53 protein-coding genes (1 of these 53 running past the window's edge) are annotated in these 54,484 nt (G+C 70.5%); 26 read left to right on the top strand and 27 right to left on the bottom strand.

The window, feature by feature from the left end:
• Positions 1-81 precede the first annotated feature (81 nt).
• Positions 82-756, top strand: a complete 675-nt coding sequence (locus FHT37_RS18550; protein ID WP_183483551.1) for a PEP-CTERM sorting domain-containing protein — start codon at positions 82-84, stop codon at positions 754-756.
• A gap of 122 nt (positions 757-878) precedes the next feature.
• Here FHT37_RS18550 and argG read toward each other — a convergent pair whose 3' ends face one another.
• The 3 genes from argG to FHT37_RS18535 form a co-directional block, all read right to left on the bottom strand.
• Complete coding sequence (gene argG / locus FHT37_RS18545; RefSeq protein WP_183483549.1) at positions 879-2,219, bottom strand: argininosuccinate synthase; 1,341 nt, start codon at positions 2,217-2,219, stop codon at positions 879-881.
• Between the two features lie 157 nt (positions 2,220-2,376).
• The gene (locus FHT37_RS18540; protein WP_183483547.1) at positions 2,377-2,991 is read right to left on the bottom strand and encodes a YigZ family protein; all 615 of its coding nucleotides are present in this window, start codon (positions 2,989-2,991) and stop codon (positions 2,377-2,379) included.
• 39 nt (positions 2,992-3,030) lie between these two features.
• Entirely contained in the window at positions 3,031-3,810 is a 780-nt protein-coding gene (locus tag FHT37_RS18535; RefSeq protein ID WP_175538395.1) for an ABC transporter substrate-binding protein, read from the bottom strand.
• Positions 3,811-3,922: 112 nt separating this feature from the next.
• Between FHT37_RS18535 and tgt the strand changes: the two genes are divergently transcribed.
• From tgt to FHT37_RS18515, 4 genes are all read left to right on the top strand, one after another.
• Positions 3,923-5,050: a tRNA guanosine(34) transglycosylase Tgt gene (gene tgt / locus FHT37_RS18530; protein WP_183483545.1), complete on the top strand. Its 1,128-nt coding sequence runs from the start codon at positions 3,923-3,925 to the stop codon at positions 5,048-5,050.
• Positions 5,051-5,112: 62 nt separating this feature from the next.
• Positions 5,113-5,613: a hypothetical protein gene (locus FHT37_RS18525; RefSeq protein ID WP_183483543.1), complete on the top strand. Its 501-nt coding sequence runs from the start codon at positions 5,113-5,115 to the stop codon at positions 5,611-5,613.
• An 87-nt stretch (positions 5,614-5,700) separates the two neighbouring features.
• Positions 5,701-6,168, top strand: a complete 468-nt coding sequence (locus FHT37_RS18520) for a BPSL0067 family protein (RefSeq protein ID WP_183483541.1) — start codon at positions 5,701-5,703, stop codon at positions 6,166-6,168.
• A 5-nt stretch (positions 6,169-6,173) separates the two neighbouring features.
• Entirely contained in the window at positions 6,174-6,632 is a 459-nt protein-coding gene (locus tag FHT37_RS18515; protein ID WP_183483539.1) for an STY0301 family protein, read from the top strand.
• 310 nt (positions 6,633-6,942) lie between these two features.
• Here the strand turns inward: FHT37_RS18515 and FHT37_RS18510 are convergent, their stop codons facing one another.
• From FHT37_RS18510 to FHT37_RS18490, 5 genes are all read right to left on the bottom strand, one after another.
• Positions 6,943-8,892, bottom strand: a complete 1,950-nt coding sequence (locus FHT37_RS18510) for an MFS transporter (protein ID WP_183483538.1) — start codon at positions 8,890-8,892, stop codon at positions 6,943-6,945.
• Positions 8,893-8,947: 55 nt separating this feature from the next.
• A complete protein-coding gene (locus FHT37_RS18505) occupies positions 8,948-9,775 on the bottom strand; it encodes a DUF2145 domain-containing protein (protein ID WP_183483536.1) in 828 nt (275 codons plus the stop codon).
• The gene (locus FHT37_RS18500) at positions 9,772-10,218 is read right to left on the bottom strand and encodes a hypothetical protein (protein WP_183483534.1); all 447 of its coding nucleotides are present in this window, start codon (positions 10,216-10,218) and stop codon (positions 9,772-9,774) included. The genes FHT37_RS18505 and FHT37_RS18500 overlap by 4 nt, the downstream gene beginning before the upstream one ends.
• A gap of 62 nt (positions 10,219-10,280) precedes the next feature.
• The gene (locus tag FHT37_RS18495; RefSeq protein ID WP_091729361.1) at positions 10,281-10,751 is read right to left on the bottom strand and encodes a YiaA/YiaB family inner membrane protein; all 471 of its coding nucleotides are present in this window, start codon (positions 10,749-10,751) and stop codon (positions 10,281-10,283) included.
• 177 nt (positions 10,752-10,928) lie between these two features.
• Positions 10,929-11,192, bottom strand: coding sequence for a hypothetical protein (locus FHT37_RS18490; RefSeq protein WP_183483532.1), 264 nt, complete (start codon positions 11,190-11,192; stop codon positions 10,929-10,931).
• Positions 11,193-11,266: 74 nt separating this feature from the next.
• On the opposite strand from FHT37_RS18490, the gene FHT37_RS18485 reads away from it, so the two are divergent.
• The gene (locus FHT37_RS18485; protein ID WP_183483530.1) at positions 11,267-12,031 is read left to right on the top strand and encodes a helix-turn-helix transcriptional regulator; all 765 of its coding nucleotides are present in this window, start codon (positions 11,267-11,269) and stop codon (positions 12,029-12,031) included.
• 9 nt (positions 12,032-12,040) lie between these two features.
• Here the strand turns inward: FHT37_RS18485 and FHT37_RS18480 are convergent, their stop codons facing one another.
• Positions 12,041-12,715, bottom strand: a complete 675-nt coding sequence (locus tag FHT37_RS18480; RefSeq protein WP_183483528.1) for a CAAX prenyl protease-related protein — start codon at positions 12,713-12,715, stop codon at positions 12,041-12,043.
• Between the two features lie 31 nt (positions 12,716-12,746).
• The gene (locus tag FHT37_RS18475) at positions 12,747-13,667 is read right to left on the bottom strand and encodes a LysR substrate-binding domain-containing protein (protein WP_310739757.1); all 921 of its coding nucleotides are present in this window, start codon (positions 13,665-13,667) and stop codon (positions 12,747-12,749) included.
• 159 nt (positions 13,668-13,826) lie between these two features.
• Between FHT37_RS18475 and FHT37_RS18470 the strand changes: the two genes are divergently transcribed.
• The gene (locus tag FHT37_RS18470; RefSeq protein WP_091729349.1) at positions 13,827-14,468 is read left to right on the top strand and encodes an NAD(P)-dependent oxidoreductase; all 642 of its coding nucleotides are present in this window, start codon (positions 13,827-13,829) and stop codon (positions 14,466-14,468) included.
• Positions 14,469-14,499: 31 nt separating this feature from the next.
• Here the strand turns inward: FHT37_RS18470 and FHT37_RS18465 are convergent, their stop codons facing one another.
• On the bottom strand, positions 14,500-15,354 hold the full coding sequence (locus FHT37_RS18465) for a 23S rRNA (adenine(2030)-N(6))-methyltransferase RlmJ (protein WP_183483526.1): 855 nt from the start codon (positions 15,352-15,354) through the stop codon (positions 14,500-14,502).
• Between the two features lie 30 nt (positions 15,355-15,384).
• Positions 15,385-16,593, bottom strand: a complete 1,209-nt coding sequence (locus FHT37_RS18460; protein ID WP_183483524.1) for a right-handed parallel beta-helix repeat-containing protein — start codon at positions 16,591-16,593, stop codon at positions 15,385-15,387.
• A 326-nt stretch (positions 16,594-16,919) separates the two neighbouring features.
• Between FHT37_RS18460 and FHT37_RS18455 the strand changes: the two genes are divergently transcribed.
• The gene (locus FHT37_RS18455) at positions 16,920-17,996 is read left to right on the top strand and encodes an alkene reductase (RefSeq protein ID WP_091729342.1); all 1,077 of its coding nucleotides are present in this window, start codon (positions 16,920-16,922) and stop codon (positions 17,994-17,996) included.
• A 22-nt stretch (positions 17,997-18,018) separates the two neighbouring features.
• On the opposite strand, the gene FHT37_RS18450 is transcribed toward FHT37_RS18455, so the two are convergent.
• The 3 genes from FHT37_RS18450 to FHT37_RS18440 form a co-directional block, all read right to left on the bottom strand.
• Positions 18,019-18,591, bottom strand: coding sequence for an MOSC domain-containing protein (locus FHT37_RS18450; RefSeq protein WP_091729337.1), 573 nt, complete (start codon positions 18,589-18,591; stop codon positions 18,019-18,021).
• Positions 18,557-19,870 carry a GAF domain-containing protein gene (locus FHT37_RS18445; protein WP_183483522.1) on the bottom strand — a complete coding sequence of 438 codons (1,314 nt, stop codon included), beginning with the start codon at positions 19,868-19,870 and terminating at the stop codon, positions 18,557-18,559. The genes FHT37_RS18450 and FHT37_RS18445 overlap by 35 nt, the downstream gene beginning before the upstream one ends.
• A gap of 166 nt (positions 19,871-20,036) precedes the next feature.
• Positions 20,037-20,966: a DMT family transporter gene (locus FHT37_RS18440; RefSeq protein ID WP_183483521.1), complete on the bottom strand. Its 930-nt coding sequence runs from the start codon at positions 20,964-20,966 to the stop codon at positions 20,037-20,039.
• Positions 20,967-21,073: 107 nt separating this feature from the next.
• Between FHT37_RS18440 and FHT37_RS18435 the strand changes: the two genes are divergently transcribed.
• Positions 21,074-21,574 (top strand): Lrp/AsnC family transcriptional regulator, encoded by a 501-nt coding sequence (locus FHT37_RS18435; RefSeq protein WP_183483519.1) that lies wholly within the window; start codon positions 21,074-21,076, stop codon positions 21,572-21,574.
• 33 nt (positions 21,575-21,607) lie between these two features.
• Here FHT37_RS18435 and FHT37_RS18430 read toward each other — a convergent pair whose 3' ends face one another.
• Both FHT37_RS18430 and FHT37_RS18425 read right to left on the bottom strand, forming a co-directional pair.
• Positions 21,608-22,423 (bottom strand): YafY family protein, encoded by an 816-nt coding sequence (locus FHT37_RS18430; protein WP_310739756.1) that lies wholly within the window; start codon positions 22,421-22,423, stop codon positions 21,608-21,610.
• Between the two features lie 2 nt (positions 22,424-22,425).
• Positions 22,426-23,358 carry an NAD(P)-dependent alcohol dehydrogenase gene (locus tag FHT37_RS18425; RefSeq protein ID WP_183483517.1) on the bottom strand — a complete coding sequence of 311 codons (933 nt, stop codon included), beginning with the start codon at positions 23,356-23,358 and terminating at the stop codon, positions 22,426-22,428.
• A gap of 389 nt (positions 23,359-23,747) precedes the next feature.
• Here FHT37_RS18425 and FHT37_RS18420 point away from each other — a divergent pair, with 389 nt between their 5' ends.
• A complete protein-coding gene (locus tag FHT37_RS18420; protein ID WP_183483515.1) occupies positions 23,748-25,616 on the top strand; it encodes a phosphoenolpyruvate carboxykinase (GTP) in 1,869 nt (622 codons plus the stop codon).
• Positions 25,617-25,820: 204 nt separating this feature from the next.
• Here FHT37_RS18420 and FHT37_RS18415 read toward each other — a convergent pair whose 3' ends face one another.
• Positions 25,821-26,063, bottom strand: coding sequence for a hypothetical protein (locus FHT37_RS18415; protein WP_091729319.1), 243 nt, complete (start codon positions 26,061-26,063; stop codon positions 25,821-25,823).
• 297 nt (positions 26,064-26,360) lie between these two features.
• Here FHT37_RS18415 and FHT37_RS18410 point away from each other — a divergent pair, with 297 nt between their 5' ends.
• Both FHT37_RS18410 and FHT37_RS25160 read left to right on the top strand, forming a co-directional pair.
• Complete coding sequence (locus FHT37_RS18410) at positions 26,361-27,305, top strand: LysR family transcriptional regulator (protein ID WP_091729316.1); 945 nt, start codon at positions 26,361-26,363, stop codon at positions 27,303-27,305.
• The gene (locus tag FHT37_RS25160) at positions 27,302-28,123 is read left to right on the top strand and encodes a UPF0149 family protein (protein ID WP_221211153.1); all 822 of its coding nucleotides are present in this window, start codon (positions 27,302-27,304) and stop codon (positions 28,121-28,123) included. The genes FHT37_RS18410 and FHT37_RS25160 overlap by 4 nt, the downstream gene beginning before the upstream one ends.
• A 40-nt stretch (positions 28,124-28,163) precedes the next feature.
• Here the strand turns inward: FHT37_RS25160 and FHT37_RS18400 are convergent, their stop codons facing one another.
• Positions 28,164-28,979, bottom strand: a complete 816-nt coding sequence (locus tag FHT37_RS18400) for an IclR family transcriptional regulator (RefSeq protein WP_183483513.1) — start codon at positions 28,977-28,979, stop codon at positions 28,164-28,166.
• Between the two features lie 148 nt (positions 28,980-29,127).
• Between FHT37_RS18400 and FHT37_RS18395 the strand changes: the two genes are divergently transcribed.
• Both FHT37_RS18395 and FHT37_RS18390 read left to right on the top strand, forming a co-directional pair.
• Positions 29,128-30,330 (top strand): CaiB/BaiF CoA-transferase family protein, encoded by a 1,203-nt coding sequence (locus FHT37_RS18395; RefSeq protein ID WP_183483511.1) that lies wholly within the window; start codon positions 29,128-29,130, stop codon positions 30,328-30,330.
• Positions 30,327-31,187, top strand: a complete 861-nt coding sequence (locus FHT37_RS18390; RefSeq protein ID WP_183483510.1) for a citryl-CoA lyase — start codon at positions 30,327-30,329, stop codon at positions 31,185-31,187. The genes FHT37_RS18395 and FHT37_RS18390 overlap by 4 nt, the downstream gene beginning before the upstream one ends.
• Here the strand turns inward: FHT37_RS18390 and FHT37_RS18385 are convergent.
• On the bottom strand, positions 31,174-32,016 hold the full coding sequence (locus FHT37_RS18385) for a metallophosphoesterase (RefSeq protein WP_183483508.1): 843 nt from the start codon (positions 32,014-32,016) through the stop codon (positions 31,174-31,176). The genes FHT37_RS18390 and FHT37_RS18385 overlap by 14 nt on opposite strands.
• A 195-nt stretch (positions 32,017-32,211) precedes the next feature.
• Here FHT37_RS18385 and FHT37_RS18380 point away from each other — a divergent pair, with 195 nt between their 5' ends.
• Positions 32,212-32,634 carry a universal stress protein gene (locus FHT37_RS18380; protein ID WP_091729294.1) on the top strand — a complete coding sequence of 141 codons (423 nt, stop codon included), beginning with the start codon at positions 32,212-32,214 and terminating at the stop codon, positions 32,632-32,634.
• 48 nt (positions 32,635-32,682) lie between these two features.
• Here the strand turns inward: FHT37_RS18380 and FHT37_RS18375 are convergent, their stop codons facing one another.
• A complete protein-coding gene (locus tag FHT37_RS18375) occupies positions 32,683-32,901 on the bottom strand; it encodes a hypothetical protein (RefSeq protein WP_141225378.1) in 219 nt (72 codons plus the stop codon).
• Positions 32,902-33,175: 274 nt separating this feature from the next.
• Between FHT37_RS18375 and FHT37_RS18370 the strand changes: the two genes are divergently transcribed.
• The gene (locus tag FHT37_RS18370) at positions 33,176-33,388 is read left to right on the top strand and encodes a hypothetical protein (RefSeq protein WP_091729289.1); all 213 of its coding nucleotides are present in this window, start codon (positions 33,176-33,178) and stop codon (positions 33,386-33,388) included.
• 31 nt (positions 33,389-33,419) lie between these two features.
• On the opposite strand, the gene FHT37_RS18365 is transcribed toward FHT37_RS18370, so the two are convergent.
• A complete protein-coding gene (locus tag FHT37_RS18365; protein WP_091729285.1) occupies positions 33,420-34,382 on the bottom strand; it encodes a LysR family transcriptional regulator ArgP in 963 nt (320 codons plus the stop codon).
• Between the two features lie 121 nt (positions 34,383-34,503).
• Here FHT37_RS18365 and FHT37_RS18360 point away from each other — a divergent pair, with 121 nt between their 5' ends.
• The 4 genes from FHT37_RS18360 (at position 34,504) to FHT37_RS18345 (ending at position 40,613) form a co-directional block, all read left to right on the top strand.
• Entirely contained in the window at positions 34,504-35,124 is a 621-nt protein-coding gene (locus FHT37_RS18360) for a LysE/ArgO family amino acid transporter (protein WP_091729280.1), read from the top strand.
• A gap of 54 nt (positions 35,125-35,178) precedes the next feature.
• Positions 35,179-36,492 carry a D-amino acid dehydrogenase gene (locus tag FHT37_RS18355; RefSeq protein ID WP_183483506.1) on the top strand — a complete coding sequence of 438 codons (1,314 nt, stop codon included), beginning with the start codon at positions 35,179-35,181 and terminating at the stop codon, positions 36,490-36,492.
• 113 nt (positions 36,493-36,605) lie between these two features.
• A complete protein-coding gene (locus FHT37_RS18350; protein ID WP_091729270.1) occupies positions 36,606-37,925 on the top strand; it encodes an Hsp70 family protein in 1,320 nt (439 codons plus the stop codon).
• Positions 37,926-38,039: 114 nt separating this feature from the next.
• Positions 38,040-40,613: a S9 family peptidase gene (locus tag FHT37_RS18345; protein ID WP_183483504.1), complete on the top strand. Its 2,574-nt coding sequence runs from the start codon at positions 38,040-38,042 to the stop codon at positions 40,611-40,613.
• A 3-nt stretch (positions 40,614-40,616) separates the two neighbouring features.
• Here the strand turns inward: FHT37_RS18345 and FHT37_RS18340 are convergent, their stop codons facing one another.
• Positions 40,617-41,438 (bottom strand): YecA family protein, encoded by an 822-nt coding sequence (locus FHT37_RS18340; RefSeq protein ID WP_183483502.1) that lies wholly within the window; start codon positions 41,436-41,438, stop codon positions 40,617-40,619.
• A 422-nt stretch (positions 41,439-41,860) separates the two neighbouring features.
• Between FHT37_RS18340 and FHT37_RS18335 the strand changes: the two genes are divergently transcribed.
• Entirely contained in the window at positions 41,861-42,319 is a 459-nt protein-coding gene (locus FHT37_RS18335) for a GNAT family N-acetyltransferase (protein ID WP_091731754.1), read from the top strand.
• A gap of 9 nt (positions 42,320-42,328) precedes the next feature.
• Here FHT37_RS18335 and FHT37_RS18330 read toward each other — a convergent pair whose 3' ends face one another.
• The 3 genes from FHT37_RS18330 to FHT37_RS18320 form a co-directional block, all read right to left on the bottom strand.
• Positions 42,329-42,838 (bottom strand): DinB family protein, encoded by a 510-nt coding sequence (locus FHT37_RS18330; RefSeq protein ID WP_091729258.1) that lies wholly within the window; start codon positions 42,836-42,838, stop codon positions 42,329-42,331.
• A 79-nt stretch (positions 42,839-42,917) separates the two neighbouring features.
• Complete coding sequence (locus FHT37_RS18325; protein WP_183483500.1) at positions 42,918-43,340, bottom strand: hypothetical protein; 423 nt, start codon at positions 43,338-43,340, stop codon at positions 42,918-42,920.
• Positions 43,337-45,742, bottom strand: a complete 2,406-nt coding sequence (locus FHT37_RS18320; RefSeq protein ID WP_183483498.1) for a S8 family serine peptidase — start codon at positions 45,740-45,742, stop codon at positions 43,337-43,339. Before FHT37_RS18320 ends, FHT37_RS18325 begins: the two co-directional genes overlap by 4 nt.
• Positions 45,743-45,974: 232 nt before the next feature.
• Here FHT37_RS18320 and FHT37_RS18315 point away from each other — a divergent pair, with 232 nt between their 5' ends.
• Both FHT37_RS18315 and FHT37_RS18310 read left to right on the top strand, forming a co-directional pair.
• Complete coding sequence (locus FHT37_RS18315; protein ID WP_409072716.1) at positions 45,975-46,787, top strand: DeoR/GlpR family DNA-binding transcription regulator; 813 nt, start codon at positions 45,975-45,977, stop codon at positions 46,785-46,787.
• On the top strand, positions 46,784-47,947 hold the full coding sequence (locus FHT37_RS18310) for an MFS transporter (RefSeq protein WP_183483494.1): 1,164 nt from the start codon (positions 46,784-46,786) through the stop codon (positions 47,945-47,947). The genes FHT37_RS18315 and FHT37_RS18310 overlap by 4 nt, the downstream gene beginning before the upstream one ends.
• 4 nt (positions 47,948-47,951) lie before the next feature.
• Here FHT37_RS18310 and FHT37_RS18305 read toward each other — a convergent pair whose 3' ends face one another.
• Positions 47,952-48,914, bottom strand: coding sequence for a LysR family transcriptional regulator (locus FHT37_RS18305; protein ID WP_183483492.1), 963 nt, complete (start codon positions 48,912-48,914; stop codon positions 47,952-47,954).
• Positions 48,915-49,014: 100 nt separating this feature from the next.
• Between FHT37_RS18305 and FHT37_RS18300 the strand changes: the two genes are divergently transcribed.
• The 3 genes from FHT37_RS18300 to FHT37_RS18290 form a co-directional block, all read left to right on the top strand.
• Positions 49,015-50,550: a CoA-acylating methylmalonate-semialdehyde dehydrogenase gene (locus tag FHT37_RS18300; RefSeq protein ID WP_183483490.1), complete on the top strand. Its 1,536-nt coding sequence runs from the start codon at positions 49,015-49,017 to the stop codon at positions 50,548-50,550.
• A gap of 101 nt (positions 50,551-50,651) precedes the next feature.
• Entirely contained in the window at positions 50,652-52,307 is a 1,656-nt protein-coding gene (locus FHT37_RS18295; RefSeq protein ID WP_175538390.1) for a diguanylate cyclase, read from the top strand.
• A gap of 268 nt (positions 52,308-52,575) precedes the next feature.
• Positions 52,576-54,484: the 5' portion of a TonB-dependent siderophore receptor gene (locus tag FHT37_RS18290; RefSeq protein WP_255489803.1), read on the top strand. 362 nt of this gene lie beyond the right edge of the window; only the first 1,909 of its 2,271 coding nucleotides appear in the window; the start codon lies at positions 52,576-52,578; its stop codon lies beyond the right edge, outside the window.

Raw genomic sequence — 54,484 nt, 5'->3', positions numbered from 1 at the left:
CCCGCGCCCACGGGGGGTTGTGAATCCCTACCTTTAGGGACAATCGCCGCCACAAGACCTCTTCACTGCTCGGGACTTCTCATGACGCCGTTGGTTCGTACTTCCATCGCCGTGGCCGCCACGCTGTTCAGCGGCCTGGCCGCCGCCACCACCATCGGCGGACTGGTGAACACCGGCGCCGGTCTGGCTGCCGGCAGCAAGGACAGCAACTACTCGTTCTCCGCGATCGGCAACGCGGCCGGCCTGACCGGCAACGGCATCGTCAGCAACGGCAGCCTGGATCCGTTCCCGAGCTGGCTGGCCAACACGGCCAGCTCCTCGTGGCTGATCCCCGGCGCCAACCAGAACACGAACTACAGCCCGACCTCGAACTCGGTCTTCACCTGGTCGCTGAGCTTCGACCTGACCGGCTTCGACGCCAGCAGCGCGTCGTTCACCGGCCAGTGGGCGGCGGACAACAAAGGCGTGCTGCTGCTCAACGGCAACGTGATCTCGACGATCTCCAGCCAGCGCGGTTACGCGGGCTGGACCTCGTTCGCCGCCTCGACCGGTTTCCTGGCGGGCGTGAACACGCTGCAGTTCGTCGTCACCGACAACGTCGACCGCACCTACAACTTCACCGGCCTGCGCGCGGAGTTCCTCAGCTCCAACGTCAACGCGACGATCGCGCCGTCGGTGCCGGAGCCGCACAGCTACGCGCTGATGCTGGCCGGCCTGGGCGCGCTGGGCTTCGTGGCGCGTCGCCGCCGCGGCTGAACGCCCCACGCTCGATGAGCAGAAGCCGCTGAGTGATCAGCGGCTTTTTTCATTGCGCCGCCGGCCGCCCAACGAAAAAGCCGCCGATGAATGGCGGCTTTCGAGCCAGAGGCGCGGAGGGCTTATTCGTCGCCGCCGGTCAGCAGCGGGATGGAACCCTCGGAGTTCTTGCCCAGCAGGCCCGCGCGGCTGTACACGCCGAGCTTCTCGCGCGTGTCGGCGATGTCCAGGTTGCGCATGGTCAACTGGCCGATGCGGTCGGCCGGCGAGAACGCCGCGTCTTCCACCTTTTCCATCGACAGGCGCTCCGGCGCATAGGTCAGGTTGGGGCTGACGGTGTCCATGATCGAGTAGTCGTTGCCGCGGCGCAGCTCCAGCGTCACTTCGCCGGTGATCGCGCGGGCGACCCAGCGCTGGGCGGTCTCGCGCAGCATCAGGCACTGCGGGTCGAACCAGCGGCCCTGGTACAGCAGGCGGCCGAGCTTCATGCCGTTCATGCGGTACTGCTCGATCGTGTCCTCGTTGTGGATGCCGGTGACCAGGCGCTCATAGGCGATGTGCAGCAGCGCCATGCCGGGGGCCTCGTAGATGCCGCGCGACTTGGCCTCGATGATGCGGTTCTCGATCTGGTCGCACATCCCCAGGCCGTGGCGGCCGCCGATGCGGTTGGCTTCCATGAACAGCTCGACGGCGTTCGCGAACTGCTGCCCGTTGAGCGCGACGGGGACGCCTTCCTCGAAGCGCACGGTCACCGTCTCGGCCTTGATCGCGACGTCGTCCCTCCAGAAGGCCACGCCCATGATCGGGTTGACGATGTTCATGCCCTTGTTGAGGAACTCCAGGTCCTTGGCCTCGTGGGTGGCGCCCAGCATGTTGGAGTCGGTCGAGTAGGCCTTCTCCACGCTCATCTTGTAGTCGAAGCCATTGGCGATGAGGTATTCGCTCATCTCCTTGCGGCCGCCGAGTTCATCGATGAAGGTCTGGTCCAGCCAGGGCTTGTAGATCTTGAGCGCCGGATTGGCGAGCAGGCCGTAGCGGTAGAAGCGCTCGATGTCGTTGCCCTTGAAGGTCGAGCCGTCGCCCCAGATGTTGACGCCGTCCTCGCGCATCGCCACGACCAGGGCGGTGCCGGTGACGGCGCGGCCCAGCGGCGTGGTGTTGAAGTAGGTGGCGCCGCCGCTCTTGATGTGGAAGGCGCCGCACTGGATGGCGGCGATGCCTTCGGCCACGAGCTGCGCGCGGCAGTCGATCAGGCGGGCGATGTCGGCGCCATAGGCCTTGGCCTTGCGGGGGATCTCGTCGTAGTCGGACTCGTCGGGCTGGCCGAGGTTGGCGGTGTACGCGCAGGGGATCGCGCCCTTGCCGCGCATCCAGTGCACCGCGGCGCTGGTGTCCAGGCCGCCCGAGAAGGCGATGCCGACGCGCTCGCCGGCGGGAATCTTTTGGAGGATGGTTGCGGCCACGGGCAGTCTCGCGCGGAAGTGGGAAAACAGCCGGCGATTCTAGGGCGCGCTCGGCGGGCAGGCTTCGCGGATGGGCGATGGAGAGGTGGCGCCGATAGCAGCCCTTTTAAGGGCCGCTAACCCAGGATTCAGGGGCTAATGGCCCCTAAAAGGGCTGTTATCGCGCTGGAGCCAGTGGATCTTCCGGGCCTGAGAGCCACCCGATCCGGCCCTGCCCTGACTCGCCGAGCGAGGCCATGAAGCCCTCGGCCGCCGACTCCGGCAGCCTCAGCGTGACCTCGACGAGCGCGTCATGCGCCACCTCGACCAGCTCGGCGCCCGCCTTCTCCGCCTCGCGCCGCAGCAGGCCTTCCTGCGCGTAGGGCAGCGTGCAGCGCAGCGTCCGCAGCCGCACCATCGGCACTTTCTCCGCCTTCAGCAGCGCCTGCGCCACCGCGTCGGTGTAGGCCCGCACCAGGCCACCCGCGCCCAGCTTCACGCCGCCGAAGTAGCGCACCACCGTCGCCAGCACGCCGTCCAGATCCTGGTGCCGCAGCACCTCCAGCATCGGCCGGCCGGCGGTGCCGCCGGGCTCGCCATCGTCGTTGGCGGCGGACTGGCCCCCCGCCATCAGCGCCCAGCAGACATGCGCGGCGCCGGGGTGCTCGGCACGGAGCTGCGCGACGCGCGCCAGCGCGGCGGCCCGGTCGGGCACGGCCTCGACACAGCCGAGGAAACGGCTCTTCTTGATGATCAGTTCGGCGTGGACCGGCGCGGCAAGGCTCGAGGGCATGAGCGCGATTGTCACGGCGCGCCGGTCATGCGGTCGTGCTCACGGCATGTCGGAGAGATCGCCGAGATGCCGCCGCTTGATCGACTCCACCGTGCCGTCGCGCAGCATCTCATCCATGGCGTGGCGCATGCGGTCGCGGTCCTGCTGCGGCACGCGCTGGCGGGAGAGCGCCAGCGCGCCGATGCTGCGTTCGTGGGGCGCGTAGGACATCGCCACGAAGGACGCGAAGGCGGGATCGGCCCGCCGGGCGCTCGCCAGGCTGTGGGCGCCCAGCACGACGGCATCGCCCCGGCCCGCCTTGAAGATGCGCACCGCGGTCGGCTGGTCGGGGGCGTCGTCGATGCGGCCCTGGGTGCGCAGCGTCGCGATCCAGGACTCCAGCGTCGGCGTGAAGGCGTAGCCACGCACGACGATCAGGCGCCGCTTCGAATCGGCGAGGAAGGCCGCCGGCGTCGTGAGCGCGCCCGCCAGCGCCGGCCGCAGGACCACGTACTGCCGGGACTCGATGTAGGGGATGAACTCGACGAGCAGTTCGCGCTCGGGCGTCATCAGCGCGGAAACCGTCATGTCCATCTGGCCGGCGCCGATCTGCGCCCAGATGCGCACGCGGGATTCGGTGCGCGCCACCAGCTTGCAGCCGCTGCGGCGGGCCAGTTCATCGATGACGTCCTTGTCGATGCCGGTCCAGCGGCCCTGGGCGTCGCGATAGTAGAGGGCGCTGTACTCGTACAGGCCGACCGTGTACGGCCCACAGGCGTGCGCGCTCGTCGCGACCAGACAGGCGGCCGTCGCGGCCAGGGCGGCGATCCAGGACCTCAAGATGCTTCTCCCAGGAGTCTGCGCCCCCAATTGGGACGGGAGTCTACGTCGCCCCTGGGGGAGCCGGTCGGGCGAAACCCCCATCGAAGGGGGGCCGATAATCGCGGCCATCATGCTGAAGTTCGAACTGCTCAAGACCGAGGGCCGCGCGCGACGCGGCGTCATGACGCTCAACCACGGCGTCGTGCAGACGCCCATCTTCATGCCGGTGGGCACCTACGGCACCGTCAAGGGGGTGATGCCGCGTTCGCTCGAGGAGATGGGCGCTCAGATCATCCTGGGCAACACCTTCCACCTGTGGATGCGGCCGGGCCTGGACATCATGAAGCAGTTCGGCGGCCTTCATAAGTTCGAGAGCTGGAACAAGCCCATCCTGACGGACTCGGGCGGCTTCCAGGTCTGGTCGCTCGGCGAGATGCGCAAGATCAGCGAGGAGGGCGTGAAGTTCGCGTCCCCGGTCAATGGCGACAAGCTGTTCCTGACGCCCGAGATCTCGATGCAGATCCAGACGATCCTGAACAGCGACATCGTCATGCAATTCGACGAGTGCACGCCGTATGAGACCAAGGGCCAGCTGACGACCGAGAAGGAAGCGCGGCTGTCGATGGAGATGAGCCTGCGCTGGGCCAAGCGCTGCCAGGACGAGTTCGCGCGGCTGCAGAACCCGAACGCGCTGTTCGGCATCGTGCAGGGCGGGATGTTCGAGCAGCTGCGGGACGTGTCGCTGGCGGGCCTGAAGGACCTGGACCTGCCGGGCTATGCGATCGGCGGGCTGTCGGTCGGCGAGCCCAAGGCGGACATGCTGCGCATCCTGGACCACATCGCGCACCAGCTGCCCGACAACAAGCCGCGCTACCTGATGGGCGTGGGCACGCCGGAGGATCTGGTCGAGGGCGTGCGCCAGGGCGTGGACATGTTCGACTGCGTCATGCCGACCCGCAACGCGCGCAACGGCCACCTGTTCACTCGCTTCGGCGACCTGCGGCTGCGCAATGCGCGCTACAAGGCCGATGAGAAGCCGGTGGACGAGACCTGCAGCTGCTACTGCTGCGCCAACTTCAGCCGCGCCTACCTGCATCACCTGGACCGCTGTGGCGAGATGCTGGGCCCGATGCTGACCAGCGTGCACAACCTGCACTACTACCTCAACCTGATGAAGGAAGTGCGCGAGTCGCTGGACGCCGGCGACTTCGAGGGCTTCCGCACCCGCTTCCTGGCGGATCGGGCGCGCGGGATCTGAGCTTCGGAAATCCCGGGGGCGGATTCAGAGGGCCCTAAGACGCGGCGTGTGAAGATCGCCCGATGCTGAAGCTGCTCATCGCGCCGTTGCGCTGGCTGATCCGCGTCGTCCTTGCCGTCGTCATCCTCTTCGAGGAATGGGGCTGGGAGCCGCTGCAGCGGGTGATGGCGGCCATTGGCCGGCTGCCGGTGCTGCGGCAGCTGGAAGCCGTGGTGCGACGGCTGCCGCCGTACCTGGCGCTGGTCGTGTTCCTGCTGCCGGGCCTGATGCTGCTGCCGATCAAGCTGCTGGCGCTGTGGCTCATCGGCATCGGCCGCCCGGGACTCGGGCTCGCCGTCATCGTGCTGGCGAAGGTCGTTGGCACCGCGATCGTCGCGCGGATCTTCGCGCTCACGCATCCTGCGCTGATGACCCTGCCGTGGTTCGCGCGGCTCTACGGCCGCTGGACCGTCTGGAAGGAAGCGCTGCTCGCCTGGATCCGGGCGAGCGCGGTGTGGCGATCGGCGCGGGCGCTCCGGCTGCGGATCCGTCGGGTGTTTCGGCGCGGCGCCAGTGGCGCCTGAGCCGGAGCCGCCAAAGTGACTTTGGTGGATAGGGGCGAGGAAGCGACCTTCCTAGACTCTGGCCGATCTCACTCGACCGTCCGATCTGTGGCCACTTCCGCTCCCGCCCGCGCCTTCTCCGAGCACCTCGGCGCCGTGCTCAACCCCTCCCAATACGTCGGCAAGGCGCCCTTGAATCGCCCCGGTTCATCGGCCACGCCTTGCGTGGAACTGGTGAAGCAGAACACCGATGCACCACCGACCCAGCCCAACAGCTGGAAGCGCGGCATGGACCTGACGCCGAAGCTCGTGGCAGGCCTGGCCGTCGGCACGCCGATCGCCTCCGGCTGGACCGCCGCGGGCTACTACCCCAACAACTCGACCGGCCAACACGCCGGGATCTTCAATGGCGCTGTTCGGGACAAGTCCGGCGTGGTGATCGGGTTCAATATCGTCGAGCAGTACAACAACATCGTCGCGATCACCGAACGGGTGGTCTACTTCGAGCCCGACAAACATGGCAAGCGCGCCAGCTATCTGAACAACGGGCTGGACTACGCGACCATCCAATGGTGATCCTCATGCGAACTCCGCTTCAGCTCCGTCAAGTCGTCGCGGCGGCCACGCTGCTTTTCGGGATGGTCGCCGCGATCGCCGCGCCCGAGCCCTTCAGCTGCCCGATGCAGATTCCCCTGACCCAGCAGTCGCTGGCGACAGCGCCTTCGGGCTGGGAGGCGACCACCGCGGGCAGCGAGCGCACCCAGCACGACCTCACCAACTTCGCCGTCAACGGCGGCCCGGTCGGCTCTCCCAATGGCGAGATCTACGACAAGGAAGAAGAGCGCAAGGACGGCAAGGGCGGTGCGACCCGCACGCAGCGCTGGAACCTTCAGGGCATGTCCGGCGGTTTCGCCGTCTGCAGCTACTTCCGCACGCGCGTCGAGCTGGCTCGCTCGCTGGACGGCTATTCCAGCTGCGAAGTGGTCTACAAGCGCTCGAGGAACAGCGACTTCAAGATGGCGTCAGCGACCTGCCGCTGACGCTGGAAGGGAACCTTGGCCTGAAGCCAGCGCGGTGCGGCACTCGGCGCGGGTGCTCAAGCTTTGGAGCCATCGGCTTATACGACGCGGGACGCGCAGCATCTGATCACCTGCTGCACGCATGCAGGAACATGTGAGAAGCCGGCGCAACACCTGACCCCGGAAAGCGGAAGGCCTCCTTTCGGAGGCCTTCACACTCTTTACACTGGGTCGCGCCCTTTCGGGTTGTCTAGCCAGCGCGTCGGGGGCGACTGTATGCCGCCGATGACGGCCTGGCAACCGCTCCAGTGCCCCTCAGGACGGCGACCACTCAGCCCCGCGCCTCCGACGGCTGCGGCCGGCTCGCCGCCGCAACCGGGTCGAGCAGGCCCTGCACCTTGGCGCGAAGCTCCTCGACGCTCACGTCGTGCGGCAACGGCGCCCCGACCTTCACCTCCAGCCGCCGTCCCGGGCGCAAGCTCCCCAGCCGCGCGGCGGTCGATTTGCCGTTCCTCGCGAACGCGGTCTCCCACAAGCCGCTCAGGCCCACCGGGATGACCGGCACCGGGTTGGCGTCGAGCATCCGGCGGATGCCGGGCTTGAACTCCGCCAGCTGACCATCGCGGGTCAGCGCGCCCTCGGGGAAGACGCACACCAGCTCACCGTTGCGCAGGGCCGCATCCACCGCGGCCAGCGCCCGCTCGAGCGTCTCGGGTTCCTTCTTCGCCGACGCGATGGGAATGGCGTTGACCTGGCGGAACAACCACGACAGCACCGGCACCCGGAAGATGCTCGCGTCCATCACGAAGCGGATCGGCCGCGGGCAGAGCGCGCTCAGGACCAGCGCGTCCACGTAGGAGACGTGGTTGGGCGCGAGGAGGGCCGGTCCTTCCTCCGGAATGTGGTGGGCGCCCGTGGTGCGGAGCCGGTAGATCGTGTGGACCACGAACCAGCTCATGAAGCGCCACAGGAACTCGGGGACGGTCCGGTAGATGTAGATCGCCACCAGTGCGTTCAGGCCGGCGCAGATCAGGATGATGCTCGTCACCGAGACGCCGTAGGCGAGCAGGCCGGCCGACATGCCGGCGGCGATGACCATCGCGACGGCGTTCAGGATGTTGTTCGCGCTGATGATGCGCGACTGCCGCTCCGGCGCGGTGCGCAGCTGGACGAAGGCGTACAGCGGGACGATGAAGAGGCCGCCGAACAGGCCCAGCAGCGCGACGTCGCCGAGGACGCGGAGGCTGCCGCTGGTGGCGAGGAACTGGGTCCAGGTCAGCGGCAGGCTGGCCGAGGAGGCCTGCAGCGCCGCGGCGAAGCTGTCGCAGGACCAGGCCAGGTCCGCGGTGAACAGCGACAGGCCGATGGAGCCGATGGGCACCAGGCCGATCTCCACCTTGTGGCCCGACAGGCGCTCGCACAGCAGCGAGCCCGCCGCGATGCCGATGGAGAAGGTGGCCAGCAGGACCGTCACCACCGTGGTGTCCCCCTGCAGCACTTCCTTGCCGAGCCCGGGGATGTGCGAGAGGACCACGGCGCCCACGAACCAGAACCACGAGATGGCGAGCAGGCTGTTCCAGACGCCTTCGCCTTCACGCTTGCCCATCTTCACCGTCGCGAGGGTCTCGGACACCACGCTGAAGCGGAGCTTCAGGTCGGGCGCCGCCTCGCCGGTGGCCGGGATGAACAGGCTGGAGGCCAGCCCCAGGATGGCGAAGGCCAGCAGCGCGATGGACAGCCAGAGCGGGTTGGTCGTCATCGCGGCCATGACGCCGGCCACCAGCGTGCCCAGGAGGATGCTGAGGAAGGTGCCCATTTCCAGCAGGCCGTTGCCGCCGGTGAGTTCCTCCTTGGCCAGGACCCGCGGCAGCAGCGAGTACTTGACCGGACCGAAGAACGCCGAGTGGCAGCCCATCGCGAAGATGGACGTGAGCAGCACCGGCAGGCTCTTCATGTAGAAGCCCGCGCTGGCCACGACCATGATCGCGACCTCGGCGGCCTTCACCGCGCGGATGACGCGGGCCTTGTCGAACCGGTCGGCCAGCTGCCCGGCATAGGCCGAGAACAGCACGAACGGCAGGATGAAGAGACCCGCCGCCATGTTCGCGACCAGCCCCGCGGATAGCGTCGTGTACTCGGTGGCGTGGAAGGTGACCAGCAGGATGACCAACTGCTTCAGGAACGAGTCGTTGAACGCGCCGGCCAGCTGCGTGGCGAAGAACGGTCCGAACCTGCGCTGCCCCAGCAGGGCGAATTGGCTGGTGTGGGAAGAGTCGCTCATGGGAGGGCTCGCTGAGGGAGTCAGGGGAGGGTGGGGCGTCGGCGGGAGGGCCCGGTCAGGGGCCGGCCGTGACGCGTTGCATCGCCTGGCCGCGGCCGGTGCGGCTCAGCCAGCTGAAGATCGTGTCGGCCGTCGTGGTCTCGATGTGGCCGGAGAAGCGGCGCGCCGACGGATGGTCGTCGAAGGCGACGTTGGCCATGCCGATGCGCGCGCCCAGCCGCTTCGCGGTCGACAGGCGCAGGTCCGACGGCGTGTAGCCCTGGCGCTTGAGCCAGTCCTGCGCCTGGGCGCGGTTGAAGACCTCGCGCGGCGCGGCGGCCGCGGCCAGGGTCTCCAGCACCCACTGGTTGCTCTGCTGGTACTCGCGCGACCAGGGGTAGGCCACCATGCTGTAGGCCGGCGTGTGCATGGCCGCGGCCCGCGCGTTCTCGCGCAGCAGCGGCAGCAGCGCCTGCTGCAGTTCGGGCTGCAGCACCGAGAAGGCGGCTTCGTAGCGGACCGGGTTGTCCATGAAGAACTCGCCCAGGCCCTGCCGGTAGAGGTCGGCCAGCGCCGTGCCGCATTGGTTGAGCTTGTGCATCACGCGCCAGACCGGCTTGGCGCTCGCGCCGCTGCCCGCCGTGTCGCGGTAGACGAAACCCACATGCGACCAGCGCAGGCCGTACTCGGTCAGGTCCTGGCCGGCGCGCGCGAGCAGCACCACCTCGGCGCCGCTGCGGTCCAGCGCCGCGGCGGTGGCCTGGGCGAGGTCCATGCCGCGGCGGATCTGGTCGGGCGAGGGCGGCTTGTCCTCGCACGGCCGGCCGGCCTGCGCCGGACCGGCCGCCAGCAGCGCGCCCAGCGCGGCGGCGACCAGCAAGCCCCTGGGGTGCGCGCCGCTCATGGCGTGACGCGGTCCCGCTGGGTGACGCGTTCGTTGTGAAGCAGCGAGGCGCCGATCTCGTTCGGAATGAAGGCGATGGCCTCCCCGGCGGCGGACAGCACGTAGCCGGTGCTGATCGCGGTCACGACGACGGCCGTGCCGATCGAGGTCGCGGCGCCGGCGACCACCTTGCCGGAGAACTCGACGCTGAGGCGCGCGCCGTCGGACGCGCGCTCCAGCACCCAGACGGTGCCGCGGGCGGTGCTCTCGATGGCGACGACCACGAAAGCCGCGCCGGCGGACAGCACCACCGACGGCGCGACCACCGAGATGGCGACCGGCACCGCGGACAGCGCCGCGCTGGCGTCGCTCGGTCCGCCGTGGGCGCGGGCCGCGCCGCTGGCGCCCAGCAGGGCGAGGGTGGTGGCGGTCAGGACGCTGATCAGGGACAGGCGGGCACGCATGGCGGAGCTCCTGGAAGGCGGGCGAGCGGGGCTTGGACGGGGCGGCGAGGCGGGCGGGCGCATCACTCGGCGGCCGCGACGGCTTCGCGGTGGGCCTCGCGGCGGCCTTGCAGGCGGGCCTCGGCGAGGTCGGCCTCATGTGCATCGCGCAGCATCTTCGCCAGCGTGAACACGTTGGAGATCAGGTAGAGCCAGCACACCAGCAGGTAGGCCTTCCAGACGGGCTGGATCTCCATGCGCCACAGGCCCCAGCCGGTGAGCGCCATGGCCAGGCCGAAGCCGCTCCACACCACCAGGCCCCACATCGGGGTGTCGGTGCGGGTGGCCTGGTTGTCGCGGATGTACTTGGACAGCGCGAAGGCCGTGGACAGGCAGAACACATAGCCCATGACCATGAAGGCCCGGTCCAGGTCGGCGCCCGGCAGCCAGGCCAGGCCGATGGCGCACAGCGCCACGCTGATGCCGAAGGAGATCCACACCTGGTAGCGCCAGGCCTGGGTGTCGCGCTGGACGCGGATGTGCGGGGTGTTCATGTCGTCGTTCCTCCTCGATGAAAGGTCCCTCGGGACCGATGGGTTGCCGGTGGCGATGGCGCGACTGTCGCTGTCCTCGCCCGGGCCCCCCTGATGTTTGGCGGCGAGTATCGCGCGCCGCCCGTCCCGGTATCGATCCGTGCTACCGCGCGGGACGACCCGGTTCAGGGGGGGCGATCAGGCGGGCGTCGGGCCGAAATGCCGGGCGGTCGCGTAGACCGACGCCCCCAGCGCTTGCCCTTGCCAGCGAGCCAGCCGCTTGAGGGCGAGATCAAACATCAGCGGGTGGTGGTCCCGCAACGCCCCCAAAGGAGCGACGTGGCTTTCATCGAGCACCCCCGCCCGGACGAGTTGCGGCAGGCGCACCAGCGGCAGCACGCCCGGCAGCGGGTAGTCGGAGCCATGCAGCAGCCGGTCGTGCCAGTCCTGGCGGCGCAGCACCGGCCGCTGCGGTATCGCGAGGCGGCCCCCGCGGGGTCGATCGACGCTACCAAACTGCGCTAACGTCCGCCGCCATGGCGAGCACGCAATCCCTCATCGACCTCATCAAGACCGAGCTCAAACAGGCCGGCATCAGCTACGCGCAGCTGGCGACGGCGCTGGACCTGTCCGAGTCCAGCGTCAAGCGCATGTTCGCCGCGGGCGGCGAGATGCCGCTGTCGCGGATCGACGAGCTGTGCCGCGTCCTCAAGACCGACTTCGCCGAGCTGTCCCAGCGCCTGGCGCAATCCCAGCCGCTGCGCCGCGAGCTGACGCTGCAGCAGGAACGCGAGGTCGTCGCCGACGAGAAGCTGCTGCTGACCGCCCTGTGCTGCCTGAGCCAATGGAGCTTCGAGCAGATCGTGGCGACCTACCGGATGAGCGAGGCCGACGTGACGCGCGCGCTGGCGCAGTTGGACCGGCTCGGCATCATCGAGCTGCGGCCGCTGAACCGCTATCGGCTGCAGGTCGCCAAGACCTTCCGCTGGCGACCGCAGGGGCCGGTGATGGGCTTCTTCCGCGAGCACGTCATGCAGGACTTCTTCGCCGGCGGCTTCGACAACGATGCGGAACTGCTGATGCTGGTCCATGGCCAGCTCAGCCCCGGCATGGCGCGCGAACTGCGCGACCGGCTGCAGCGTGTCGCCGAGGACTTCGCCCGCCAGCACCTGCTCGACCAGAAGCTGCCCGACCACGAGAAGCGCCAGTTCACGCTGGTGATGGGCATGCGCTGCTGGCTGTTCGAGCGCTTCAAGCACCTGCAGCGGCCGGCCGGCGTCACGAAGGCGATGAGCCGCTGATCGCGCCTGTCACCAGAATTCCCAGCGCCCGCCGTACACGACCCAGATCCCGAGCACGCCGTTCGTCACCGCGTGCGCGATGACGGCCGTCCACAGCTTGCCGGTGCGGACGTAGAGCCACGCATAGGCCGCGCCGGCGACGATCGCCGCCAGCCACAGCGTGTGCGCGAGCATGAAGACGAAGGTCGAGAGCACTATCGCCCGCAGGCCCGCCGCTCCGGGATCGACGCTCTCGAACCGCGGGCTGGCGATCCAGCGCATCAGGAAGCTGCGCCAGAAGAGCTCCTCCATCACCGGCACGATCAGCGCCGCGCCGATCCAGCGCACCGCGATCAGCGGCCAGTCGGGCGTGCCCGCCGCGGTCGTCGGCACGAAGGGGGCGGTCGCGTCGCCGAGCCGCATCCACGGCGCATCCAGCGAGATCCACAGCCCGAAGACGACCAGGCCGACGACGACGCTCAGTCCCGCCTCGCCGGCGGTGGGGCGGTTCTGGCGGGCGAATTCGCCATAAGCGCGCCAGAACCAGGCCAGCGCGCCACCGACCACGACGAGGTTCAGCGCATAGATCCAGCGCGGGTCGAGGCCCCAGGCGTTTTCCTCGGGCAGGGCGCCCCGCAGCGCCAGCAGCGACATGAAGAGCGCGAACGGGACGATGCGGGCCCAGGCGGCTTGACTCAATGGCATCCGGCGAATGTAGCGGCCCGGGGCGACGGGATCATGCGGGCGGGGCCTGGATGTCGCTCCGGGACCCCGCGAACGCGTGGCGCAGCGCCTCGATCGCGTGCCGGACTTTCGCTGGCTGCGCATCGCGCTGCGGCGTCATCACATAGACCGGCAGGGTCGGCAGCGACCAGCCCGGCAGCAGCGGCAGCAGGCGACCCTGCGCCTGCGACTCGTCGACGTCCTCGGCGCCGAGCATGGCCAGGCCCATGCCGGCCTCGCAGAACTGCTGCAGGCTGAGCTGGTTGTTGCTGCTGGCGCGCGGGCTGATGCGCAGCATCTCCTCGCGGCCCTCCGGGCCCACCAGCGAGAAGCTCCGGATCGCGCCCGTGTCCGAGCGCAGCAGCAGCCAGTCGTGCCGCGTTAGGTCCGACATCGACACCGGCACGCCGCGGCGCGCCAGGTAGGCCGGCGCCGCGTACAGGCCGACCGTCTTCTGTCCGATCCGCTGCGCCGCCCAGCTGCTGTCGGGCAAGCGGCCGAAGCGCACCGCCAGGTCGATGCGCTTGGCGACGAGGTCGGTGAAGCCGTCATCGACCTCCAGGTGCAGGCTCAGGCCCGGATGCGCCGCCAGCAGCGGTGCCAGCGCCGGCCCGATCTGCCGCGCCGCGCCGACCGGCGCGCTGATCCGCAGCTCGCCTTCCGGCGCGTCGCGCAGGTGGTTCAGCTGGGACTGCGCTTCCCGCGCGGCCGCCAGCATGGCCTGACAGCCCTGCACGAAGCGCTCGCCGGCCGGCGTCAGGCTGATGCGGCGCGTGGAACGGTGCAGCAGCGTGACGCCCATGTCGCGCTCCAGCGCGCGCAGTTGCTGGCTGACGGCGGAGGTGGTCGTCTGCAACTGCCGGGCCGCCGCCACCAGGCTGCCCTGTTCGACGACGGTGGCCAGCACGGCCATGCGGCGGAGTTGATCCAGCATCGGGGGGATTGTGTAGATGGTCTAAAGAATGAAGGAGGATTCTGAGGACTTCATCGGCGATTGTGAAGTTCCTACAGTGGATCCCGTCGCGACGCTCCTGTCGCATCCTCCCGAATTCCTCGGAACCACCCTCGGAATCTCCCTCGAAAGGACTCCCTCATGAAAGTCGCCCTGATCGGACCCACCGGCTTTGTCGGCAGCGAAGTGCTCAAGGAACTGCTGGCCCGCGGCCACGAGGTGATCGCGCTGGCGCGCGATCCGTCGAAGCTCGAAGCGCGCAGCGGCCTGACCGTGGTCCGGGCCGATGCCAAGCAGGCGGACCAGGTGGCCGCCGCCGTCGAGGGCGCGGACGCGGTCGTCAACGCCTTCAACCCGGGCTGGTCGGTGCCGGACATCCACACCGAGTTCCTGGAAGGCACCCGCGCCATCTATGCCGGCGTGAAGCGCGCCGGTGTGAAGCGTCTGCTGGTGGTCGGCGGCGCGGGCAGCCTGTACGTGGCGCCGGGCGTGCAGCTCGTGGACACGCCGGAATTCCCGGACCAGTGGAAGCAGGGCGCGCTGGCCGCGCGCGAGGCGCTCAAGCTGATCCGCGACGAGTCCTCGCTGGACTGGACTTTCCTGTCGCCGGCCGTGCACCTGGAGCCGGGCGAGCGCCGCGGCAGCTACCGCGTCAGCCTGGACACGCCGGTGATGGACGCCCAGGGGCCGGCCCATGTGTCGACCGCCGACCTGGCCGTCGCGATCGTCGACGAGCTGGAGCGCCCGCAGCACATCCGCCGGCGCTTCACCGTCGGGTACTGATCGCGTCGTCCGCGCCCGCGGGCGTGGGCGTTCAGGCGCTCTGCTGCTCGAGCAGGTAGTTGGCGTCGTCGTACTGGCCGAGCGTGTCCACCAGCGTGGGCAGGCATTCGGCCAGCTTGTCGTGCAGCACGAAGGGCGGATTCACGACGAACATGCCGCTGCCCATCATCCCGAAGCCGCGTTCGTCCGCCTGCGCGACGGTCAGGCGCACATGCAGCCAGCCCTTCTTCGCGACGGGCTCGGCCGCGGCCTTCAGGCGCTGCACCAGCTGCACCGACTCGACCGTCTGCAGCTGCGGATACCAGATCGCGACCGTGCCGTCGGCGAAGCGCTGCAGCGACTCGCGCAGCGCGGCCACGACCTTGCCGTAGTCGGCCTTGATCTCGTAGGGCGGGTCGATCAGCACGACGCCGCGGCGCGACGGCGGCGGCAGCTCGGCCTTCAGCGACGCGAAGCCGTCCTGCTGCAGCACCTGGGTGTTGGGCCGGTCCTCCAGGTAGCTCGCGAGGATGCGGTGGTCGGTGGGATGCAGCTCGTAGCAGCGCAGCCGGTCGTCGAAGCGCATCAGCATGCGCGCGATCGCCGGCGAGCCTGGGTATTGCTCCAGCTTCTTGCCGGGGTTGAAGTCCTGCACCAGCTGCACGTACTGCTGCAGCGGCCCGGGCAGGTCCTTGCGCGCGTAGAGGGCGGCGATGCCGCCCAGGTGCTCGGCGTTCTTCTGGGCGTAGCGGCCGTCGAGCGCGTAGCCGCCGGCGCCGGCATGGGTGTCCACCACGGTGTAGGCCTTGTCCTTCTCCGCCATGTAGCGGAGCACCTCGGCCAGCACCAGGTGTTTGAGCACGTCGGCATGGTTGCCGGCGTGGAAAGCGTGTCGGTAAGCGAGCATGGGCAGGACTGTAGCGTGCCGGCCCGGGCCTCACAGCTGGAAGGCGCCCGGCGAATACGGCGTTCCCGCCGGCACTTCCTGGAGCGCGCACGGATGCAGGTACTGCATCGCCGGCTTGAGCCGCTGCCCGTCGACCGCGCCCGCGTCCACCGCGCGCCCGATCAGCGGCGAAGCCGGCCGCAGCCGGAAATCGAATCGGTCCGGATCGACGAAGCTGTCCAGCTCGACGAAGTAGTTGTGGTGCTGTTCCCGGTCGGGCCCGGCCGGCAGCTCCTGCTTGCCGCACAGCAGGTTGTTGATCAGCCGCAGCTGCTGCGCGCGCTGCGCCATCCGCAGGTAGACGCCGCCGGCCTGCCGCCGGTCGACCAGCGTGTTGTTGATCAGGTGCAGCTCGTGGCGCCGGTGCGTCAGCCCTTCGCTGCCGTAGGCGATCAGGTGGTAGTTCTCGGTCGACGGACTCTGCTGGATCAGGTTGCCCATCACCAGCGCGACGCCGCCGTTGGGGAATTCGAGCTCGAAGCTCGCGCGGCCGGTTTCGTCGGTCAGCCGGTTGTAGAAGATGTGGTTCACCGCCGCCCGCGACTTCAGCAGGTGGCCCGAGGCGCCGTGGTGGAAGTAGCTCGCCAGCACCGTCAGGCGGCCGATCGCGCCGACGTAGCAGTTGTGGGTGCGGCCCTCGCCGGGCGCGATGGGCCCGAAGTCGCAGGACTCGATGCGCAGCTCCATCGTCGGATCGTTCCCGGCGAGCAGGCCGTTCTCGTTGTCCTGGAAGCGGCAGTCGCGCAGCGTCAGTGATCCGCGCTCCAGCCGCACGCCGGCGCCGTTGCGATCCGGCACGCGGGCGCCGATGAAGTCCAGGCCCTCGATCGTCATCCGTCGGCCGGTGGTGACGAAGATGCCCTTGCCCTGCGCATGCGCCCCGTTGGCCAGCAGCCGCACCCGCCCGCCGACGGCCCGCAGCGTCAGGTCGTCCTGCGGCCAGACGGCCACGTCGCCGGGGTAGTCGCCGGCCTGCACCTCGACCGTCATGCCGGGCCGCGCCTGGGCGGCGGCCGCGGCGAGGGTCTTCACCGGATGGTCCGGACCGACGCGCAGCACCGCCGTCGCGCCGGCCGGGGCCTGGGCTCGCGCCCCGATGAGCCAGGGTGGCAGCGCCAGCAGGGCACCCGTGCGCAGCCACTGGCGACGGTCGACGCCGAGGACGGCACGACGGGGATCGAACGGGGAACCGGATGTCATCGGGGCCTCCCAGGTCATGGCGGGATCAGCGTCGCGGGACATGCGCCGGGCCGGCAGGGCGCGTCGGCGCGCGTCATGCACACGTCAAAGCCCGGTCGGGCGCGCGCCGGGCGGGACAGCGCGTCATGGACGTGGCGCCCCGCGCGGACGGGCGAGTGTAGCCAAGCGACCTGGCGCGCCCGCGGCCCGCCGCCAAGCCCCCAGCGAGCGTCCGGACTGTCGCCAAGGCGCTGCGCCGGCCGGGTTCGCTCGCTAAGCTGCGGCCCATCCTGAACCGGCGCCCCGCGTGGGCGCCTTCGCTTTCCCTTCCGCATTCCAGAGTCACCATGCCCAGTCTCTTCGACCCCCTGCAAGTCGGCGCCGTTTCCCTGTCCAACCGCGTCGTGATGGCGCCGCTGACGCGCAACCGCTCCGTCGGCCTGGTGCCCGGGCCACTGGCCGTCGAGTACTACCGCCAGCGCGCCTCGGCCGGCCTGATCATCAGCGAGGGCGCCCAGATCATTCCCGAGGGCCAGGGTTATCTGGACACACCGGGGATCCACTCGCCCGAGCAGATCGCCGCCTGGAAGCAGGTCACCGACGCGGTGCATGAAGCCGGCGGCAAGATCGCCGTGCAGCTGTGGCACGTCGGCCGCATCTCCCATGCGGACTTCCAACCCGCGGGTGCCCCGCCGCAGTCGGCGACCGACCGTCAAGCCAAGAGCAAGACCTTCACCAAGGACGGCTTCGTCGACGTGGCGGCGCCGCGGGCGCTGACGACCGAAGAACTGCCCGGCATCGTGCAGGCCTACGTCCACGCGGCCCATGCGGCGATGGCCGCGGGCTTCGATGCGGTCGAGGTGCACGGCGCCAACGGCTACCTGCTGGACCAGTTCCTGCGCGACAGCATCAACGACCGCACCGACGCCTACGGTGGCTCGATCGAGAACCGCGCGCGGCTGCTGCTCGAGGTGATGCAAGCCATCGCCGAGGCGATTGGCGCCGACCGCACCGGGCTGCGCCTGTCGCCGGTCACGCCGGTCAACGACGCGGGCCAGGACAGCGATGCCCAGGCGCTGTTCAACCATGTCGTCGAGCAGCTGTCGCCGATGAAGCTGGCCTTCCTGCATGTGATCGAGGGCCACACCGGTGGTCCGCGCGATGTCGCGCCGTTCGACTACGGCGCGCTGCGCAAGCGCTTCAAGGGCGTGTACATCGCCAACAACGGCTACACCCGGGAGATGGCGATCGAGGCGGTGTCCAGCGGCCACGCGGACGCGGTGGCCTTCGGCCGCAGCTTCATCTCCAATCCGGACCTGGTGCGCCGGCTGCGGCTCAATGCGCCGCTGCAGAAGGCCCATTCGGCCACGATGTACGGCGGCGGCGCCGAGGGCTACACCGACTATCCGGCGCTGGCGGACTGAGCGGGGCGCCGCAGGACGAGGGTCAATCCTTGCCCTTCGTCTTCGACCGGAAGAGCTCGGCGATCGAGACCTCGCGCGGCCCGGGCCGGACGGTGAAGGCCTGCCCCGCCGCGATGGTGCCGGGCTGCCGCACCGCGAGGTAGAACCCGCACCAGCCGCTCTGGGTCATCATCTTCGCGGCCTTGTTGAAGCCCATGACCGCGTTGAACTTGAAGCAGGGATAACGCGGCTCGCTGATCGCGAGCTCGCAGTCGGGGAAGACCAGCACGTCGCCGATCCAGGCGTCGCCTTCGAGCAGGCCGGTGATCGACAGGTTCTCGCCCACCGCGCCCCAGGGCAGCGGCGCCTCCCAGCCCGCGACCTGCGCCTGGGCGCGCACCGTGCGCCAGAAGTCGTAATGCTCGGCGGGGTACGCGTAGACCGCCTTGGACAGGCCGCCGTGGACGCTGGGATCGGCTTGCTCATCGCCCTCCACGCCGAGGGGGCGCACCTCGCGCGCCTCGGCCACGGGCTGCTTGCGGATGCCGGTCATCACCGGCCGGCCGTCGATGAGCAGCGGTTCAGCGCGGGCCGTGTTCAGACTGATCAGTTGCATCCGGCGATTCTGCCGCAGGCGTGGTTTCGACCAGGCCGGGCTCGCGCTGGCGCAGCGCCTCGCGCAGGGCATCGAGCTCGCGCGCCTGATGGCGCTCGCGCCGCAGGTGCTCGAGCGCGAAGGACAGGTCGCCGGCCATCTCGTCCAGCAGTCCCATCACCTGGGGATCGAAGAAGTCCGGCTCGCCCGCGAGCAGGCTGAGCGCGCCCACCACCTCGCCGCCGCGGCGCAGCGGAAAGGCCGCCATCGACTCGACGCCCGGCGGGATCAGCGGCGCCCCGGGCGCCGTCAGGCTCGGATCCTCGAGCGCGCGGTTGCTGACCTGATGCGTGCCCTCGAGGATCGCGCGGGTCGCCATCGAGCTCCGCGCGAACGGCGCATCGGCACGCCAGCGCTGTGGCGCGCCGGGCATCAGCCGGTCGGCCGGGCCGTGGTCGGCGACCCGCTCGAAATGATCGCCATCGACCAGCACCACCGCGGCGAAGCGCGCATGGCCGGTCTCGACGCAGATGCGGCACAGGTCCTCGAACAGGTGCTGCTCCGCGCGGGGATCGTGGAGCGCCTCGGCCTCGCGGCGCACGATGCGCTGGTTGGTCTGCGACAGCGCCTGGTAGAGCCGCTGCAGCCGTTGGCGCGACTCCTGGCCGGCGCGGCGCTCCTCGTCGTAGCGGGTCCAGACGGTGCAGACGACAACGCCGCACAGGCCCGCGGTGAGCAGCACCAGCAGCAGGCCGAGGTGGGCGGCGTCGGTGGCGCCTTGCCGGGCGCGTTCGGTGTCGACGCGCGCCTGGCTGAGCTGGAAGGCGATCAGCTCGTCGAGCATCCGCATCGTGGCCAGGCGGCGCTGGTTGAGCTCGCGCAGGGCTTCGGGGGTCGGCGGCAGGTTGGCGGTCAGCGCGGCCCAGAGCTGGTCCAGCTGCGGCTGGGTGCGGGCGATCAGGGCGGTCTCGGCCGGCGCCATGCGGGTGGCCAGGTAGCGGCGCCAGAGCGCGCGGGTGGCATCGGCCAGGCGACGGCCGGCGCTGTCCAGCTGCGCGGCGTCGGGCTGCTGCGCCTGCGCGATCAGCAGCGCGCCCAGGTGCTGTGCGCCGAGCGTGTGCTCGATCTCCCGCAGCAGGTCCACCGGCACGAGGCGGTCTTCATAGAGGGATTGCGCGATGCCGGCCAGCCGGCTCGACTGCCACCACCCCAGCAGCGCCGACGCGGCCACCAGCGCAAGCGCGAGGCCCAGGACCAGGTACAGGCGGGCGCGGAGGCTGAGGCCGGTGGGAGCGGACATGAGCGTCGGGAACCTCGCGGTGGACGCGCCGAGCATAGGGGCTTTCGACGTGCCGGCGCGGCCCCGGCGGGTCGGGACTTGCCCGAGCAGCGTGGGGGCACAACGCTGGCCTGTCACCGGCGGAGTGCCTCGCCGGGTGAGCTCAGGTCCCGCTTAAGGGGGGCCTTCAGCGGGGCGCCGTGCTGGCCCGGACGGCGAGCACCACGCCGAGGCTGACCACCATCACGCCAAAGGCGGTCAGCGCGGTGGGCGACTCGCCCAGCAGGGGGATGGCCAGCAGCGTCGCGAGCACCGGCGCCAGCGCGCCCACCATCGCGCACTTCGCTGCGCCGAGCAGTCGGATCGACATGCCATACAGCAGCGTCGAGAACAGGCCGACGCCCACGCCCTGGACCGCGGCGAACATCAGCAGCTCGTTTACCGGCGCCGCCGCGAGTCGCGACTCCACCAGCCCCGAGCCGACCAGGGCGGCGAGCGCGACCACCGACGGGTAGGTCACGACCATGACGCCGGACAGCGGGTCCAGCCCCGCCAGCCGCAGGCCATGGGTGTAGATCCCCCAAAGGAGGCTGGCGAGCAGCAGCACGCCCGCGCCGACCATGGCATGCGGCGATTGCGCGCCGAACCCCCACACCATGAGGGCCACGCCCACCAGGATGAGGGCCAGCCGCCGCATCCGCGCGGGGGAGACCGGCTCCCGCCACAGCAGCCAGCCGATCACCGCGAAGGACACCGGCGTGGTGCCGGCGATGAGCGCGCTGACATGCGCGGCCGAGGTGAACTTGCCGCCCAGCGAGGCGATCAGGAAGAAGGGAAGTCCCGCGCCGCAAGCCACCATGACCCAGCATTTCACCGGCAGCGCCCGGAGCGCGGCGAACCGCGAGGGCAGAAAGGGCGCCAGCGCGAGCGCCGGCACCAGGAAGCGGATCAGCGCCACGTCGGTGGGCGCGAGGCTGGAGCTGCCGATGGCGCGGATCGACAGCGAGAAGCTGGCCCAGATCACCAGCGTCAGGCCCATCGTCAGCCAGCCCACCCACGGGCGGGGCGGCGCGGCGATCGAAAGGGGGGAGGCGGAGATGGGCTGGAGGGACTTCATGGCGTTCTCGTCGGACCCGGGAATTCTCGATTCGCCGGTCCAGCGGAAGCGTTCAAAGTCACGCGTTATCGGGCTTGTGGTTGGCAGAAGCTGCTAATGTCCAGCACATGGACAGCAAGGACTACCAAATCATCGCCGCCCTCCAAGCCAACGGGCGAATGACCAACCAGGAGTTGTCGGAGCAGGTGAGCCTGACGCCGACCCCCTGCCTGCGCCGGCTGCGCATGCTGGAGGAGTCCGGGATGATCCGCGGCTACACGGCGGTCGTCGACGAGGAGGCCTTCGGCCTGCCGGTGACCGCCTTCGTCGGTGTGAAGCTGAAGGAGCACACCGCCGACGCCGTGCGCAAGTTCGAGCGCGCCATCCAGGCGGTCGACGCCGTGCTGGACTGCTACGTGATGACCGGTCAGGTGGATTACCTCCTGCGCGTCCTGACGCAGAGCCTGAAGGACTACGAGCGCTTCGTCCGGCAGGAGCTGCATGCCATCCCCGGGATCCAGTCCATCGACACGAGCTTCGCCTATGGGCGGGTGAAGCGCAGCGTGGTGTTTCCGAGCCTGGATTTGAAGACGAAGCGGATCACCCGCGGGCCTCGCACAGGGGAGTGAGCCACCGGATCGCAGCTGACCCCATTCCGCCTTTCATCTATGGTGCGGCTCAGTTGCATCAGGCGATCCTTCGCCACCACCCTCGAGCGGCTCGGGCCGGAAGGTGGCGAGGGATGGCTCGTGCAGGCCGGCGTCGGTGGGACGGGACGCCAGGTCGGCGTCCGCCATGCGCCGGGCGTCGACCTGCGCGCACCATTCCTTCGCCATCTGCCGACGGCTGCGCGGATAAGTGTCTTCCAGGAACTCGACCTTGGAGATCCGGTCCGCCCGGAACAACCGGAAGTCCTGCCGCAACTCGCACCAGCCGGCGATGAAGCGCTGGGACTGGACGAAGCCCAGCACGACCGGCCAGATGATGCGCTCGGTCCGGCTGCCGTCCTGGTCCATGTAAGCGATGCGCATCTTGCGCTGCTCGCGCATGGCCTGCCGCACTCTTGCCAGATCGAGCCCCGACTCGTCCTCGCGCTCGCGGGCGACGTACATGGAGTCGTCGTCCAGCACGCGCCGCGCGTCGGGCGGCAGCACGCCGCCGATCTTGGCCAGCGCGTTCTGGGCCGCGAGCGCGAGCCCATCGTCCGTCTGGCGGCTCACCCATTGCGCGCCGACCACCAAGGCCTGGATTTCCTCGGTGGTGAACGACATGGGGGGCAGCAGGAAGCCGGGACGGAGGATGTAGCCGATACCGGCCTCGCCCCGGATGTCCGCGCCCATGGTCTGCAGGGTCGCGATGTCACGCCGGATCGTGCGCAGCGACACGCCGGTTTCCTGGGCGAGCGTCTGGCCTGACACCGTTCCGCGGTGCCGGCGCAAGACCTGCATGAGATCGAACAATCGGTGGCTGCGGGTCACGTCTACTCCATGGCAACGAGGCCCTTTCCGTTGAGCTTCTTTCCTGCCTCGAGGTCGGTGAGCAGGCGGATGGCGTCGCTCAAGGGCACGATCTGCGCGACGGGCAGGCGCAGTGTGCCTTCCCCGGCGGCCCGGGCCAGGCCGTCGAGGACCTCGGCCCGGGGCGAACAAACAATGGGCTTGAGCCGCCGGTTCAGGATTGCGCGCAGGAACTTGGCCGGGGTCGGGTCGATGTCGAGGAACACGCCGTTCTTGCGCAGCAGGCCCAGGCCTTCGGCCACCGTCATGGTGCCCGCCGTGTCGTAGACGACGTCGTAGCGCCCCTCGAGGTCGGCGACCCGGGTGGTGCGGTAGTCGTGGACCGCGATCACGCCCAGGGCGCGGGCGCGCTCCATGGCGTCCGCGCTGCAGATGCCGGACACCGTCGCCCCCCATCGGCGTGCGAGCTGCACGGAGGCCTCGCCCACGGCGCCGGTGCAGCCGTTGATGAGCACGTGCATGCCGGGCTTCAGCCGGGCCTTGTCGACCAGGCCGTTCCAGGCCGTCACGCCCGGTGTGCCCAGGCACGCCGCCTCCTCGAACGTCACGTTGCGAGGCTTCTTTGCCAGGAAGGCGTCGCTCGTGATGACGGCTGGCGCGAGCGCGCCGCTTTCCTTCATGCGGGCAGAACCGAAGACGGCGTCGCCGCGCTTGAATCGGGTGACGCCGGGCCCGACCGCGGTCACCACGCCGGAGAAGTCACTGCCCATGGCGCGCGGAAAGGCCTTTCCGGTCACCAGCTTCAAGTAGCCATTGCGGATCTTCCAGTCAACGGGGTTGATCGCTGCGAACTTCACGTCGACGGCGACTTCGCCCTTGGCGGGCGCAGGAAGCCGGAAGTCCGCGAGCCTCATGCCGCCCGGGCCGCCGTACTGGTCGTATTGGATGCGCTTCATTGCAGGCCGGCCCTTCGCGGCGACGCTTCGACAGGGGACTGATCGACCGCCTGGATGGCGGTTGGGACGGGGTGCATGGTGGGCTCCGGTGGGTGGGGGGAAGCCCAATGTAGGAAAACATGGTGCCAGTTCCCGGCACCATCGGTCCCACTGCGGGCGGCCTCCCGCGCCAGCGGCGCCCGAGCATCAATCCATTCCAGAAACGCATAACCCCGCCGAGCACGCGAGTTACGGCGTGATTACATTGGAACCAGTGTTCGGCGAGGCACCAGCCATGGCGTGCGGCATTGGGTCAGCTCCGCGGTCTTCTCCTCTGTAGGCAGAGCGGGAAGCCACCGGATCGGAGCTGACCCAATTCCGCTTTTCATATCCTCAAATTGGGAATCGCCATGAACCGACCTGTAATGGAAGGCTTGCGCCTGAACGTGCCGGCTTACGTGAAACACCAGCGCCTGATCGCCTGGGTCGCCGAGATCGCCGCGCTCACCGAAGCCAAGGACGTCTACTGGTGCGACGGCAGCCAGGCCGAGTACGACCGCCTGTGCCAGCAGCTCGTCGACGCCGGCACCTTCCAGAAGCTGAACCCGGCCAAGCGCCCGGGCAGCTACCTCGCCTGGAGCGACCCCAGCGACGTCGCCCGGGTCGAGGACCGCACCTTCATCTGCACCAAGAACAAGCTCGACGCCGGCCCGACCAACAACTGGATGGAACCGGCCGAGATGCGCGCGCTGCTGCAGACCGGTGACAAGGCGCTCTTCAAGGGCGCGATGCGCGGCCGCACGCTGTACGTGGTGCCGTTCTCGATGGGCCCGATCGGCTCGCCGATCGCCCACATCGGCGTCGAGCTGTCCGACAGCCCTTATGTCGCCGTGAACATGCGCATCATGACCCGCATGGGTCGCGCGGTCCTGGACACGCTGGGCGACAACGGCGAGTTCGTGCCCTGCGTGCACACCGTCGGCGCGCCGCTGGAGGCGGGCCAGGCCGACGTCAAGTGGCCCTGCAACAAGACGAAGTACATCGTCCATTACCCCGAGACGCGCGAGATCTGGTCCTACGGCTCCGGCTACGGCGGCAACGCGCTGCTGGGCAAGAAGTGCTTCGCGCTGCGCATCGCCTCGACCATGGGCCGCGACCAGGGCTGGCTGGCCGAGCACATGCTGGTGCTGGGCGTCACCTCGCCCGAAGGCAAGAAGCATCACGTCGCCGCCGCCTTCCCGAGCGCCTGCGGCAAGACCAACTTCGCGATGCTGATCCCGCCCGCCGGCTTCGAGGGCTGGAAGGTCACCACCATCGGCGACGACATCGCCTGGATCAAGCCCGGCAAGGACGGCCGCCTGTACGCGATCAACCCGGAAGCGGGCTACTTCGGCGTCGCCCCGGGCACGAACTCGCTGACCAACCCGAACTGCATGGCCAGCCTGGACAAGGACGTCATCTTCACCAACGTCGCGCTGACCGACGATGGCGACGTCTGGTGGGAAGGCATGACTGACACGCCGCCCGCGCACCTGATCGACTGGCAGGGCAAGGACTGGACGCCCGCGATCGCCAAGGAAACCGGCGCCAAGGCCGCGCATCCGAACGCGCGCTTCACCGTCGCGGCAACCAACAATCCGGCGCTGGACGCCGAGTGGGACAACCCCGCCGGCGTGCCGATCGACGCCTTCATCTTCGGCGGGCGCCGCTCGACCACCGTGCCGCTGGTGACCCAGGCCCGCGACTGGACCGAAGGCGTCTACATGGCCGCCACCATGGGGTCGGAAACGACCGCCGCGGCCGCTGGCCAGCAGGGCGTCGTGCGCCGCGACCCGTTCGCGATGCTGCCCTTCATGGGCTACAACATGGCCGACTACTTCCAGCACTGGCTGACGCTGGGCGCCAAGCTCGCCCAGTCCGGCGCGAAGCTGCCGGCGATCTTCTGCGTCAACTGGTTCCGCAAGGGTGCCGACGGCAAGTTCGTCTGGCCCGGCTACGGCGAGAACATGCGCGTGCTGAAGTGGATGCTCGAGCGCGTCGACGGTCACGGCCAAGGCGTCGAACACGCCTTCGGCACCAGCCCGCGCTACGAGGACCTGAACTGGCAGGGCTTGGCCTTCACCCCGGAACAGTTCAAGACCGTCACCCAGATCTCGAACGAGGACTGGGCGACCGAGCTCAAGCTGCACGACGAGCTCTTCACCCAACTGGCCCAGGGCCTGCCGGCCGAGCTGCCGGCCACCAAGGCCAGGATCGAACAGCGCCTGGCCCAGGCCTGATCGACGGCGGGCCACCCGGCCCGCTGCCCCGCAAAAAGGGCGGTGCCTTCATCGGCGCCGCAAAAGGCAAAGCCCGCTCGAAGCGATTCGAAGCGGGCTTTTGTTTTGCTCGGCCTGGAGCGCCTTTCGAGGAGAGCCTGCGCTCACCTTACGAGGGTTCCTGGCTTCGCGACCGGGCCTGTACGGCGCCCGGTGGGGGGCGTGTCAGCCGTTGCGACGGGCGTTGGCGGCGCGCAGTTCAGCGGCGAAGGAGGGCATGCTCTCTTCGTACTGGGCGGCGAGGGCCAGCAGCTCGCGCTCGGCGCGGGCCATCTTGGCGGACTCGATGCGGGCCTTCACGTTGGTGATGGTGCGGGCCCAGACGCGGGCACCGATGGTGGCGAACGTGCCGCCGCGACGCACCGTGCGGCTCAGCGGCAGACCGAAGGTTTGGGTAGCGACGCTCATGGCGATTTCCTTTGATTGGCTGGGTTGTGCGGCTCTGTAGAACCGACGGAACGAACTATAGGGTTTCCCCTAGACATGACGCCAATGAAAGATGGGCATCGAATGTATAAACGCCGTGCATATCATTGCGCGGCCCGCGTTCCGAACGTGACCGGCATCACGGTGTGCACCGCCAAGCGCGAAGGAATGCGCAATTCGCGCCGCGAATCACCCGTTGGAGTGCCGTCGTTGGAGCGCGTCGCCGCACCGATGTGCGCGCGTTTCCCGTGAAGAAGTGCCTGCTTTGGAGGGCCCCCCGTGAGCTTCCGCAACCTGGATCTCAACCTGCTGAAGGTCTTCGACGCCGTGATGGCGGAGCGCTCGATGACCCGGGCCGCGGAGCGGCTGTCGATGACGCAGCCGGCGGTCAGCCATGCGCTCAAACGCCTGCGCGAGGCGCTGGGCGAGGACCTGTTCGTGCGCCAGGCCTTCGGGATGAAGCCCACCTCCCGCGCCGAGGGCCTGTGGCCCGAGGTCCGGTCGGCCCTGACGCGGCTGCGGGTGGCGCTCGATCCCGGCGACTATCAGCCAGGCTCGGAGGAATACACCTTCCGGCTGGCGATGGCCGACGCCACCGCGGCGCTGATCCTGCCGCCGCTGATGCAGCAGTTGGAGCGGCTGCGCGCGCTGGCCAATGTCCATGTGCTGCCGCTGACGACCCGCGATCCCCGCTCGCTGCTGGAGCAGGGCGAGGCCGACTTCGCGCTGGGCTACTTCCCGACCGCCGTCGCCGCGCTCAAGGGGCAGGGCGACATGGCGGCCATCCGCCAGCAGCGGCTGTATGACTCGTACTACGTCTGCGTGATGCGGCGGGGCCATCCGCTGGCGGACCAGGAACTGACGCTGGACGCCTTCTGCCAGGCGCATCACCTGCTGGTGAGCTTCTCCGGCCGGCCTTACGGCTTCGTCGACGAAGCGCTGGCGGCGCTCAAGCGCAGCCGCCGGATTGCGCTGACGGTCAACCAGTTCTTCACCGCCGGACGGGTGGTCGCGCATTCCGATCTGCTGACGGTGCTCCCTCAATCCTTCATCACCGCCACCGGTTATCAGGACGCGCTGATCTACCGGCCGCTGCCGATGCAGCTCTCGCCGGTGCACGTGGACCTGCTCTGGCACCTGCGCAATGAAGATCGCAGCGCCCAGCGCTGGATGCGCGAACGGCTGATCGAATCGGTCGCGCCCGGCGACAATCGCGCCCCATGAGCATTGCCCACGACCTTTCCGACGCCGAGTTCGACGAACTCGACGACCTTCTCGCCGCCACGCCCGCGCCGCTCGAGCCGCTCGATGCCTCGATGCTGGACGGCTACCTGGCCGGCGTGCTGGTGCAGCCGCGCCTGATCCCGATCGAGGAGTGGCTGCCGCCGGTCTTCGACTACGAAGGCCGCCCGCTGCCTGACGACGTCGACCCGGCCTGGCTCGCGCGTATCCGCTCGCTGGTGGAGCGCCGCTTCGCCTCGCTGAACCACAGCATGCTGGAGCAGGGCTGGTTCTATCCGCTGGTGCTGGACCTGGACGCGGAGGACGCGACCGAAGGCGAGGGCGGCGAGGGGAGCGGTGAGGCCGAGGAGCAGGCGCAAGACGCCGTCGAGGCCGCCGCCGAAATCGCGGCCGCCGAAGGCATCGATCCGGACGCGGTGACGCTGCCCGAGGACCCGATCACCCGCGCGCTGCTGCCGTGGGTCGGCGGCTTCGAATACGCCGCGGTGACCTTCCCTGAGCTGCACGAGCAGGCCGACGACAACGTCAACGCGCTGCTGGCCCGTCTGTACCGCCACCTGCCGGCCGAGACGCCGGAGGAGCGGGAGGTCGTCGAGCTGCTGGATCGCGAGCATCCGCTGAAGAACATCGACGAGGCGATCGAGGATCTGATCCTGACCGTGGTCGACCTGCAGGAAGCGACCGAGTCGCAGCGGTATCACGTCGAGCAGGTCCGCCGCGACGCTCCCAAGCTGGGTCGCAATGATCCCTGCCACTGCGGCTCGGGCAAGAAGTTCAAGAACTGCCACGGCGCGGCTTGATCACCTCGCCGGGGGCCGCGGTCGCTGACGTGCGCGGCGCTCAGGCGCCGCCGCTGAACTGGTCGAGGCTGAGCGCGCGCGATGCGGCCTCGAGCCGCGCGACGTCGCCTCCCAGCAGGCGTGTCGCTTCCCGGGCGGCGCCCAGCACTGCCTGGCAAGCCGCCAGCATCGTCGTCGGCGGCGACAGGCGGATCCGCGGTCCGGACACCGCGATCGCCCCGTGTGCCCGTCCGTCGGCCGCCAGCACCGGCGCGGCGACCGAGGCGGTGTCCGGCTCGCGCTCGCCGTAGGAATCGGCCCAGGCCCGCGTCCGGATGGCTTCGAAGCCGGCGCTCCGGTCCTCCGAGAACGCGCACAGCACCTTGCCCGAGGCGCCCTGGCGCAAGGCGTACTGCTGGCCCACCGCCACCGCGGCGCGCACCGAACGCGCCGGCTCCCAGCGGTAGAGCGCGATGCGGGCGTCGCCGTGCCGGACGTAGAAGGACGCCGTCTCGCCGGTCTCCGCGCTCAGCTGCTTGAGCAGCGGCTCCACCGCCGGCCCGACCTGGAACGAGCGCTGGTAGATTGTCGCCAGCCGCAGTGGCGCCGGGCCGATGGCGTACTGGCCGTCGGACAGCCGGCGCACGAAGCCGCCGTGTTCCAGCGCAGCCAGCAGCCGCAGCACCGTGCTCTTGTAGAGATCGGTCCGGCGCGCCAGTTCCGCCAGCGACAGGCTGTCGTCGTCCTGACCGAAGGCCCCCAGAAGAGCGAAGGCGCGGTCGAGCACCGCCACCCCGCTGGAGTCGGCGTCCGCTGACGAGCCCCCTCCATCGGCGGGTTCCGGGGGGCGGGCGGGGGCGGTCTTGCGGTCAGCCATGGGTATTCCCTCGTTATTCCCTTGTCTCAGGCCCTGTTCGGGCGGATCAAGTCGTCCTAAAGTTCTATCAGACAAATCAACGTTCTGTCAGATAGAACTTTCACCAACGCATGCGGACACAACGCAGGCATGCGCGACGGAGCCCACCATGAGCCTTTCCCCGCTGCGCGGCGTCCGCGTCCTGGACCTGACGAACGTCCTCGCGGGCCCATTCGCCTGCCACCAACTGGCCCACCTGGGCGCCGATGTCATCAAGGTCGAGGCGCGCGAAACCGGCGACCTGGCCAGGCAACTCGGTGCCGACCCCGCGCTCAACGAGGCGCGGATGGGCGCGTCCTTCCTGGCCCAGAACCCGGGCAAGCGCTCGATCACCATCGACCTCAAGCGCCCGGCCGGCCAGGCGGTGTTCCGCAAGCTGGTAGCGACCGCCGACGTGGTCGTCGAGAACTTCCGTCCCGGCGTGATGCAGCGGCTGGGCGTCGGTTTCGAGGCGCTTCGCCTGATCCAGCCGCGGCTCGTCTACTGCGCGATCTCCGGTTTCGGCCAGGACGGCCCGTTGCGCGACCTGCCGGCCTACGACCAGATCATCCAGGGCATGTCCGGGATGATGAGCATCACCGGCGACGCGGCGACGGCGCCGCTGCGCGTCGGCCATCCGGTCGCCGACACGATCGGCGGCCTGACCGCCGCGATGGCGATCGCCGCGGCGTTGGCCGACCGCGACCGCGATGAGGCCGTCTTCATCGACGTCTCCATGCTCGAGGCCGCGATGGCGACGATGGGCTGGGCGGTGTCGAACCTGCTGGTCGCGGGCCAGGAGCCGCGCCCGATGGGCAACGACAACGTGACGGCCAGTCCGTCCGGCGCCTTCCGCACCGGCGACGGGCTGCTGAACATCGCGGCCAACAAGCAGGAGCAGTTCGAGGCCGTCTGCGACGTGGCCGGCCATCCCGAGTGGAAGACCGATCCGCGCTTCGTCGATCGCCAGGCGCGGCTGCAGCATCGGGCCGAACTCAAGCAGCGGCTCGAGGCCGCATTGGCCGCCCGGCCGGCCAGCGAGTGGTGGCAGCGCCTCAACGCGGCCGGCGTGCCGGCGGGGCCGGTGCTGTCGGTGAAGGCGGCGCTCGAGCAGCCGCAGATCGCGCAGCGCGGCCTGGTCGAGCGCTTCGAGGACGTGCCCGGCGTCGGCCGCGACATCCACGTGCTGCGCACCGGCTTCAAGCTCAATGGCGAGGCGCCGTCGGTGGACCGGCCGCCGCCGCGGCTCGGCGAGCACACCGGCGCGATCCTGGAGGAACTGGGCTACGGCGCCGCCGAGCGGGCGGCATTGATCGAGGAGAAGGCGGTATGAGCGGGCAGGAATTTCCGGCGGCGGATGGCGACGCGCAGGCGCCCGCTCGCGATCCGCGCGTGGCGGACTGGTGGCGGACGTCGATCATCGAGATGTCGCCCGGCGTGATCCGTTACCGCGGTCATGCGATCGAGGACCTGATCGGGCAGGTCAGCTTCGCGCAGATGATCTGGCTGATGACGCGCGGCGAGCTGCCCGGCGCGGAGCAGGCCCAGTTGCTGGACATGGCGCTGATGGCGGCGGTCGACCACGGGCCGCAGGCGCCGAGCATCGCGATCGCGCGCATGGCGGCCACCTGCGGCGTGGGCCTGAACAACGCGATGGCGTCGGCGATGAACGTGCTGGGCGACGTGCATGGCGGCGCGGGCGAGCAATGCGTGGAGATGCTGCAGTCGATCGCGGCGCGGATGGACGACGGCGCGACGCTGGAGGCGGCCGTCGCCGCGGGCCTGGACGAGGCCATCGCGCTGCGGGGCAAGTTCGTCTCGGGCTTCGGCCACCGCTTCCACCCGGTGGATCCGCGGGCGCCGCGGCTGCTGGCGCTGGTGGACGAAGCCGCGCAGCTCGGCGTGGTGTCGGGCCGTTTCGCGTCGATCGGGCGCGCGGTCGAGGCTGAGCTGCAACGGCGCAAGGACGGCCGGCGCATCCCGATGAACATCGACGGCGCGACAGCGGTGATCTACGCCGAGCTCGGCTTCCCGGCGCCGCTGGCGCGCGGCCTGTTCTGCCTGTCGCGCTCGGTCGGCATCCTGGCCCACGCGTGGGAGCAGACGCAGCAGGGCGGCCGCAACAAGGGTCCGATGCCGCGCGACTACCTCTGGACCTACGACGGCCCGCCGCCCGTCAGACCTCGATGACCAGCTCGGGCCGGTAGTCCTCCTGCTCGCCCTTGCTCGCGTAACCCAGCGGGTTCGCGACGACCCGGCAGCGGTGCGGCAGCTCGCCGCGCGGGCCGGAGGGCGACTCGACGACATAGTCGTGGGCGCAGTGCAGGTGGCCGTGCAGCCACAGGTCGGCGAAGGGGAGCAGCTCGTCGAGCGAGTTGCAGAAACCCGCGGTGCCCGGCGTCAAGCCATAGCGGGGATCGGCGCTGCGCAGGCTCGGCGCGTAGTGCGTGACGGCCACCGTCTTGCCATCGAACGGGACGGCCAGCGCCGTGCGCAGCCAGGCTTGGCAGTCCAGCGCGAGTTCCCGCTGGCCCTCGGCCAGCAGGTGCTGTCCGTCGACCAGCGTCGAGTAGCGGCGCAGGTAGAAATTCGCGGCGCGGAAGGCCTTCTCGCGCGCCGCCAGCTGTTTCGTCACGGTGGCTTCGCGCGCGGCCAGCGCGTCGAAGTCGGCCCACAGCGTGGTGCCGATGAAGCGCACGTCGCCGATGACGATCTGCTCGCGGTCCAGCCACTCGATGCCGAGGTCGGCACAGGTCTGGCGCAGCCGCGCCTGGGCGGTGGTGAACTCGAGGCCGTCGTACTCGTGGTTGCCCGGCACGTAGAGCACGCGCCGCCATGGCGCGTCCGCGCGCCGCGGCGAGAAGCGGCCCAGGCCGAAGTCGTCGGTCACCAGCCGCGAGCCCGCCTGGTACGAGCCGACGTCGCCCGCCAGCACCAGCAGATCGACATCGGACGCGGCGACGGTCTGGAAGTCGATCTGGCGCTCGAGGTGGAGGTCGGAGATCAGTTGCAGGCGCACGGCGGAGGGACGGTTGGGCGGATGACGGCGGAAGGGTCCGGGGACGCGGCCCGGGCGGCTCGCGACCGGCCGGGGAGCCCGCATTGTCCAACGTCAATTCAGCCGCGGCCTGCGCCAAGGGTGCGGCTTTCCAGAGAGCGCTCTGTGCCACACTGCCCCGCGGCCGGTCGTCGGCCGACAGAGAGGGACACCATCATGAAGATCCTGGTCGCCGTCGATGGCAGCACCTATTCCAAGCGCATGCTGGCTTATCTCTCCGCCCACGACGAATGGCTGGGCGGAGCCCACGACTACACGGTGGTGCACGTGGTGGCCGGCGTGCCGCCCCGCGCGGCCGCGGTGCTCGACAAGGCCGTGCTGGCCGATTACTACCAGGAAGAGGCAGAGAAGGTGCTCAAGCCGATCCGTGCCTTCATGGACAAGCGCGGCATCAAGGCCCAGTACGTCGTCAAGACCGGTCACGCGTCGGACGCGATCACCGCCGTGGCGGAGAAGGGCCGCTTCGACCTGCTGATGATGGGCTCGCACGGCCACACGGCGCTGGGCAAGCTGGTGCTGGGCTCGGTCGCCACCAAGGTGATGGCGCACAGCGACGTGCCGGTGCTGCTGATCCGCTGACACCGCCTGGCCCAACGAAAAAGGCGCCCGACGGGGCGCCTTGTCGATTCATCCGCGGCGGGCCGCCATCCAGGACAGCGGCGAGGTGACCGTCGCCGGCGGTGCGGCTTCGGACTCCAGGCCGTAGTCGCTGCGCCGGAAGTCCTCGTACTCGCTGTCGTCGCCGAAGCTCGCTTCCATGCCGAACGCGGTCCCCATGTCGGCCGGTTCCGGCTCTCGCGCGGCACTGGGGCGACGGAAAAGGCTCAGGGCGGAGGTGATGCGCATGATGGACCTCGTCGAAAAGCACGGGGTGAGTCCGCCGCCCGGTGCCGATGCGGAGCGCCGCGCGGTGAGCCCCAGTTTGCGCGCCTTCGTCTTCGGGAGAATCCCCAGATCGCGGGTGCTCCGGAATCGTGTTCACAAATACACACAGATTGGGGTGACCCCGCCACAGCTGAGGCGGAATAACCACGCACCCCACTTAGGTGTGATCCCCCCCTCAATCGGGGGTGACTATGCTCCGGGCCTTCCCTAATACCTCCGCCGCCTGGCCCCCCTCATGTCCCCGCTGATCCACAAGTCGATGACCTGGGCCATCGTCAGCAGCGTCGTGCTGACCTCGGCGTGGCTGGCGAGCTCCGTCCAGGACAAGCACGAGCGTGGCGGTTTCCGCCTGCACCTGGCCCAGCAAGGCGCCGCGCCGGCATCGGCCGTCCCGGCCGCCCAGCTCCAGCCCCAGACCAAGATCCAGCTGGCCGCGGTCAAGCGCTGACGCGCTGCGTCAACGCATCGACCCGCCGACCTCAGGCCGGCATCAACGCCTCCCGCGCGCCCCGCGCCAAGGCCTCGCCAATCTGATCCAGCAAGGCCGGTGGTGTCCCTCCTTCAGGGGCCGCGCGCCGGGGCTCTCCCCCGACGGCCGTCTCGCCGCCCAGCTTCCACTGGTGCCAGTACAGGGCCACGGCCACCTGCACCTCCGGCCGCAGCGCCACCAGCTCGCCGCTCGCGAGCAGCGGCCGCACCTGCAGCTCCGGCGCCACGCCCACTCCCCAGCCCATCCGCACCGCGTTCACGTAGCCCTCGCTGGACGGCACATAGCGCGCGTTCAGCCGCGCCGAGCGCAGGCCCATCGCCTGGCGGACCCACTGCCGCTGCGCGTCGTCCTTGCGGTTGAAGACCAGGAAGGGCACCTGCGCGAAGTTAGCCTCGCCCAGCCCATGGGGCAGCATCCGCGCGATGAAATCGGGGCTGGCGATGGCGATGTAGCGCATCACGCCCAGCGGCTGCGCGATGCAGCCGCGCAGCGCCTGCGGCACGGTGGTGACGCAGCCCAGCACCTCGCCCTGCCGCAGCCAGTCGTGGGTGAAGTCCTGGTCGTCGACGACCAGCTCCAGCCCGAAGCCCTCCCGCAGGCCGCGCTGCACCAGCGGATCGAGCGCCGGCAGCACCCAGGTCGCCAGGCTGTCGGCGTTCACCGCGATCGGCAAGCGTTCCGCCTGGGCCGACTGCACGCCCAGTTCCCGCACCACGTCCGAGCGCAGCGCCGCCAGTTGGCGGGCATAGCGCAGCAGGCGCTTGCCGGGCTCGGTCAGCCGCAGTGGCCGGGATCGCACGACCAGCAACTGGCCCACCTGCGCTTCCAGGTTGCGCAGGCGCTGTGAGACGGCGCTCTGCGTGATCGCCAGCGTCTCCGCGGCGCGCTCGAAGCTGCGCTCGTCGGCCAGCGCGGCCAGGCAGTCCAGCCCCGCGGCGTCCAGATCCTTCATCGAGATCTCCAAGGCTTTATTAGCGGCCCTAATGTATGCGCTGAGATATTAATCCCGCTTCATGGAATGACGGCGGCTCACCACAATCCGCTGCTCCACCCGCCCGCCCAAACACCCCCCGATGTCGTCCCCCAGCGCAGCCCTGTTGCAAGGCTGGCTCACCGGAGCCGGCCTGATCGTCGCCATCGGCGCGCAGAACGCGCTGGTGCTGCGCCAGGGCCTGATGCGCCAGCACGTGGCGCCGGTGGTGCTGGTGTGCGCGCTGTCGGACATGCTGCTGATCTGGCTGGGCGTGTTCGGGCTGGGCCGGCTGATCGCCGCGAGCCCGCTGCTGATGGAGGTCTTCCGCTGGGGCGGCGCGGCCTTCCTGCTGGCTTACGGCCTCAAGGCCGCGCTGCGGGCGATGTCGCCCCAGGCCGGCCTGCAGGCGCAGGCGGGCAGTGGCTCGCTCACGGCGGTGCTGGGCAGCACGCTGGCGATGACCTACCTGAATCCCCACGTCTACCTGGACACCGTGGTGCTGCTGGGCACCGTCGGCGCGCAGCAGCCGGCCGGCATGCAGCTGCCCTTCGCGGCCGGCGCCTCGGTGGCGTCGTGGATGTGGTTCTCGCTGCTGGGCTTCGGCGCGGCGGCGGTGGCGGTGCCGTTGCGCCGCCCGGCGGTCTGGCGCAGCATCGATGCCTTGATCGCCCTCGTGATGGCCATCCTGGGACTGCAGCTGATCCTGCGCCCGCTGGCCTGAAGCCCGCCCCACGCTGCATCGAAGCGGAACCACAAGTTCACCTGGAGCTCTCCCATGAAGGTCATCGTCCTCGGCGCCGGCATCATCGGCATCCACACCGCCTGGTACCTGCTGGACCAGGGTCACGATGTCGTCGTCGTCGACCGCCAGCCTGATGCGGCGCTGGAAACCAGCTTCGCCAACGGCGCGCAGATCTCGGTCTGCTTCTGCGAGCCCTGGGCCAATGCCGGAGCGCCGTTCAAGGTCGCCAAGTGGCTGCTGAAGGACGATGCGCCGCTGCTGTTCCGCCCGCGGCTGGACCCGGCGCAATGGCGCTGGGGCCTGTCCTTCCTGGGCCAGTGCACGACGGCCGCGTTCGAGCGCAACGTCGAGCAGCTGGTGCGCCTGGGCCGCTACAGCCACGAGTCGCTGCAGGCGCTCGTCGCCGAGACCGGCATCCAGTACAACCGCCTTCAGAAGGGCATCCTGCACTTCTTCGGCAGCGAGGCCGACTTCGAGGCCGGCGCGCAGGGCGCCGAGATCATGCGCCGTCACGGCGTCGACCGCCGGGTGCTGAGCCGCGACGAGGTCCTGGCGATCGAGCCGGCGCTGCGCTCGGCCCAGCACGCGGTCTTCGGCGGCACCTACACGCCCAGCGACGAATCCGGCGACGCGCGCGTCTTCACCCAGGCGCTGGCCAAGCTGGCCGAACGTCGCGGCGCGCAGTTCCTGTGGAACCACGACATCGTGACGCTGCAGCCGCAGGGCGACGAAGTCGCCGGCGTGCAGGTCCAGTCCCGCGAGACCGGCCAGACGCAATGGCTCAAGGGCGACGCCTACGTCGTGGCGCTGGCCTCCTACGCGCCCGGCCTGACCAAGCCGCTGGGCGAGCACCTCAACATCTATCCGGCCAAGGGCTACTCGGCCACGCTGCGGCTGAAGCGGCCGGAGCAGGCCAGCACCGTCAGCCTGCTGGACGACGCGCGCAAGATCGCGATCTCGCGGCTGGGCGACTTCGTCCGCATCGCCGGCACCGCCGAGCTGGTGGGCCTGGACACCAGCCTGGACAGCCCGACCTCCAAGGTCCGCTGCGAGTCGCTGGTGCGCCGCTACGAGGAGCTGTTCCCCGGCGTCGCTGACCTGTCCGAGCCGAACTACTGGACCGGCCTGCGACCGAGCACGCCGACCAACGTGCCCTACATCGGGCGCAGCCAGAAGGCCTCGAACCTGTGGATCAACGCCGGCCACGGCACGCTGGGCTGGACGCACGGCGCGGGCTCCGGCCGCGCGCTGGCCGAGCTGATGAGCGGCAAGCGTCCGGACCTGGACTTCGGTTTCTACGGCGACGCGTTGCCGGCGCGCGCGGTGCGCAGCCTCCAGGCCGCCTGAGCGCCGGCCCGCCCGACCGGCGGAGCCCCTGCCGGCGTCATCGGCACGCCGGGACCCCGAAAAAAGGGCGCGGCTAGAATCCGCGCCCTTTTCGCATTTCCGACCGCCGCGCCATGTCCTCCCCGTCCACCGACCTGCCGCGCGACTTCTGCGCCATCGACTTCGGCACCTCCAACTCGGCCGTCGCCGTGCCGGACGCCGCGCGCCCCGGCGCGATGCGCCTGGTGCCGCTGGAGGACGACAAGGTCACGATGCCGACCGCGGTCTTCTACTACGCCGAGGGCCGCCACGATGCCGACGGCCCGCCGCGCGCCTTCGGACGCGCGGCGATGGCCGCCTACGAGGAAGGCGTCGACGGGCGCTTGATGCGCTCGATGAAGAGCATCCTCGGCTCCAGCCTGATCGACCAGGTCACCGACGTCGGCGGCGGGCGGGGCGTGAAGTACGCCGACATGCTCGCCGGCTACCTCAAGCGCCTGCGCCGGCAGGCGGCGCGGGGCGGGCACGAGCCGCGCCGCGTGGTGCTGGGCCGCCCGGTCTACTTCGTCGACGGCGAGCCCGAGCGCGATGCGGCCGCGCAGGCCTCGCTGGCCGCGGCGGCGCGGGCGGTGGGCTTCGAGGACGTGCACTTCCAGTTCGAGCCGATCGCCGCGGCCTTCGACTTCGAGCAGCAGGCCGACCGCGAGCAGCTGGTGCTGGTGGCCGACATTGGCGGCGGCACCTCCGACTTCTCGCTGGTGCGCGTCGGGCCGGAGCGCATCCGGCGACTGGACCGCCGCGACGACATCCTCGCCAACCACGGCGTCCACATCGCCGGCACCGACTTCGACCGCCACATCGAGCTGACCGGCATCCTGCGCGAATTCGGCTATCGCGCCCTCGGTCCCGCCAAGCCGGGCCAGACGCCGCGCGAGGTGCCCAGCGGCGTCTACTTCGACCTGGCGACCTGGCACCTGATCAACACCTGCTACAGCCCGCAGCGGGTGATCGAGCTGCGCAACATGAAGGGCTTCTACGGCGACCCGCGCCATCACCAGCGCCTGATGACGGTGCTGGAGGAGCGCCTGGGCCATGAGCTCGCCCATCGGGCCGAGGAGGCCAAGATCGAGGTCGCGGCCGGTGGCGACTGCACGATCGACCTGGGGTTGATCGAATCGGGCCTGTCGGTCGCCTTGTCCGAGACGGCCGCGATGGGCGCGCTGCGCGACGACATCGAGCGCATCGCGCAGGCGGGCCGCGAGACCGTCGAGCGGGCGGGGCTCCAGCCTTCGGACGTCGACGCGCTGTACTTCACCGGCGGCTCGACCGGCCTGACGGTGCTGGCCGACCGCATCGCCGCCGATTTCCCCGCGGCGCGGCCCGTGCGCGGCGACCGCTTCGCCTCCGTCGCCACCGGGCTCGGACTGCACGCCGCGCGTCTGTTCGCTGCGTGATCCGGACCTGAGCGAGCGGGCCTGAAACCTCGGGATCACCCCGAGCGACACGCCCCGACAGCGGCGGAGGGCGCTGCTAGATTGCCGCCTTCCTTCGCTTCACGGTGTCCATCCATGTCCCAAGCGCGCGTCCCGTCGCTGATCCCGCTCACCCTGTCCCTGGCCGCCGCGTTGGGCGGGCTTGCCGCGAGCGCCGCCCGCGCCGCGTCGGCGGACGAGCCGGCCGCCACCTCGGCGCTGACCTCGGCTGCGACGCTCGCGCAGATCTACCAGCAGCCGTCGCCGGCGATCCGCGCGGTGCTAGATGCCAAGGCGCTGCCGAGCTACCTGGTCTCACCCGACCAGCGCACGCTGGCCATCGTGGTGCCGCGCAAGCTGCGCACCGTTGCCGAGTTGGCCCGGCCGGTGCTGCGCCACGCCGGCCTGCGCTACGACCCGGCGACCGACAGCCCGCAGCTGATCACCGCGATCGAGTCGCTGTCGCTACGCCCGCTGCAAGGCGGTGCCGAGGGGACCGAGCGCCCCGTCGCGCTGCCGGCCGGCGGCGCCTTCCATCAGTTGCGCTTCTCGCCCGACGGCAAGCGCTTCCTGCTGAACCGCCGCACCGACACCGCGGTCGAGCTGTGGGTGGGCGAGGTCGCGACCGGCAAGCTCAAGGCGGTGCCCCGGCTCAAGCTGCACACGATGCTGGAGAGCGACGTCGTGTGGCTCAACGACCATGAGCTGGTCACGCTGACGGTGCCCGCCAAGCGCGGGCCGGCGCCGGTGTTCAACGCGCCGTCGGGGCCGTCGATCCAGGAATCCATCGGCCGCAACTCGCCGGAGCGCACGCAGCAGGACCTGCTGGGCAACGCGCAGGAGGCGGCCGTCTTCGCGCATCACGCGAGCTCGCAGCTGGCGCGCGTCGACCTGAACACTGGCGCGGTGCGGCCGATCGGGGAGCCGGGCCTGTTCAGCCACCTCGAGGCGCTGGGCACGCCGGGCCAGCTGCTGACGATGCGGCTGCTGGAGCCGTTCAGCTACCAGGTCGGCTGGGACGACTTCGCGGCCCAGGCCGAGGTGCGCGGCGTCGACGGCAAGGTCGTGCCCATCGGCCGCACGCGGCTGAAGGAAGGCGTGCCGGTCGAGGGCGTCATCACCGGACCGCGTCACTTCTTCGCCTCGCCGGGCGCGGACGGCGCCGTCTACTGGGTCGAGGCGCTCGATGGCGGCGACACCCGCGTGCCCGCGCCGCACCGCGACCGCCTGATGCGGCTGGACCCGCCCTACACCGGCGAGGCGCGCGAGGTGCACCGCGTCGCGCAGCGGCTGAGCCGGCTCGATTTCCTCGAGGGCGGCCGGCAGGCGCTGGTGCAGGACTTCGACCTGGCGAAGATGCGCACCTCGACTGAGCTGGTCACGATGGACGGCGGCGCGGCCGCGCAGCGGCTGATCGAGCGCTCGGTGCGCGACCGCTATCGCGATCCTGGTACGCCGCTGCAGCGGATGTTGCCCACCGGCCGCGCGGTCGTGCGGGTCGACGAGGGCGCGCTCTGGTACTTCGGCACCGGCGCCAGCCCCGAGGGCGACAAGCCCTTCATCGATCGCCTGGGGCTCGCCGACAACAAGAAGTCGCGGGTGTTCCAGTCCGGCGCGCCGGTCAACGGCGGCGACGCCGCGCACCATGAGCGTCCGCTGGCGGTGCTCGATGGCGAGGGCCGCCGCGTGCTGACGGTGCGCGAGAGCGTCAGCGAGCCAGGCAACGTGGTGCTGCGCGGCGGTCCGTCACTGGCCGAGCTGACGCCGCTGACGGACGTCAAGGACCCGGCGCCGCAGCTGCGCGAGATCCAGCGCGAGTTCGTGCGCTTCAAGCGCGAGGACGGCGTGGCGCTGTCGTTCTGGCTGTACAAGCCGCCCGGCTACCAGCCCGGCGAGCGCCGGCCGACCGTCGTCTGGGCCTATCCGCTGGAGTACACCGACGCCTCGACCGCGGGCCAGGTCAGCGGCTCCAGCAACCGCTTCAACGTCTTCCCGGGCACCAGCCCGCTGATGCTGCTGCTGGACGGCTACGTCGTGCTGATGGACGCGACGATGCCGGTGGTGGGCGATCCCAAGACGGTGAACGACAGCTTCATCGCGCAGATCACCGCCAACGCGCAGGCCATCATCGACAAGGCGGTGGACCTGGGCGTCAGCGATCGCGACCACATGGTGGTGGGCGGCCACAGCTACGGCGCCTTCATGACGGCCAACCTGCTGGCGCACACGCGGTTGTTCAAGGCGGGCATCGCGCGCAGCGGTGCCTACAACCGCAGCCTCACGCCCTTCGGTTTCCAGAGCGAGCGCCGGACCTACTGGGAGGCGCAGGAGGTCTACCAGAAGCTCTCGCCGTTCAACTACGCCGACCGGCTCAAGGAGCCGCTGCTGCTGATCCACGGCGAGCTGGACAACAACCCCGGCACCTTCCCGATGCAGAGCGCGCGGCTGTACCAGGCGCTCGCGGGGACCGGCGGCTCGGTGCGCTACGTCACGCTGCCCTTCGAGTCGCACGGCTACTCGGCGCGCGAGTCGGTGGGGCACACGCTGTGGGAGATGAGCGAGTGGATGAAGCGCCAGGTGGGGCCCGGCGCGCCGATTGCGTCCATCGCACCGAGCGCGACGCCGTCCGCCGCGGAGGACGCCGAGCCCAAGCCGCCCGCCGCGCGCTGAGCCTCAGCGGGGCCGGCGGGGCGGCGGTCCGCCGCGGCGCGGACCGGCGGGGCCGCCTGGGCCCCTCGGTCCGCCGGGACCGCCCGACCGCTGCGGCTTCGGCGCGGGGCGCGGCCGCGAGATGTCCGCCAGCAGCAGGCTGGCGCGCACCAGGCTCTCGACGGCCTCGTCCAGTTCCTCGGGCGGCTCCAGGCTTTCGATCTCCTCGAGCAGCGCGTCCGCGTCCTCGAGGTCCTCGGGATCCAGATGCATGTAGAGCTGGGCGAGCGGCTCGTTGAGCTCGGACTCGTCCAGGTTCATCAGCGCCGGGAACAGGTCGGCGGCCAGCGCGAAACCGGCGACCCAGGGCAGCACGGTCTCCGACGGGGACGCGTCCTCGTCCAGCTCGAAGACCCAGGGGTCGAACCACTGCCGATCGGCGATGGCCTGCTTGAGCTGATGCTCGCGGCGCTGGACCAGCTGCAGCAGCGGCTGGGCGTCGTAGCGCGCCGGGGCGGGCCGGCCCTCCTCGGCGTCGAGCACCCAGCGCCACCAGTCGGACAGCGGCACCGGCTTGGGCTGCAGGATCAGCGCGACCAGGAAGCCGTCGAGCATCGAGGCATCGAGCGGCTCCAGCGGCGCCGGGACTTCGTCGAGCAGCGACTGCAGCTCGTCGAGGTCGTCGTCGCTCCAGGGCTCCGGCGGCGCGCTGGGCGCGTCGATCGCGGGGCGGTGAGGCTGCGGACGCGGCCCGTGCGACGGCGTGCCGGCCCTCGCGGGCGAGCCCGAGGTCTTGCTTGCAGGCGGCCGGGGCGCGGACTTCTTGGGAGGCTTGGGCGCGGTCATGGGGCGGGATTATCCGGCGCGCGTGTACGCCGCTTGAAGCGACCCGCGGCGCAACCGCGTTGTCCACGACAGCAGCGGCAGGATCCGCGCCTGGGCACGGCGACCGGGATGCCTTGTGTGCGCCGGCGAACGGAAGTCATGGGTCGCGGCGTGAGACCCGCTGCGGTTTTCCGTAATGCGGAGTGCTCCTTACACCTGCTGACCAATTTCCCCAGGTATCCCACCTTGAGGGGATGCCGCGTCCTCAGGGTTCGCCCTAGAGTCCACCTCACGCCTTCCAACGGCGCGGCCTTCGGCCCCGATGGACGGCACCGATCCCAACGACGTCCTTTCTAGGACTTGCAACGCCCGGTCAGCTCCGCTGGTCGGGCGTCCTTTTTTGTGGGTCCGAATCAATCGGCACCGCGCTTACGATGCGCGCCATGCCGACCGTGCCAAGCCCCGCCGTTCTCCGGTTCGACGCCGCCGTCCTGGACGACGCCGAAGCCCTTGTGGCGCTGCGCATCGCCGCGATGCGCGAGAGCCTCGAACGCATCGGCCGCTTCGATCCGCAGCGGGCGCGCGAGCGCTTTCTCTCCAGCTTCGATCCCGAGCGCACGCGCCACATCGTCGTCGACGGGCAGCGCCTTGGCTTCGTCGTCACGACGCAGCAGCCCGGCTGGCTGGCGCTGGATCATCTCTATATCGATCCGGCCTGGCAGGGACGCGGCATCGGCGCCGGCGTGCTCGCCGAAGTCTTCCGCGAAGCGCGAGCACTCCACCTGCCGGTGCGTGTCGGCGCGCTGAAACAGAGCGACTCCAACCGCTTCTATCAGCGGCACGGATTCGAGTTGGTGGAAGAGGGCGAGTTCGATCTCTACTACGTGAGGCCCGCGGACTGAGGTCCGCCCTCAGCCCTGCCCGCGCCGCTCCGGCTGATCCTGATGCAGGAACACCGCGAAGGTGTCCCACGGCAGCGGTGACTGGATCTGCTTGAGCATCCGTCCCACCTCGCCACGGTGGTACCCGTCGTGGGTCACCACGTGGAAGAGCATCTCCTCGCGCGTCATCGCGCCGCGGCCGCCGTCGGTGAAGGTGAACGCGATGCGCTCGGCCAGTTGCTCGGGCGTGATGGCCGCGACGTACTCCAGCAACCAACGGTCCGATGCCGCATGCGCCGCGCGCAGCGCCTGCGGCGTGGGCGTGTCGACGGTGTTGTTGGCCTCGTAGCCGTGCGGCTGGCCGGTCAGATGGCCGGTGAAGATCTGGTTGACCACGTAGACGTGATTCAGCACGCGCAGCGCCAGGTGGCGCGCCTCCCCGAACCGCTCGGCATCGAGGTCCTCGATCGCCCGCAGGAACCCGTCGTGGGCCCAGGCCTGGTAGCGGAACAGGGTCGACAGCATCGATGCGGTGCTCATGGGCGCTCCTTGGCAGTCGGCCCGGGATGGGCCTCGGCTGGGCGACATCATGACAGCGCCGCTTCGGCCGCGCCGAAGGTCAGCTCGGCGGCACGGCCTCGTCCGGCTGGACGGCAATCACCTCGCCGCTCGCGAGCACCACCCGCAGCTGCGCCGCGGTGAGCTCGGCAACCAGCAGCGGCCGGCCGCCGACCGGCTCGCCCACGACCTTTGCCGCGTCGAGCGCGCGCCGTGCGCCGGCCATCGCGGCCGGCCCCGGCTTGAGCCGCAGCAGCACGCGGGCCGTGCGGTCCGGGCTGCGGTCCAGCGACGCGAGCAGCGCCGCGGCGCCTTCGATGGCCTCCATGGCAGGGCACTCCACGGTGGAAGAAAACAGCGGCGCGCCCGGCGAGCCGGCCACCGCGCCGTCGCCGCCCATCAGCGCGCAGGCCGTGCCCATCAGGGCGGCGGCGATGCACGCCGGCATGCGCAGGCGCGACAGACGCGGTGACCGGGCCCTCATGGCTGGGCCGTCACGATGGTGCTGGTCGCCGGATTGTTGTCCAGCATCACCCAGCCCGGGCAGCTGTTGCCGGAGCAGGCCGCGCCCGTCGAGCGCCAGATGCGGCCATTGCCATGGCGCTGGTAGAGCCCGCTGGTGGCCGCCTCGATCTGCACGGTCGCGCCGTTGTTGTCGAGCATCGTCCAGCCCGGGCAGCTGTTGCCGGAACACACCTGGCCGGTGAAGCGCCAGATCTTGCCGTCCGCATGGCGCTGGAACAGCCCGCCGACATTGGCCGCGATCTCGCGCGCCGCCGGGTTGTTGTCCAGCATCGTCCAGCCGGGGCAGCTGTTGCCGGAGCAGGCCACGCCGGTCGAGCGCCAGATCGCGCCGGTGTCATGCCGCTGGTACAGCTGGCCGCCCGCCGCGGCCAGCGCCTTGGCATGCGGGTTGTTGTCCAGCTGGGTCCAGCCGGGGCAGCTGTTGCCGGAGCAGGCCGCGCCGGTGGAGCGCCAGATCGCGCCGGTGTTGTGCAGCTGGTAGAGCCGCGTGCCGTCCGCGACGATGTCGATCGTGGCCGGGTTGTTGTCCAGCATCGTCCACCCCGGGCAGCTGTTGCCCGAGCAGGCCGCGCCGGTCGAGCGCCAGATCTTTCCGTCCGCATGCCGCTGGTAGAGCGAGGTGCCGCCCGCCGCGATCTGCTTCGTCGCCGGGTTGTTGTCCAGCATCTGCCAGCCCGGGCAGGCATTGCCGCCGCAGCGGATGCCGGTATAGCGCCAGACCTTCCCGTCCGCGTGCAGCTGGTACAGCGCGTTGCCGCCGGCCGCGATCGCGCGCGTCGCCGGGTTGGCGTCGAGCAGCACCCAGCCCGGGCAGCCGGCGCCGTTGCAGGCCACGCCGGTGTGGGCCCAGATGCGACCGTCGGCATGCATCTGGAACAGCATGCCGCTGGACAGCGCGAAGGGCTGCGGCGCGAGCTGGTTCACCGCCGCTTCCAGATTGATGCGCCGGCGCGTGAGGTCGTTGCGCGTGTCGGTGATCGCGACGCCGGTGGCCTGCAGCGCGCCGAGGATGTCGCCGACGTTGGCGCCCGGGACGACCGAGCGGATCGCCGCGAAGGCGCCCGCCACATGGGGCGTCGCCATCGAGGTGCCGTTCTTCGCGCCGAAGCCGCCGCCGGTCACCGACGAGGTGATGCCCGATCCCGGCGCCAGCAGGTCCACCAGCGCCGCGCTGTTGGAGAAGCTGGAGACGAGGTCGCTCTTGGTTGTCGAGCCCACCGTCACCGCGGTCGAGATGCAGCCCGGCGCGCTGACGCCGGTGGCCGAGCCGTTGTTGCCCGACGCGATCACCGTGGCCACGCGCACGGCCAGCAGGTCGTCGATGACGTCCTTGCGGGCATCGGCATCGCAGGCCGCGGCGTTGACGCCGCCGCCCAGGCTCATGTTGGCCGAGACGATGTTGCGCGCCGCGCGCCGCTCCAGCACCCGCTGCAGGCCGCGGATCTGGTCCGAGGTGAAGCTCAGGATGCAGGGCGAGGCCTTGTTCGAGTTCGCGCAGGGCGTGTTCCCCGGCGAGTCGGTGAAGCGCGAGAACACCTGCACGGCCATGAGGTTGGCGTCCGGCGCCATGCCGTTGAAGGTGGTGGCGCCGGTGGCGCGGCCGGCGGCGATGCCGGCCACGTGGGTGCCATGGTCGCAGCCGCTGATCGCGCAGGCCGCGCCGGAGCCGACCGCCGTGCTGCTGGACGCGCCGCCCGGGCAGACCGAGGTCGAGTTGTTGGCCGCCGAGGTCGTCGAGAAGCAGGCCTCCTCGACGACGCGCCCGTTCACGAACGGATGATTGGCCTGCACGCCGGTGTCGAGGATGGCCACCGTCGTGCCGGCGCCGCGCGCGCCCAGTGCATGGGCCTGCGGCGCCCGCACCAGCGGGCCGGACTCGGCCAGCGTCGCCGGCACCGGCACGTCCTCGGTCAGCTCGGCGATCTCGCCGTTGGCGACCAGCGCATCGAGCTGGGCCGCATCGACCTCCATCACCACCAGCGCGGTGTCGGGCAGGCCTTCCACCGCGTCGGCGCCGCGGGCTCGCAGGCGCAGCACCAGCTGGTCGCGTGCGCCGCGGATCGCGGGCGTCTCGCCGATCGCGCGCAAGGGCTCGCCGGCGGGACCGGCCCCGGTCGCGTAGGCCGACAGCCGCGCGATCACCCGCAGCTTGCGCGGCGATTGCAGCGCCTTCGCTCGCAGCGCCGAGTAACCGCCCACGCGCAGCGCCTCGCCGGTGCGCAGGGTCACGCCCTGGACCAGGTCGGTCTCGGGCTTGAGGGTTTGTGCCGCGGCGGGCGTCATGCCCAGCAGCGCGGCGGTCGCGCCGCACAGGGCCGCCCAGGCGGCCATGCGACGACGCATCACAGTCAACGAAGTCATACCTGTCTCCTGACGGCCAACATCGACCGCCCGGGGCGACTGTCGGCGGCCGCGCCTCAGGAAAAAACCAATGGACTAGGGAGGCCGACCCCCATGGGAGGGAAGGCGAGGCCCCTCGGATCAGGGGTGTTTCCCCACTGCGGGGGAGGCTGCAGGGGTGAAACGGCGGCCGGCCCCCGGTGCGAGTAGCAACCGACAAATCGTGCATCAACGTGCAAGAACGAGATCAATCATGCATACTGCGGCGCTTCAACCGAGGCGCGACATGACGCAACCCGACCTTCCCCAAGCCCGCCGGCAGCTCATCGCCGAGCGCCTCTCGGCGGGCCAGTCCGTCGTGGCGGCGGACCTCGCCACCGAATTCAAGCTCTCCGAGGACGCGATCCGCCGCGACCTGCGCGCGCTCGCAGCCGATGGCCTGTGCCGCCGCGTCTACGGCGGCGCGGTGCCGGTGCAGGACAGCGACCGTCCGCTGGCGGCGCGGCTGCGCGAGGCGCCGGGGCGCAAGTCGGCGCTCGCGCGGGCGGGGGCGGCCACGGTCCGACCGGATGAACTGGTGTTCATCGACACCGGCAGCACCAACCTCGCGCTGGTCGAGTTCCTGCCCGAGGACGCCGGGCTGACCATCGCCACCAACGCGGTCGACGTGGCGGCGGCCGTGCTGCGCCGGCAGGACCTGCGGCTGCTGATGCTGGGCGGCGAGGTCGACCGCCACCTGGGCGGCTGCGTGGACGCGGCCGCGGTCGATGCGCTGTCCCGGATGCGCATCGACCGGTGCTTCGTCGGCGTCTGTTCGCTGTCGGTGGCGGAGGGCGTCATGACGACGCAGTTCAGCGAGGCGGCGTTCAAGCGCACGCTGATCCAGAACAGCCGCCAGGTCGTGGCGCTGCTGACCAGCGACAAGGCACGTGCTTCCGCTCCGCATCACATCGCCGACTTCGCGATGCTCAAGACGGCGGTGATCGAGCAGGACCTCGATGCCGGCGTGGTGCGCGGCCTGCGCGAAGCCGGGGTCGACGTGATCGCCGTGGAGACCGCGGCATGAGCGCCGCGCCGCAGAGCCTCACGGGCGCCGAGCCCGTGGTCGAGAAACCCGAGCATCGCCTCGCCGTGCGCCTGGCCTTCCTGGTGGCGGGCTTCGGCGTCGCGTGCTGGGCGCCGCTGGTGCCTTTCGCGCGGCAGCGGCTGGGCGTCGATGAAGGCGCGCTGGGCGTGCTGCTGCTGTGCCTGGGCTTGGGCTCGGTCGTGGCGATGGTCGCGGCCGGCATGCTGAGCACGCGCTTCGGCACGCGGCTGGTGATCGTGTGCAGCGGCTTCGGCATGGCGGCGCTGCTGCCCTTGCTGGCCTTCGCGGGCTCGCCCTGGACCCTGGGCCTGGCGCTGGCGGCCTTCGGCGCATGCCTGGGATCGCTGGACGTCGCGATGAACATCAACGCGCTGGAGGTCGAGCGCGCGGCGGGCAAGCCGCTGATGTCCGGATTCCATGGGCTCTACAGCGTGGGCGGCTTCATCGGCGCGGCCTTCATGACGCTGCTGCTGTCGATGGACTTCGAGCCGCTGCATGCGACGCTGCTGGGCGCCGCGCTGATGGCGCTGGCGGTCGTCGTCGCCTGGCCCTACGTGCTGGAGACGGCGCGCTCGTCCAGCGGTCCGCTGTTCGTGATGCCGCGCGGCCTCGTGTGGTTGATGGCGCTGCTCGCCGCGGTGACCTTCCTCGCGGAAGGCGCGGTGCTGGACTGGAGCGCGCTGCTGCTGACCGAGGCGAAGCTGGTCGCGCCGGCGCAAGGCGGCATCGGCTTCATGCTGTTCTCGATCGCGATGACCGCGGGCCGGCTCACCGGGGACGCGGTGGTCGCGCGCCTGGGCGATCGCCGGACGCTGGTGGTGGGCGGCGTGGTCGCGGTGCTGGGCGTGGCGGCCCTGCTGCTCGCGCCGGTCCGCGCGGTGGCCTTCGCGGGCTTCGTGCTGATCGGCCTGGGCGCGTCCAACCTCGTGCCGGTGCTGTTCCGGCGCGCCGGCCAGCAGGCGGTGATGCCCGCTGCATTCGCCGTCTCGGCGGTGACGACCGCGGGTTATGCGGGCGTGCTGCTCGGGCCGGCGTTGATCGGCTTCCTTGCTGCGGGCGTCGGACTGTCGACCGCGTTCTGGCTGCTGGCCGCGCTGCTCGCGCTGGTGCCCTTGAGCGCGGTGAAGGTCACGCGCTGAGCCCTCAGTAGCCGCCGCCCATCACGCCCTTGAGGTGGTCCACCAGCAGCCGTACGCCCTGCGGCGTGTGGCTGCTCCACGGATGGATGGCGTAGATCGCGTCGCCGAAAAAGCCCACGGCGCGCCAGTCCGGCAGCACCTCGACCAGACGGCCGTCGCGCATCGCGTCGCGGGCGCTGAAGTCCGGAAGCAGCGCGATGCCCAGCCCCGACAGCGCCGCGTCGCGCAGCACCTCGCTGTTGCTCGCGCGGAAGAGGCCTTGCACCGGCACGCGCAGGCGCTCGGGCGCCGGCGCGCTGGCGGCGCGCTCGAAGAACCATTGCGCTGGCCCCGGGCGCAGGTAGGGCAGGCAGTGATGCTGCGCCAGTTCCGCCGGATGCTGGGGCCGGCCCGCGCGCGCGAGGTAGGCCGGGCTGGCCGTCAGCAGCGCGCGCGACGGGCAGAGCTTGAACGCGACATGGGTGTCCGGCGGCGCGCTGGTGTGGCGGATCGCCAGGTCGAAGCCCTCCTGCGCCAGCGGCACCAGCCGGTCGGACAGGTCGAGCTCGATGCGCAGCTCCGGATACCGCTCGAAGAAGGCCGGCAGCGCGGGCGCCACATGCTGCCGCCCGAGCGCCACCGGCGCGGTCACACGCAGCAGGCCGCGCGGCGCGCCGGCGGACTCGCGGGCCTCGCCCAGGCTGCGGCTGAGCAGGGCCAGGCCGGGCTCGGCCTGCTCGACCAGGCGCGAGCCCGCTTCGCTCAGCCGCACCGAGCGCGTCGTGCGCTGCACCAGCTGCTGGTCCAGGTGGCGTTCCAGGTCGGCGATCCGCTGGCTCACCGCCGCCTTGGACAGGTTGAGCCGCTGCGCCGCCTTCGTGAAGCTGCCCAGCCGCGCGACCGCGATCAGCGCCTGCAGCTGCGACCACAGCAGTTCGTCCCGGACCTCGGCACGGACGGGGGAGGGGGCGGGGGAGCGCGGGGCCATTTGTTCAGTCTATCGAACAATGTGATCGGCGATCTGGCCTAGGCGGGGCGGGGCGCGCTGCCTAGACTCATGGCGATCCCCCAAGAAGCAGGAGACCGCCATGAGCCAGAGCGCCCCCGTCGCTCCCGTCGCATTCACCGACAACGCCGACATCACCCACTTCATCGCCGGCGAGCGCCGCCCGGCGAGCTCGGGACGCAGCCAAGCGGTCTTCAACCCGGCGACCGGCCAGGTGGCGCGGCAGCTGCAGCTCGGCAGCGCGGCGGACGTCGATGCCGCCGTCGCCGCGGCGCAGGCCGCCTTCCCGGCCTGGGCCGACGCGCCGCCGCTGCGCCGGGCGCGGGTGATGTTCAAGTTCCTGGAGCTGCTGAACCAGCACCGCGACCGCCTCGCCGCGATGATCACCGCCGAGCACGGCAAGGTCTTCACCGACGCCCAGGGCGAGGTCTCGCGCGGCATCGACGTCGTCGAGTTCGCCTGCGGCGTGCCGCAGCTGCTCAAGGGCGACTTCACCGAGCAGGTCTCCACCGGCATCGACAACTGGACCACCCGCCAGCCGCTGGGCGTGGTCGCGGGCATCACGCCCTTCAACTTCCCCTTCATGGTCCCGATGTGGATGGCGCCGATCGCCATCGCCACCGGCAACGCCTTCATCCTCAAGCCCAGCGAGCGCGATCCGTCGCCCAGCCTGGCCATCGCCGAGCTGTTCCAGCAGGCCGGCCTGCCGGACGGCATCTTCCAGGTCGTGCAGGGCGACAAGCAGGTCGTCGACGCGCTGTTGCACCACCCCGACGTGCGCGCGCTCAGCTTCGTCGGCTCCACGCCGATCGCGCAGTACATCTACGAGACCGGCGCCCGCCACGGCAAGCGCGTGCAGGCGCTGGGCGGCGCGAAGAACCACATGGTCGTCATGCCCGACGCCGACATCGACCAGGCCGTCGACGCGCTGATCGGCGCCGCCTACGGCTCGGCGGGCGAGCGCTGCATGGCGATCTCGGTGGCGGTGCTGGTCGGCGACGTCGCGGACCGCATCGTGCCCAAGCTGGCGGAGCGGGCGAAGGCGCTCAAGATCAAGAACGGCATGGCGCTGGACGCCGAGATGGGACCGATCGTCACGCGCGAGGCGCGCGACCGCATCGAGGGCGCGATCGCCCACGGGGTCGAGGAAGGGGCGACGCTGGTCGTCGACGGCCGCGGCCATCAGGTGGAGGGCCTGCCGGACGGCTTCTTCACCGGCGGCACGCTGTTCGACCACGTGCGGCCGTCGATGCGCCTCTACAAGGAAGAGATCTTCGGCCCGGTGCTGGCCTGCGTGCGGGTGAAGGACTTCGGCGAGGCGCTGGAGCTGGTCAACGGGCATGAATTCGGCAACGGCGTCGCCTGCTTCACCAGCGATGGCAACGTGGCGCGCGAGTTCGCGCGTCGCGTGCAGGTCGGCATGGTCGGCATCAATGTGCCGATCCCGGTGCCGATGGCCTGGCATGGCTTCGGCGGGTGGAAGAAGAGCCTCTTCGGCGACATGCATGCCTATGGCGAGGAGGGCGTGCGCTTCTATACGAAGCAGAAGAGCGTCATGCAGCGCTGGCCGGCGAGCATCGCCAAGGGCGCCGAGTTCGTGATGCCCACCAGCAAGTAGACGGGTCGGGACTGCCATCGCCGCTGGGCCGGTGGTGAGCGCGCCGTCCGATCGGCTACGCTTGCCGGATGTTTCCGAGCGGCGATCCCTCCTCCGATCCGATGTCCCCGGCAGCCCTCGACGGCGTGCCGCTGAGCGAGCTGCTGGCGCGCGCCCGTCTCGCGCAGCAGCAGGCGCGCCTGGACGACGGCCTCGCGCTGGCCGATGCCGTCTGGCATCGCGCCGATGCCGAAGGCTTCATCAACGAGCAGGCCGAAGCCGGCAAGCTGCGCAGCTTCTTCCGCCTGCGCATGGGCGACCTGCCGGGCATGCTGGACGTCGGCGAGCGCGCGTTGCGACTGATGCGGCCGCTTGGCGCCAGTCCCGCCGCCTGCGAACTGCTGCGCTGGATGAGCCTGGCCGCCTGTGAGCTCGGCGCCTACGAGCAAGGCCTGGCCTGCGCGCATGAGGCGCTCAAGCTCGCCGGCGAGCTGGGTGACCTGCGGCTGCATGCCGTCGCGCTGAACGGCCTGGGCGCCTGCTTCGAGCGCATGGGCGACCCGTGGCAGGCCGAGCGCCTGATGAGCGAGGCGGCCGGCCTGCTGCGCACCAACCCCACGCCCTACGAGCGCGTGGTCACGCTGACCAACCTGTGCACCGTCGCGCTCGGCGCGTACCACCTGCAGCGCGACGGCGCCGCGCCGGAGCAGGCGCCCCGCACGCTCGAGCGCGCGCTGGAACTCGCCCGCGAGGCGCGCCCGCATTCGCTGCAACTCGGCGACCGCTACGGCATCGCGCTGACCGCCTCCAACTTCGGCGAGGTGCTGCTGCTGATGGGCCGCCTCGACGAAGCCGAGCCGCTGCTGACCGAGGCCCGCGACGACAGCCAGCGCGCCGGCTTCCGCCTGCTCGACTGGCGCCTGCGCTGCATGCTGGCCGAGCTGCAACTGGCGCGCGGCCAGTCCAGCGCCGCGTGGCAGCAGCTGCAGGCGCTGCATGAGGAGACGGTGGCGCTCGGCGCGAACGCCGGTGCCGATCCGCACGCTGCGGCGACCGCGCCCGCCGCGCCTTCGCAGGTGCCGCTGTTCCTGAGCCTGCGTCTGCATCACGCCAGCTACCGCGCGGCCCGGGCGCTGGCGCTGCTGGGGCCATCGCTGTTCCACCTGGAGCAGGCGCGCACGCTGGAGCGCCGTCGCGCGGTCGGGCAGCTGATGGCGCAGTCCCAGTACTTCGTGTCGCGGATGGAAGCGGAATTCGCCAGCGGCGCGACGAGCGGCGACACGCGCGACACGGCCGAGTTCAAGGATCCGCTCACCGGGCTGGGCAACCGCCGCTGCCTGGAGGCCCGAATGCCGCCGCTGCTGCGCGCGGCGGAGCAGGAAGCGCGGCCGCTGACCGTCGCACTGATCGATGCCGACGGCCTGCGCAACATCAACGAGCGGCATGGCCACGAGACCGGCGACCGCGTGCTGCAGGAACTGGCGCAGCTGCTGCGCGAGAACACGCGCGGCTCCGACCTGCTGCTGCGCTGGAGCGGCGAGGAGTTCCTGGTGGTCTTCCCCGACACCGTGGCGGACCGCGCCTTCGAGGTCTGCGAGCGCATCCGCGCCAGCGTGTCGGTGCATCCCTGGCACCAGCTCGCGGCGGGCCTGGACGTGACCCTCAGCATGGGCCTGGCAAACGCGCCGCCCTATGCGACCGACCTGCTGATCGCGCGCGCCAACGCCGCGGTCGAGCGGGCCAAGCACCTGGGTCGCAACCGCGTCGCGCTGGCCTGAAGACCGCACACAGGGGCAGGCTTTGCCTGTGGCGCCTCCGCGCCTGTTTCTACAATGAGAAGAGTTCTCATCTGTCCGGTAAACCGGCGCGGTTGAGCCTCGCGCCAGCCTGATTCCCACGCTCCACCGCGCCCCGCGACCTTGGTCGCGCGCCCCGCGCGATGCCGGAGCCGGACCCGCAAGCCCATCCCCTCCACCTCCCTTCGGGGCCGGTGCGCCCGTGCGCGCCGGTGTGCGGGCTTGCGCCCGCCTGCTGCTGCTCTTTCCCATGTCGCGTTCTTCCCTGTCCCCCATCGCGGCCGCCGTCGCGCTGCTGATGTCCACCGGCCTGGCACTGGCCGAGTCCCACCCCCTGGCCGTCCGCGCGGCCGACGCGCCGGCGGCTGAACCCGCCGGGTCCACCGTCTCCGCGGACGCCGCCGCCGCGGCCGCCTCCGACGCGGCGGAGCCGTCGTCCTCATCCGCGGCCGAAGACGGCCCGCGCGCCGGTCGCCGCAACGCGCTGGACCGCGTGACCATCAGCGCCGCGCGCAAGAAGCTCGAGGGCGCCAGCACGCGCCTGCCGCTGAGCGCGCGCGAGACGCCGCAGTCGATGAGCAGCATCGACGCGAGCCGGCTCGAGAACGAGACGCTGATCAGCATCAACGACGTGATGCAGAACATCACCGGCGTGAACGTGTCCTTCTACGACACGCAGCGCCCGCTGTACTTCGCGCGCGGATTCCAGATCACCGATTTCCAGATCGACGGCATTCCCACCTACAGCGGCAACACGCAGCAGGAGTTCGACACCGTCTTCTACTCGCGCATCGATGTCGTGCGCGGCGCCAACGGGCTGACCACCGGCGCGGGCGTCCCGTCCGCGACCGTCAACATGATCCGCAAGCGGCCCGAGAAGGCCTTCTCCGCCTACGGCGGGCTGGTGATGGGCACCGACGACTTCCACCGCATCGAGGCCGACGTCAACACGCCGCTGACCCAGGATGGCCGCGTGCGCGCGCGCTTCATCGCGGCGGCGCAGGAGCGTGACGGCTTCCGCCAGCGCCACAGCGAGACCAAGACGGCCTTCATGGCCACCGTCGAGGCCGATCTGGGCGCCAGCACCACCGTCACGCTCGGCTACCAGGACCAGAACAACGTGCCGCAGGGCCCGATCTGGGGCACGATCCCGCGCTTTGCCTCGGACGGCTCGCTCGCGGGCCTGCCGCGCGAGACGAGCTTCTCGCCGTCCTGGACCCGCTGGTCGCGCCAGAACGGCACCTTCTACGCGCAGCTGGAGCAGAAGCTCGGCGACGACTGGACGCTCAAGGCCATCGCCAACCACAGCGAAGGCGACACCTTCCGGCTGGCCACCTACGCCAGCGGTTATCCGGACCCGGTCACCGGCGCCGGGCTGAAGCTGCTGGCGGCCGTCGGCAAGAGCTGGGAGCGCCGCGACAGCCTGGACGTCTACGCCGCGGGCACGCTGTCGCTGTTCGGCCGCAAGCATGACCTGGTGATCGGCGCCAACGGCGTGAAGACCACGACCGTCACGCCCACGCTCACCTCGGTGGCCGCCTGGAGCTACGCCATCCCCGACATCCGCAGCTGGGATGGCAGCGCGCCGGCGCCGACCTTCAGCGCCACCGGCGCCAAGCGCGTCGCCGAGACCGAGCAGAGCGGCCTCTTCGCGATGGGCCGATGGAAGCTGCTGGAGCCGCTGTCGCTGGTGACGGGCGCGCGGCTGAGCTACTGGAAGACCGCCACCGACGCCTTCAACACGGCGGGCACCTACACCGGCACGACCGGCGCCTACAAGGTCAGCAACGAGGTCTCGCCGTATGTGGGCATCGTCTACGACCTGAGCGATGCGCTGTCGCTCTATGCGAGCTACACCGATCTGTTCAAGCCGCAGAACTACAAGGACCGCAACGACAACCTGCTCTCGCCGATCCGCGGCAGCAACACCGAGTTCGGCATCAAGGGCGAGTTTCTCGACAAGCGCCTGGCGATGTCGGCCGCGGTCTTCGAGGCCAAGCAGGACAACTACGCGGTGCGCGACGTCGCGGTGCCGGAGGGCTCGCTGCCGGACGGCAGCTCCGCCTACGTCGGCGTGAACGGCACCCGCACGCGGGGCTTCGAAGTCGACGTCGCCGGCCAGATCGCGCCGGGCTGGACGCTGAGCGCCGGTTACGCCA

The organism is Mitsuaria sp. BK037, from assembly GCF_014193045.1.
Classification (GTDB): domain Bacteria; phylum Pseudomonadota; class Gammaproteobacteria; order Burkholderiales; family Burkholderiaceae_C; genus Roseateles.
Note: the sequence above shows the minus strand (reverse complement) of the source record. Positions and strands in the feature narration are given on the sequence as shown.

Excerpts from the sequence above, each read along its gene's own strand:
- FHT37_RS18550 (WP_183483551.1), top strand. The coding sequence starts at position 82 with ATGACGCCGTTGGTTCGTACTTCCATCGCCGTGGCCGCCACGCTGTTC.
- FHT37_RS18540 (WP_183483547.1), bottom strand. The coding sequence starts at position 2,991 with ATGCCCTCGAGCCTTGCCGCGCCGGTCCACGCCGAACTGATCATCAAG.
- tgt (WP_183483545.1), top strand. The coding sequence starts at position 3,923 with ATGCTGAAGTTCGAACTGCTCAAGACCGAGGGCCGCGCGCGACGCGGC.
- FHT37_RS18525 (WP_183483543.1), top strand. The coding sequence starts at position 5,113 with ATGCTGAAGCTGCTCATCGCGCCGTTGCGCTGGCTGATCCGCGTCGTC.
- FHT37_RS18515 (WP_183483539.1), top strand. The coding sequence starts at position 6,174 with ATGCGAACTCCGCTTCAGCTCCGTCAAGTCGTCGCGGCGGCCACGCTG.
- FHT37_RS18510 (WP_183483538.1), bottom strand. The coding sequence starts at position 8,892 with ATGAGCGACTCTTCCCACACCAGCCAATTCGCCCTGCTGGGGCAGCGC.
- FHT37_RS18505 (WP_183483536.1), bottom strand. The coding sequence starts at position 9,775 with ATGAGCGGCGCGCACCCCAGGGGCTTGCTGGTCGCCGCCGCGCTGGGC.
- FHT37_RS18500 (WP_183483534.1), bottom strand. The coding sequence starts at position 10,218 with ATGCGTGCCCGCCTGTCCCTGATCAGCGTCCTGACCGCCACCACCCTC.
- FHT37_RS18495 (WP_091729361.1), bottom strand. The coding sequence starts at position 10,751 with ATGAACACCCCGCACATCCGCGTCCAGCGCGACACCCAGGCCTGGCGC.
- FHT37_RS18485 (WP_183483530.1), top strand. The coding sequence starts at position 11,267 with ATGGCGAGCACGCAATCCCTCATCGACCTCATCAAGACCGAGCTCAAA.
- FHT37_RS18480 (WP_183483528.1), bottom strand. The coding sequence starts at position 12,715 with ATGCCATTGAGTCAAGCCGCCTGGGCCCGCATCGTCCCGTTCGCGCTC.
- FHT37_RS18475 (WP_310739757.1), bottom strand. The coding sequence starts at position 13,667 with ATGCTGGATCAACTCCGCCGCATGGCCGTGCTGGCCACCGTCGTCGAA.
- FHT37_RS18470 (WP_091729349.1), top strand. The coding sequence starts at position 13,827 with ATGAAAGTCGCCCTGATCGGACCCACCGGCTTTGTCGGCAGCGAAGTG.
- FHT37_RS18465 (WP_183483526.1), bottom strand. The coding sequence starts at position 15,354 with ATGCTCGCTTACCGACACGCTTTCCACGCCGGCAACCATGCCGACGTG.
- FHT37_RS18460 (WP_183483524.1), bottom strand. The coding sequence starts at position 16,593 with ATGACATCCGGTTCCCCGTTCGATCCCCGTCGTGCCGTCCTCGGCGTC.
- FHT37_RS18455 (WP_091729342.1), top strand. The coding sequence starts at position 16,920 with ATGCCCAGTCTCTTCGACCCCCTGCAAGTCGGCGCCGTTTCCCTGTCC.
- FHT37_RS18450 (WP_091729337.1), bottom strand. The coding sequence starts at position 18,591 with ATGCAACTGATCAGTCTGAACACGGCCCGCGCTGAACCGCTGCTCATC.
- FHT37_RS18445 (WP_183483522.1), bottom strand. The coding sequence starts at position 19,870 with ATGTCCGCTCCCACCGGCCTCAGCCTCCGCGCCCGCCTGTACCTGGTC.
- FHT37_RS18440 (WP_183483521.1), bottom strand. The coding sequence starts at position 20,966 with ATGAAGTCCCTCCAGCCCATCTCCGCCTCCCCCCTTTCGATCGCCGCG.
- FHT37_RS18435 (WP_183483519.1), top strand. The coding sequence starts at position 21,074 with ATGGACAGCAAGGACTACCAAATCATCGCCGCCCTCCAAGCCAACGGG.
- FHT37_RS18425 (WP_183483517.1), bottom strand. The coding sequence starts at position 23,358 with ATGAAGCGCATCCAATACGACCAGTACGGCGGCCCGGGCGGCATGAGG.
- FHT37_RS18420 (WP_183483515.1), top strand. The coding sequence starts at position 23,748 with ATGAACCGACCTGTAATGGAAGGCTTGCGCCTGAACGTGCCGGCTTAC.
- FHT37_RS18415 (WP_091729319.1), bottom strand. The coding sequence starts at position 26,063 with ATGAGCGTCGCTACCCAAACCTTCGGTCTGCCGCTGAGCCGCACGGTG.
- FHT37_RS25160 (WP_221211153.1), top strand. The coding sequence starts at position 27,302 with ATGAGCATTGCCCACGACCTTTCCGACGCCGAGTTCGACGAACTCGAC.
- FHT37_RS18400 (WP_183483513.1), bottom strand. The coding sequence starts at position 28,979 with ATGGCTGACCGCAAGACCGCCCCCGCCCGCCCCCCGGAACCCGCCGAT.
- FHT37_RS18395 (WP_183483511.1), top strand. The coding sequence starts at position 29,128 with ATGAGCCTTTCCCCGCTGCGCGGCGTCCGCGTCCTGGACCTGACGAAC.
- FHT37_RS18390 (WP_183483510.1), top strand. The coding sequence starts at position 30,327 with ATGAGCGGGCAGGAATTTCCGGCGGCGGATGGCGACGCGCAGGCGCCC.
- FHT37_RS18380 (WP_091729294.1), top strand. The coding sequence starts at position 32,212 with ATGAAGATCCTGGTCGCCGTCGATGGCAGCACCTATTCCAAGCGCATG.
- FHT37_RS18375 (WP_141225378.1), bottom strand. The coding sequence starts at position 32,901 with ATGCGCATCACCTCCGCCCTGAGCCTTTTCCGTCGCCCCAGTGCCGCG.
- FHT37_RS18370 (WP_091729289.1), top strand. The coding sequence starts at position 33,176 with ATGTCCCCGCTGATCCACAAGTCGATGACCTGGGCCATCGTCAGCAGC.
- FHT37_RS18365 (WP_091729285.1), bottom strand. The coding sequence starts at position 34,382 with ATGAAGGATCTGGACGCCGCGGGGCTGGACTGCCTGGCCGCGCTGGCC.
- FHT37_RS18360 (WP_091729280.1), top strand. The coding sequence starts at position 34,504 with ATGTCGTCCCCCAGCGCAGCCCTGTTGCAAGGCTGGCTCACCGGAGCC.
- FHT37_RS18355 (WP_183483506.1), top strand. The coding sequence starts at position 35,179 with ATGAAGGTCATCGTCCTCGGCGCCGGCATCATCGGCATCCACACCGCC.
- FHT37_RS18350 (WP_091729270.1), top strand. The coding sequence starts at position 36,606 with ATGTCCTCCCCGTCCACCGACCTGCCGCGCGACTTCTGCGCCATCGAC.
- FHT37_RS18345 (WP_183483504.1), top strand. The coding sequence starts at position 38,040 with ATGTCCCAAGCGCGCGTCCCGTCGCTGATCCCGCTCACCCTGTCCCTG.
- FHT37_RS18340 (WP_183483502.1), bottom strand. The coding sequence starts at position 41,438 with ATGACCGCGCCCAAGCCTCCCAAGAAGTCCGCGCCCCGGCCGCCTGCA.
- FHT37_RS18335 (WP_091731754.1), top strand. The coding sequence starts at position 41,861 with ATGCCGACCGTGCCAAGCCCCGCCGTTCTCCGGTTCGACGCCGCCGTC.
- FHT37_RS18330 (WP_091729258.1), bottom strand. The coding sequence starts at position 42,838 with ATGAGCACCGCATCGATGCTGTCGACCCTGTTCCGCTACCAGGCCTGG.
- FHT37_RS18325 (WP_183483500.1), bottom strand. The coding sequence starts at position 43,340 with ATGAGGGCCCGGTCACCGCGTCTGTCGCGCCTGCGCATGCCGGCGTGC.
- FHT37_RS18320 (WP_183483498.1), bottom strand. The coding sequence starts at position 45,742 with ATGACTTCGTTGACTGTGATGCGTCGTCGCATGGCCGCCTGGGCGGCC.
- FHT37_RS18315 (WP_409072716.1), top strand. The coding sequence starts at position 45,975 with ATGCATACTGCGGCGCTTCAACCGAGGCGCGACATGACGCAACCCGAC.
- FHT37_RS18310 (WP_183483494.1), top strand. The coding sequence starts at position 46,784 with ATGAGCGCCGCGCCGCAGAGCCTCACGGGCGCCGAGCCCGTGGTCGAG.
- FHT37_RS18305 (WP_183483492.1), bottom strand. The coding sequence starts at position 48,914 with ATGGCCCCGCGCTCCCCCGCCCCCTCCCCCGTCCGTGCCGAGGTCCGG.
- FHT37_RS18300 (WP_183483490.1), top strand. The coding sequence starts at position 49,015 with ATGAGCCAGAGCGCCCCCGTCGCTCCCGTCGCATTCACCGACAACGCC.
- FHT37_RS18295 (WP_175538390.1), top strand. The coding sequence starts at position 50,652 with ATGTCCCCGGCAGCCCTCGACGGCGTGCCGCTGAGCGAGCTGCTGGCG.